A 57,671-nucleotide genomic window follows, 5' to 3' on the forward strand; every position below is an offset into this window, starting at 1 on the left:
GGCTTTCTATTTGCTCATTGGCATTTTGCTTTGCATTGGATACTCCCGTATCGAATTGTGCCTTGCCCTGCTGGTATTCGTTTTCTTTTCCCTTCATAAAGGTTTTTAACTCGGAACTCAATTGGGGATTGGCTATGGAAGCCACATCAGGAGGTATGGGCGCCGTCCTGTTGATTTCCAGCCCAAGGGGTATGACTGGGCTTATGGGTTTTGCAGCTTTTAATCTGGTCGTATCCTCCTTCGGTGCTATACCATTTTCTCCAAAATCCTGGTTGGTCTGAATTAATTCAGCCTGTTTTGCCGATAGAACGTTTTGTTCTGCCTCACTTTTAAAACCCTCCATCTGATTTGGATCGGCTTCTCCCGTCATGCCTATGGACGGTGTATTCTTTGAATACTGTCTGGCCTCGGCCATTACGTCATCTGCGTCGGCTTCAGGGTTTGAGCTCAATTTAATGTCACCAGTTATTCCCTCGTGCGCCTTGCCTACTGTTTTTTCGCTCTTAAAGGCAGCAGGCTCATTATGCTTTATTTCCTTTACCTTGTTGACAGCGGGCCTGCTCTGCTCCTTCTTTCCGGGAAGCCCTGTGGGTGTGGCAATCTCAGGCATGACAGCCTGAGTCCTGGCCCGCTGCTTCTCAAAGGCACCGTCTGAAACAGCGGCGGCCTGGGAGAATGCATTTACTGCTTCGGTAGGTGGAATACTTCCCAGCTGATTCAGTATCTTTAAGGGGTCTTCGCCGGATATTTTGACTGCAGGTACCTTTGCTGGCTGCTTTTGAGCTTTCTCACTATTTGCAGCACCTTCAGCCTTGTCTGCTTTTTCAGAGCCTGCTGGAGCTGGAACATCTTCCACAGGTGACACGGCTTCCTGTTTGGCCTGGGCATCTTTATTAGCAATTGCTGTATTTTTATCAGAAACTGCTTCTGCTCCATTGTCGGCTGTTTTCACCAGGTTTTTATTTTCTGCTGGCTTACCGCCTTCAGCAGCTTTTTCTTCCTTGAGGGAAGCAGGTTTTGATTCTTTATTTGTCTGAGGATCGCTATCCCCCTTGTTTTCAAGTTTTGTTTGAAGGAGTTCTTTATTTTGTTGTAAAGAACTTTCCCCTGCCGATTCACTCTCTTTTAGGTTTACTTGCTTACCGGTGCTGCTGCCTGCATCGGATTTACTTAAAACAGTGCCGGTGTTACTACCCACATCTGATTTATTCAAAACAGTTTCAGCGTTGGACTTTTCTGCCGTTACCGGAGCAGCCTTTTCCTTTGTTTCCTGCTTCTCAGATTCATGTTCAACCGCCTTTGGTGAAGAGGCCGCTCTATAGTTCAGATCACCGGAATTGCTTTGTTCTCCGGTTTTTTCCGCGGTCTTGCTGTCGGCATCCTGCTGCTGCAATTCCGACTGTTGTTTTTCTGATTGTTGAATTTCAGAATCCGGCTGCTTATCCTGTATGCCGGGAGTATTTTCTTTATCTTGTCCGGGTTGGTTGTTTTTTGGAGGTATCTTTTTAATATCTGTAAGCAGCTTAATAACAGCCTGGTTTCCAATGGTTTTCTGGAGAATATTTATATCCTGCTGTGTCAATGAATTGGGCAGTCTTTTGAGACGTTGAATTATTTCTATATAGTTGGGCTGCTTGACCAGGGGTTTTTGCCTGGATGATGAGCTCTGAAGGTTTTTATTCTGTGCAGCAGCCGATTTGTCGGGTACTCTGGTGTACATCCTGTTCAACTCCTAAAATTTATTCTCTATATTGATTAGTAAATTTCGAAGCTGATTTAACACCCGGATCTTAAAAATTTTATCCCTTTTTTATTTACTTGTTATTTCTCTTACTAAAACTAATCTGTTGTGCTAATTGAAATTTTGTTTTGCTTTATAGATAGATTTAATCAGAATCAACTGGTACGCGAGTACAACTTCATGAAATAAGATGCACAGTTAAAAACAATTGCGATAAATTGTCGGCGAAGGTAAAGCGGTTTTGCCGGCAAAGCAGCAGGACGCTGCTTTGAGCTTCAAATCGAGACAGGATGTCAAGTTTGAGCGACGGCAAAACCGCTTTAAATGAGGTGATACAATTTTTGTAATTGTTTTGGGTGCGTCTTATTTTATGAAGTTAGTACGGAAGTTACCAGTTAATATAAAAATATTACCTAGGTAAAGTATAAATTAATTAGCACAACGCGTTAAAATTAGTTATATTATTCCCGGGAAGTAAAACCATGTGTTTTACAAATATGAGCCGTGGTATTTAGTTATTTTTACTAAATTTACACTAATTTTAGGTTGTATTATTTGTATTTATTTGATAATCTATATTCGTATAATTCTATACTAATTGAACAATTGTATCATGGCTTTTATCACTATTTGCATCGCTGCCAGGCAGAAAAACAGAGGTTAAATAGAGGTTTAAATGAACAAAAAGAAAAAGTTTGTTATCTTATTCATCTCCTTATTCTTGGTTCTAACAATTGCAATTGCAACTGTACTTATAAATTCCGTCAGAGAGGAATCGGTTCCTATTGATGACAAGTTTGCCCAAAGCGTTGAAAAACCAGACTATCATTTTGCCGTGATAGCTCCGAGTTCATATGACCCCTTCTGGAGCGATGTAAAAAAGGGAGCCTTCAAGGCCGCCAGAGAATTTAATGTTGCAGTTGAATTCAACAGTCCCAGATTCACAAATCTGGATGAAGAACTTCAATATCTCAATATAGCCATTGCGTCAAACGTGGATGGCATTGCAACACATGTTCCCGACGAAACCATGTTTACGCCGGTTATAAACAATGCAATAAAAAACAATATTCCCGTGGTAACTGTTGAGAGTGACGCCAACAACAGCGGGCGAATGGCCTATATAGGAAATAACAATTATGAGGTAGGTACGGTAGGCGGTAAAATGGTTGCTGATGCCACCGACGGAAAAGCGAAGGTCGCCATCATTTTAAACGGTTACCTCCCTGATGCAGGCGATGTTTCCCAGAACCTTCGCGTCACCGGCTTCAAGGATGCGGTCAAATCCTACAAGGGAAAAGTGGACATAGAAGAAATACGCATTTCAGGTATGGGTATATTCAGTGCCGGTGAAATAGCCAATGAGCTTATAACCAACAATCCCCAGATAAACGCAATCTTTTGTACAAACCCCAGGGATACTCTCGGTGTTACACAAATGGTAGTGGATTTGAACAAGGTCGGCCAGATAAAAGTTGTAGGCTCCGGCAGTTATCCGGAAATACTGAGATATATAGAAAAGAATGTAATATACGGAAGTGTAGTGAGTGATCCGCAGGACATGGGTTACAAAGCCATCCGGGCCCTGGTTGAACTGAAGACTGCCAAAAGGACTTCGGCCTATGTAGGTACCGAGGTATATGCTGTTACAAAAGATAATGTGGCTGCCCTTTCTACTGGAGATACAGGTAAATAATGCCAGCGGTATTTAATTAAGGATGAATTTATGATAAAATTTTTCAGTAGATTTCTAATAAAAAACAAAATACGAAAAAAACTTATTCTATATTTTATGATCACAACAATCCTAATGGCCGCAGCAAGTTTTTATACCTACTACAATGCCAGAATGTTAATGAGTCAGATGGACTCCCTGTTTATCAGCAACATATCCCTTAACGAACTCCAGGACGCTGTTACAGACGTTCAGCAGTATCTGGAAAGTTATTTGGATACCGAACATTCAGATAGTTTCAGAGGCTTTATAGGTTCAAAAAACAAATTGCAGCAGCTGTCTGAAATTATTACCGAAGAAGCAGACTACAGTTCCAACGGACTTTTGCAAAGAGACATAGCAAACATGATAAACAATTACCTGGATATTGCCTATAACGCTGTCCAGGCAAAGCGTGCCCGTGATATAAACAGGTATACCGCCTATTATAACGATGCAAACAGGGTTTTTGGATATATAGATATGTATATCAACAAGCTTAACAATGAACTGCTCAAAGAGAATACCCAGAGATATCACGTGGTCGCCAGCAGGATAGACATTGTTCAGCTGATAAATATCGCCATAATTCTGGGAGTTATTTTATTTAATCTCGTATTTATTGTACTTATTACTTATAAGACTACAAAACCTATAATAACTTTGTCCCAGGCGGCTGATGAAATTTCAAGAGGTAATTTCAACGTACCTCAGGTCGAATTTGATACCGAGGATGAGATAAGCGTTATGGCCAGTGCCTTCAATAAGATGGCCAGCAGTATAAGGGAGCATATTGATACAATTGAGGAACGGGCCTTGCTGCAGAACAAATTGAAGGAGCAGGAGCTGCAGAACCTGATAATGAAAACACATTTGAAGGAAGCCGAACTTCAGGCCCTGCAATCACAAATCAATCCTCACTTCATATTCAACACACTAAATACCGGCGCGCAGATAGCAATGATGGAGGGTGCCGACAAGACCTGCTACTTTATTGAAAATGTTGCAAACCTGTTCAGGTACAACCTTAAGAAACTTGACAGGGCAGTATCCCTGAGTGAGGAGATAAACAACATAAGAACCTACATCTATATACTCAAGACCCGCTTCACCGACAGAGTGGAGTTCATTGAGGATATTGAAGACGGAAACCTGGACATACAAATGCCTTGCATGATCCTTCAGCCTATTGTTGAAAATGCATTCATTCACGGGATAAGCAACATGGAGTCAGGCGGGGTGATAACTCTGTCGGTCAGGAACAGTAAGACTTATGCAGAAATAACGGTTTCGGATAACGGTAAAGGAATGAACCGGAATAAAGTTGATCAATTGCTGGGTAAGGCTGGAGAAGCATCGCCGGATGAGCCCAGCGGTATCGAGGCAAAAAAAGGGCATACCACCGGTATCGGCATGGGAAATGTGATCAGCAGGCTTAATATCTTTTATGGCCGGGACAATATTGTCAGTATAGAAAGCAGTCCTGATAAAGGGACCTCGGTATGTCTGAAAATACCTGTCAGTGTAAAGGAGCATGTGAATGTATAAGTTATTGATTGCCGACGATGAGCAGATTGTGATAGATTCTCTTTTCTTTATAGTAAACAAGAGCTTTCCCGGCATTTTTTCCATTGAGTCGGCCCGTTCCGGCAGGGAAGCTATTGAAAAAGCCGAAAGATTCATACCGGATATAATTTTCATGGATATAAACATGCCCGGTATAAATGGTATAGAGGCCATCAGGGAACTTCGGAACAAGCTCCTGGACTGTGTATTTATCATCCTTACCGCCTTTGATCAGTTTGACTTCGCCAAAGATGCACTCAAATTGGGTGTTTCGGAATATTTACTCAAGCCTGTTAACAGGGAGAAAATAATCTCAACCCTGCAAAAAAGTATTGATGATATAGAAAAAGAGCGCGCAAAGAGGAAGAAGGAACTGGATCTTAAAGAAAAAATGGAGAATATTCTCCCCGTTCTTGAAAATGGCTTTATTTACTCCATGCTTTTTTTGGATGATAATTCTGCAGAATTGGAGAGCTACCGGAATATTTTCGAGATAGAAGAAACCGGAGGCTATATTATGACCGTTGAATTTGCCCAGTCCAATGACTGCGGTAAAATGGTCAACAGAATAGGGCTCAGCATTAAGAGCCAATCCTTCTATCCTTACCTACGAGATATATTAAAAGCCAGATGCAGGTGTTTTGTGGGCCCTGCCATTCTTAACAGGATTATTGTCTATATACCCGCCGAAACCGAGACCGACGAGTACTCAAGAAGGCTTGAGGCGGTCAATATAGCCGAACAAATCCATAGCCAGATATCCCAAAAGGTGGATGCCGACTTCTATATAGGAATAGGACGCTGTTACAGCGGTTTTGACAACATTTATCTCTCCTATGAGGAATCACTCAGAGCAATTCGCTTTATAAACGGAACAGGCATCCTGCATATAATGGACATACCCATTGAGAAAGAGCTGCCGGCTGAGAAATACCCTATTTCAAAAGAGAAGCTTTTATTGGAAAAGGTGGCCCTGGGAGAGAGGGAGTCTTCTACACAGGCCTTTTGTCATATATTTGAATGGTTGACGGTGGAATACTATGGATCTGTCAATAAAATAAGGTCCAAGCTCACGGAAATAATGATTCTCATATCCCGGCTGGCCTATGATTATAATATTACCGGCAACCTTAGCAGCATCGACTTTATATCCGAGCTTCAAGCCCTTGACTCTCTCACGGAATTAAAGCACTGGTGCCTTGAAAGAATAGATTATATTACAAATGGTATCTCGGAATCCAGAGAAAAAAAGACAAATACGCTTATTATAAAAGCTGTTGAATATATAAAGGAAAATTACAGAACCGAAATTACTCTTGAGGAAGTATCAAAGGAAGTCAACATCAGTCCCCACTATTTCAGCAAGCTTTTTAAAGATGAAATGGGTGAAAATTTTATTGATTACCTTACCAATCTGAGGATCAATGCGGCCAAGGAAATAATGAAGAGCAGTCTGATGAGCGTTAAGGAAATATGTTATGAAATCGGTTATGGTGACCCGAATTATTTCAGCAGAATATTTAAAAAAGCGGTAGGTGTTACACCCACTGAGTACAGGGACAGTATTCTATACATGAATAAGGATGGTGTTTCTTGATGAAGAATTTTCGACTAAGAGCCTTTTTGACAGGTTCAGCGCTTATTTTATCCATGTTTTTCACAGCAGGCTGTTCTTCCTCGTCCGAACAGGACAGACCTGCCGAAAAGAACGGAAAAATTACCATGGGCTTTTCCATGGCAACTTTACAGGAGGAACGCTGGCAGCGGGATATGGATATCCTGGTTGCAAAGGCTAAAACCAAAGGTGCGGAAGTTATCGTACAAAATGCAAATAACAACTCCGACGATCAGATCAAACAGGTCAAATACCTGCTGGATAAAAATATTGATATCCTTTTCATCGTACCCCAGGATTCCGAAAAATCCGCAGAGGCTGTGGATCTTGCCAAAAAAAAGGGCATCAAGGTAATTTGCTATGACCGCCTTATAAAAAATGCCAATGTCGACTTCTATGTATCCTTTGATAATACAAAGGTTGGTGAATACATGGCATCACTCATGGTTTCAAAAGTCCCCATCGGTGACTATATTATAATCAACGGTGCAAAGACCGACTATAATAGTTATATGTATAATGAGGGGTATAAAAATATTCTTAATAAATATATCTATGATAAGTCGATAAAAATAGTTGATGAAATATGGGCAAATGACTGGAGACCGGAAGACTCCTTCAAGTGTGTCGAGAAAGCACTTCAAAGCGGAAAAAAAATTGATGCCATACTGGCAGCCAATGACAGTCTGGCCGGTGCTGCCATAGAGGCGCTCGCCGAGCAGCAATTGGCGGGAAAAGTTTTGGTGGCAGGCCACGATGCCGATATTTCCGGCTGTCAGCGTGTTGCCGAGGGAACCCAGCTGCTGACAATATACAAGCCCATTGATCAACTGGCTGAGAAAGCGGTGGATGTGGCCTTTGGCCTGCTCAAAAATAATTACTATGCGTGCAATACATATATCAGCGACGGCGAAAATGATATACCTTTTGCAAAAGTTGATCCAATAGTGGTTACAAAGTATAATCTGGTCGATACGGTAATAAGTGACGGCTTCCACAGACTGGAGGATGTATATCTCAATGTTCCGCGGAATCGATGGCCGGATAAATAAGCATTTTTTTAAAGGATACAAGTTGTGACCGGAGGTCTGCAGCGGCTATGTCAGCCTTTTATGGTTAATATGCTGCGGAGGCTGCTCCAACCAACGGTTTTCAATCAATATATCCAGGCCGTCCTCCGAGTATTTGGCACTGTCCATTGCAGATGCGGAAAACTGCAGCTGAAGGTCATGCCTCATGGCGGTGGCTAAGCCTGTCCCGTCCTGAATAATGCTTGACACTATCAGTGTCACTATGTGAAATAGCATGAGTTTATCGGAAAACGGTGAAATAGTAGAATCGGTTATAAATGAATCAAATGTTGATGGCACCGGGATGTTCTCATCGGTAAAAAACTCCACCAATTTTTTAGTCTTTTTAGTTGCAAGCTCCCTTCCCTTGAAGAAATAATCCTTCAGCTTGGCAGAACCCGCCACCTGGCCGAAGGCAGCGATCAAATCACCACCAACCTTGTTAAATCTCAAGTTGGCAAATATTGTGGTTATCTCCTGTGCCAGCAGATTTCTTTTTTGAGCAAACCAACCTCCCGCAAAGAAATCCTGAGTATCAATAAAGTCTATATTTTTTGTAAACTCTATCCTTGGTGAATTAATAAAAAGGCCCTGCTTCTGTAGAGTATCCACCGTCATATTATATAAATCAATCGATTCCCGTATACATGAAGAAAAAAAGTTTCTGATATCGATCCGGGAGCTGTGATTTAAAATCAAAGTATAATTGTTCATCCCTATCATGCCCATATTGAGTAAATAGAACAGATAAAAGGGGTCGGTGAACAATTTGGGGGCGTCAAGGTCAACGTCCTCCCGGGTGAAGCCTTTAGGCACCGTAAGTCCATCCTTCTCAAATATATTGGAAATTAGCTTCGTATGCTCTCTTGACATATCTTCGGCATATTTAAGAATAGGACGTATTTCGGCATCATTCAGCGTTTTTATAAAATGCTCCAATACACAAATTGCTAAAGAATCATACATGTAAGTTGACCAAAGTCCTGAAACTTCAGACGATAAGATATCAAGCCTGGTTTTATCCTGCATATTGTTCCCTCCATATTAAATATTGACCGTATTAGTATTTTCCTAAATTTGTACAAGTATGTAATATGAATGTTCAGCCTTACTTAAATTGTCATTAAAAAAATGCTAATATTTACAGGTATAATTTTTACCATCACAATTATAGTAAGACCTTAGTAATTCTCTCTAGCGACTTTAATCCCCCTCTGATATATCCTGTTAATGTATCTGCAACAGCTGCCTGCTGCAGCCTGTTGCAAAAGAAAATATTACATTTCGGGAGGATTGTATATGAAAAAATCAGTACGTATAGCTGCTATGGCTTTAGCAGGTATTATGTCAATCTCGCTTTTTGCAGGCTGTGGTGCCGGCAATTCGGCAAGCAACGGTTCAGCAAGCGGAAACTCAGCAGCTTCATCGGCCGACAAGAAAATTAAAATCGGACTATCTCTTCCTACACAGCAGGAAGAAAGATGGGTCAGAGACAAAGCTACCATGGAAGAAGCTGCTAAAAAAGCAGGGGTTGATATTGCTGTTCAGGTTGCAAACATGGATGCTGCAAAGCAGGATTCACAGGTTGAGAATCTGATTTCACAGGGTATCGATATATTAATTCTTGCTCCTCACGATGCCAAGGCGGCCGCTTCCACAGTTGACAAGGCTCACAAGGCCGGAATAAAGGTTATCGCCTACGATAGGCTTATAACAGGTACTGATATTGACGTTTATATGTCATTTGACAACGTAAAGGTTGGAGAACTTCAGGGAAAATGGTTAACCGAACATTTAGATAAAGGTAATATTGTCTGGCTGGCAGGCGCTCCTACAGATAATAACGCCACACTCTTCAAACAGGGTGCCGCCAAATATCTGCAGCCCAAGATAGACAGCGGGGATTACAAGGTCGTTATGGAACAGCCCGTTGTAGATTGGAAGCCTGACAACGCACTTAAATTGATGGAAAATGCATTAACTGCCAACAACAATAATATTCAGGGAGTTCTTGCTCCCAACGACGGAACTGCCGGCGGATGTATCCAGGCTTTGGCTGCTCAGGGTCTGGCCGGTAAGGTACCCATAACCGGACAGGATTCGGAACTTTCGGCTGCCAAGAGAATTATTGAAGGCACCCAGGGAATGACAGTGTTTAAGGATACCAGAAAACTTGGTGAAGCAGCTGTTGAAGCAGCTATAAAAATGGTGAAAGGTGAAGATCCGGGAGCCAACGATAAAGTGAACAATGAAAAGATGGATGTACCATCAATTCTGCTGGCTGCCGAAGCAGTTGACAAGGACAATATCGACAAGATCCTTATAGATAGCGGTTACCTCAAGAAAGAAGACGTTTACGGCAAATAATATAAAGCACTGAAATTTTTATGGGGGAATGGCAGCTACGTTATTCCCCCATAAAAACTTTAAAGTGGAAATAAGGAAGCCCATTCTGGAGGTCATTATGAGCGAGTATATATTGGAAATGAAGAATATTACCAAAGAGTTTCCGGGGGTCAGAGCACTGGACGATGTTACCTTCAAGGTTAAAAAAGGTGAAATTCATGCGCTGTGCGGAGAAAACGGAGCAGGAAAATCAACTCTTATGAAGGTTCTCAGCGGAGTTTATCCCACCGGTACTTATACGGGTGAAATAATAGTAAAAGGCAGTACACAGAGCTATTCCGGTATAAAAGACAGTGAAAGGGCAGGAATAGCTATTATTTATCAGGAACTTGCTCTCGTCAAGCAAATGAGCGTATGCGAAAATATTTTCCTCGGCAATGAAAAAGTTAAAAAGACCGGTCTTATCGACTGGGACAAATCCTATGCGGAAAGCCAGAAAGTCCTTAATGAGGTAAGACTTAATATAAACCCTAATACCAAGGTATTAAATCTGGGTATCGGCCAGCAGCAACTGGTTGAAATTGCAAAGGCAATTGCCAAGAAGGCCGAGATCCTTATTCTGGATGAGCCGTCTGCTGCGCTGACAGAGTCGGAAACGGAAAATCTGTTACAAATACTTAAGGAATTAAAATCCAAGGGTGTAACATGCATATATATTTCACACAAGCTTAATGAAGTCTTTGAAATAGCTGATAACATTACCATCCTCCGTGACGGGAAAACAGTCGGAACTGAACCTGCAAGTGAAATTACCGAAAACAAGGTCATAGCCAAAATGGTCGGACGTGAATTAACCCAGCGTTTTCCAAGAAAAGAGCACAAGCCCGGACAGATTGTCATGGAAGTTAAGAATTGGAATGTTCACAACCCCGATCTGCCTGAACTGAAGCTCATTGACAATGCGAGCTTTAAAGTCCGCAAGGGAGAAATACTGGGTATAGCGGGACTTATGGGAGCCGGCAGGACAGAACTGGTTATGAGTATTTTCGGAGCGTATGGAACCAATGTCAGCGGAGAATTGATACTGGAAGGCAAAAAGGTTTCCATAAAGAACCCAAAACAGGCCATTAAATCCGGTATAAGCTATGTCTCTGAGGACAGAAAACGCTATGGGCTGATTCTTGGAATGGATATAAAAAACAATGTTACATTATCAAGTCTTGAAGCTATTTCAAAATTAACACTGATCAACAGCAATGAGGTAATAAAAAATACCAATCAATACGTTGAAGACTTGAGGATAAAAACTCCGAGCATTGAGCAGAAAGCCTCGAACCTCAGCGGCGGTAACCAGCAAAAGGTTGTACTTGCAAAATGGCTTATGACAAAGCCTAAAATTCTGATTATGGATGAACCTACTCGTGGTATAGATGTAGGTGCTAAATTTGAAATATACAATATTATGAACAAGTTGATTGACGAGGGTGTGTGCATTATCATGATATCCTCCGAGCTCCCTGAAATACTTGGAATGAGTGACAGAATCCTTGTTATGCATGAAGGCCGTCTCACAAAAGAATTTAACTGGGAAGAAGCAACTCAAGAGAATATTTTAACTTATGCCACAGGAGGAATGTAATATGGGAAATGCAGAAATAAACACCATTGCAAAAAATAATCAGAATGCTTTGGGCCATACTAAATCAATCAGAGAAATTTTGGTGGGCACACTTAAGGGAAATATGCGTCAGTACACAATGATACTGGCCTTATTGGTCATCTGGGGTTTCTTCACAATTGTCACAGATGGAATATTTATTTCCTCAAGAAACCTGTCCAACCTGTTTTTGCAGTGTGCCGCAACCGCCATAGCCGCCTGCGGTATGGTTCTTGTAATGGTGGCCGGCCACATTGACCTTTCAGTCGGTTCCTTTGTCGGTTTGACAGGAGCAATAGCCGCCCAGTTAATGGTTAAGGCTCATATGGGTACAATAGAAACCATTGCCATCACTATCGGTATCGGACTTCTATTGGGTCTTTTCCAGGGCTTCTGGGTCGCCTATGGAAAAGTACCGGCCTTCATAGTAACACTCGCCGGCCTTCTGGCTTTCAGAGGCGGTGTCATTGCAATTACAGGCGGTAACTCCATCGCACCCATGAATGATACCTTTAAGGCCATTGGACAGGGTTATCTGCCAAAAATAAATCCTGGCCTCCCCTTTAGCGATACCAGCGCTTTAATAGGTGTGGTTTTCATTATATGTTACCTGGTTTTTGAAATAAACAAGAGAAGATCCAGAATAAAATACGGCTTCGAAGTACTTCCGATGTCACTGCAAATTGCGAAGATGGTAGGCTTTTCACTGCTGATCGCCCTGGTAATCGGAATAATGGCAAGCTATATGGGTATCCCATATGCAATATTACTCTTAATCGCAATAATAGTAATATTTACAATAATTGCCGAAAAATCGACCTTTGGACGTCATGTATACGCCATAGGCGGTAACAAGGAAGCCGCAAGACTTTCCGGTATAAACATAAACAAGGTAAACCTGGGCATCTTCGTTTTAATGGGACTGCTTTCCACCATAGCAGGTATCGTGTATACTGCAAGGCTTAATGCTGCAACAGGTTCGGCAGGAACAAACATGGAACTGGATGCCATCGCATCGGCAGTTATCGGCGGAACCAGTACTCTTGGCGGTGCCGGAACAATCGCAGGCTGTATCATAGGTGCTCTTGTCATGGGAAGCCTCGACAACGGTATGAGCCTTATGAATGCCAATGTATCTGCCCAGTACATCGTTAAAGGCTTGATACTTCTTCTGGCGGTTTGGTTTGATATTAAGTTCAGCAAGAGGTCATAAATTCAAGGTTTCATTACAGTATTCACCAAAAGGCGGGGGAACGTAATATGGATTGGTTAAATTCTGTTACCTCCCCTGTTTGAATATTTCCTCATGGTCAGTATGAGTTTTCCCGCACTCCAGCGGGACATGGAGGGTAGAAACATGACTTCCCCATCACGCAGAAAATTTAATGTCCGCACAAAGATATTAGCTTGCCTTTTACCCATCGTTATGGCATTAATCGCGGTAAACATAGCAGGACAAGCAGTTTACACCAAAAATATGAACAAATATACTTCCTTGCTGGACAATCTCACCAGGGAAAACAAGGTTGTCAATTCTTCAATTGCCATACTTGATCCTTTGCGTACAATTATCATGAACCCAAGCAATGAAGCTATTCTGGATGAACTGGCCGGATATAGAAAAGCTGCTACTTCCGACCTGGATATCATACTCGCAAATACATATCCTTTAACAAAATCGGCAACAGACAACTTTATAAACACGACAAAAAAATTTCTGGAGGAATTCGACAGAACCCTGGAGGCTGCCAAATCGGGCGATGTTAAGGCAACAGAAAACTTTAATTCCACCTCAAGGACTGCGGAATATGTAAAGGAAAACTTTTCTCTGCTCATTCTTGCAGAGCTTGAAAACAGCAAACAAATCAGAGCCGACATCGACAGAAACTACTCTATTACTTTATCAATATCAATAATACTGCTGGCAGTCATAATTATTGCAGGGATCGCCGCAGTACTGGCAGTAGCAAGAAATATAGTCAATCCGCTGAAAAAGCTTATCAAGGTCAGTGAAAAAATTGCGGCAGGTGATTTAACTTCCGAAGAAATATTCGTTGATTCCCGGGATGAGATATCCTCCCTGTCAAATGTATTCTACTCAATGCACAAGGGTCTTAAAGAGCTGTTATTGGTCATATCTTCAAGTGCCTTGAATATTTCGGGCACCTTTGAAAAGCTGGATACAGTTTTCAAGGACAGCCTGCTTGCAAATAAAGAATTGTCGGCGCTCATTGAACGTAACTCCGGACAGGCCGGTAATCAAACTTCTCTTGTGAATGGCACCTCCGGAGACATCAGTTCGGTTTTTGATTCCATCAAAGTTATATTCCAGGAAACGGGTGCAATGGTAACCAGTGCCGAGAAGGCGTTTAACACCTCTGTCCAGGGCCAAATAAAGCTTCAGAATGTTATTGATAACACCAATAGCGTAAAGAGCACCATGTTCGATTTGAATTCAATGGCAGGCGAGCTGGAATCCTACTCCGTCAAGATCGGGAAAATTATCGGCATAATAAACGGCATTTCGGAACAAACCAATTTGCTGGCTTTAAACGCCGCTATAGAAGCAGCCCGGGCAGGAGACTCCGGAAAAGGTTTTGCCGTAGTGGCTGAACAGGTCAAGCTTCTGGCCGAACAATCAAAGGCTTCATCAAATGAGATTACGAAAATTATTTCACAAATCCAGCATCAGATCACCGCAATGCGGAATGGTGTGGAAACAAGCACCACTGCCATAAACGAAAGCTCAAGGATCATTGATGATGAAAAGACGGTATTTCGTGAAATTATATCCTTGAATGAAACGGTAAACAAACAGGTACAAACAGTCAACTTCAAATTGACAGAAGCAAAGGATAGAATATCCCATATAGACGATACCACACACACTATTGCTGATTATGCAAACGAGCTGGCATCAAGCTCTTCCCAGGCTTTGGCATCAATTGAAGAACAATGGGCCCTCAATGAGGAAATATCGGGCTGTACCTCAAAGCTCCGGGAACTGTCTCTGGAATTTGATAAAGTTATACACAGGTTTAAACTCTCATAGAACAGATTATTTCTTTCAATTTTTCATTCTTCCTTATTTGCCACTTTTGGCACAGACTACCAGTCTGCGGGAGCGAAAGCTCCCTTGTTTTTTCCTTCGTATGGTAACTCACAGCGCCCCCCATTGTCGCTGCCCAAAATGCTTTCCACCTTTGTCCTTGTGGAATTGATCAAAATGTTATAGTATGGTAAATATAGCTTGTTTAATGTAATCTGCAAATATTTTATCAGGGGTGGTTTAATGGGAAACGGATACCAGGATATTATTAACAGCATAATCAACGGTGATTGTAAAGATCCTCACGTTTTTCTGGGCATGCATGTTGTTGACGGCAAAGGAAGAAAAAAAGACATTGCAGTCAGAGTTTATCATCCTGACGCGGCACTTATTGAGCTGCTGGAGGTCTCTGAAAACACCTTTCATCCAATTCCCCCCAAATACGAAAATGGAATTTTTGAAATAACCTTTCCCAACAGAAAGGACTTATTTGAATATCAGCTGAAAATAACCGACCGGGCCGGCAACAGTTATCTGACTCATGATCCCTACAGCTTCTGGCCGGTCATATCGGAATATGATATTTACCTTTACAGCCAGGGAAATCACCATAGGATATTTGATAAGCTGGGTGCCCACATCACAACCCTCGGGAATGTGCGGGGCACACTCTTTTCAGTATGGGCCCCCTGTGCCGGAAGAGTAAGCGTCATTGGCAGCTTCAACCAGTGGGACGGGCGACGGCATCAAATGAGGCAGTTGGGTGCCTCGGGCATCTGGGAGTTGTTCATACCCCTTGTGGGCGGCCGAGACATGTATAAATTCGAAATAAAAACCCAGACAGGGCAAATATTGACCAAAGCAGACCCCTATGCCTATTATGCGGAAAAACGGCCTGCAAAGGCATCCATTGTATATGACTTAGATAACTACTCGTGGAATGATTCCGCCTGGCTGGAACACAGGGCGGACACCAATGTTTTCTCTTCACCGGTTTCAATATATGAACTGCATCTTGGAACCTGGTCCACCCTGTCCGAACCTGACCAAAACGGCGATATTTTTCTTGACTACCGGACTATTGCCGACAGGCTGATTCCATATATAAAGTATATGGGCTATACTCATATAGAGCTGTTGCCTGTGACAGAGCACCCCTTTGACGGCTCCTGGGGCTATCAGGTTACGGGGTATTACGCTACTACAAGCCGCTATGGCACACCGGAGGATTTTATGTATCTGGTGGATTTATGCCATCAAAACGGCATAGGAGTGATTCTGGACTGGGTACCTGCCCATTTCCCAAAGGATGCACACGGCCTGGCCCGTTTTGACGGTACGGCGGTATACGAACATGAAGACCCACGGCAGGGGGAGCATCCCGAGTGGGGAACCCTGGTATTCAACCATGGGAGAAACGAAGTCAGAAACTTTTTGATATCCAATGCCGTTTTCTGGTTTGAAAAATACCATATAGACGGTTTGAGAGTGGACGCCGTGGCTTCAATGATTTACCTGGACTATGCAAAAAAGCCCGATCAATGGATTCCCAATAAATATGGCGGAAATATGAACCTGGAGGCCATGGACTTCTTAAAGCAGCTCAACACTACTGTTTTCAGTTACTTTAAGGGCATAATGATGATTGCCGAGGAGTCCTCCTCATGGCCTATGATAACAAAGCCTCCATATATGGGAGGCCTGGGGTTTACCTTTAAATGGAATATGGGCTGGATGAATGATTTTCTCAAATATGTAAGCATGGACCCCATATACCGCAAATACCACCACAACCTCATAACCTTCTCCATCATGTATGCCTTCAGTGAAAACTATGTTCTTGTCCTCTCACATGACGAGGTGGTTCACGGCAAGTGCTCCATGCTGAACAAGATGCCGGGCGACTATTGGCAGAAGTTTGCCGGACTAAGAGTAACCTATGGCTATACCTTTGGGCACCCGGGCAAAAAGCTGCTCTTTATGGGAAGTGAATTCGGTCAGTTTATCGAATGGAATGATCACCAGGGACTCGACTGGCACCTGCTGGACTATGAAATGCACAAGAAAATGCAGACCTTTGTCCGTGATCTGAATAATTTATATGTGAACGAAAAGGCTCTTTATCAGGTTGATTTCAGCTATGACGGCTTTGAATGGATTGACTGCAATGATAACGACCACAGCGTGGTTTCCTTTATGCGGAAGGGTACAGACTTTCATGATATGCTGATTTTCGTCTGTAATTTTACCCCTGCGGTTAATGACAACTACTGCATAGGAGCGCCCTTTGAGCTGGACTATGAGCTGGTGTTGAACAGCAATTTCGAAAAATACGGCGGTTATGAACAGGACTGTGAAAATATAATATACAAAACAGAACAGGAACCTCTGCACGGAAGACCCTGCAGATTGAGACTTACCCTTCCGCCCCTGAGCGTACTGATTTTCAGGCCGCTTTTTGTGAAGGAGGAAGTTTATGAAGGGGCTGTTTCAGAACAAGACAATTGATAATAATGTACTACTGATAATAGTGCGCAATTGCAGCATCAAAAAATGAGAAGCTCTATTATAAGTAGATGCCTGAAATTGCAGGCGAAGCGCAAGTATTTAAATTGTGTTGGTCTTGCGACACGATCAGTCATTTACCCTTTAGGAGTCAGCTTTTTCAGACTTTCCACAAGGTATTCATTATCCTCTTTTGACTTTACCGCGATTCTGAAAAAGGAATTATCCAGACCCACAAAATTGTCACAGGAGCGGATCAGTATTCCATATTTCAAAAGTTCCCTGCTTAAAGCTTTATTTTCTGTTCTGAACAATATAAAATTTGTGCAGGAAGCAAAAACTTCAAAACCAAGGGCTCTCAATTCAAGTGTAAGTTTTTCCCTGTTTTCTTTTATCAACTTCTTAGTCCTATTTATGTAATCCGTTTCCTTCAATGCAGCAATTCCGCATAGCTGTGCCACAGACGATACACTCCAGGGCTGTCCGGCCCTTCCAAGCCGTTGGATTATGTCTTTGTCGGAGCACATGGCATAGCCCAGGCGTATTCCTGCCATTGCGTATGTCTTGGTAAAGGCTTTTAATACTATCACATTATCATAAGCATGGAGACAATCGACTATGCTGAATCCACCTGCATTTTCAAGAAAATCAATAAAGCATTCATCCACTGCCAGTATGGTTTTATTTTCCTTGCACTTTTGAGCCAATGCCAAGACAATTTTTTTATCCGTCAAACTACCTGTGGGATTGTTGGGATTGCACAGGAACATAAGATCAATACCCGGGCTGACTTCATCAAGAATATCTCCGCCAGCATTAAAGCCGTTGTCCCTATGAAGATAATAATATTTGATATTGCTGCCCACCGTCCTCACAGCTTCCTCATACTCAGAAAAGGTCGGTGCCGTAACCAGAGTAGTTCCCGGCCTTATAGTCTCGGCAATCCTGTATATTATATCGGCGGCACCATTCCCGCAAAGTATATAACTCTCAGGTACATTTTCATGCAGGGCTATTGCTTTTACCAACTCCCTGCACATGGGATCGGGATAATTGCTGAAATCATCCAGGTTTTCGATTACAGCGTTTTTAACGCCCTCCGGCAGTCCCAGGGGATTGATATTCGCCGAAAAGTCTATTAACCTTGTATTGCCAGCTATATATTCATAACTGTATATATCACCGCCGTGAATCTGCCTGCTCATTTTACCTCCACAGTTTTCCGTTCAAGCCAGGTATTGTTCTTGGTTTAAGCTTTCGTACAGCCTCCGGATAACACTTATTAGTTTTCAAACAATAAGAATAATCAGCCTCAGCAGGCTGAGAACAACTGCAGATATGACCGCAGTAGTGTACATAAGCCTGTTGGCCCTTGGTATGTCATCTATTTCAATATTCCTTATATTATCTCCAATGGTGGGCTTCTTTACAAGCTTTCCGAAATAATATGCATCTCCGGCAAGCTGAACCCTAAGTGCTCCTGCACACACAGCTTCAGTTCTGGCACTGTTGGGACTGGAATGGTTTCTTCTGTCCCTTTTATAAATTCTAAAGGCATTTACGAAATCCAGCCTGTTCAGGAAACTTGCCAGGATCATTGCATATGCCGAAAATATGGCCGGTATGAAATTCATCACATCGTCAAGCATTGCCGCAAACCTCCCAAAATAAAGGTATTTTTCATTCTTGTACCCGATCATTGAATCCAGTGTGTTAACGGCCTTATAAAAAAATCCCAGAGGGGCTCCGCCAATTACCAGAAATATCAACGGGGCCACAACCCCATCGGAAGTGTTTTCTGCAACTGTTTCAACAGCAGCTTTTGTAATTCCGTCCTCCGTCAGGTTTTCAGTGTCCCGGCCCACTATCCAGGAAAGGTATTTTCTTGCGTTAGGCAGGTCCCCGTTTTTAAGCTGATAATATACTCTCATGCTCTCAGTCTTCAGGCATTTCGTGGCCAGTATCTGGTAGCAGAATATTGATGAAATTACAACCTCCAGTACAGGGCTTAGCCTTGCTGCAAAATATAGAACGGTAAACGGAACAGCTAAAGAAACGGAGGTTACCAGTATTGTCAATACCATACCGCCAAGAAATTCACCCTTCGGTGTGCCCGGCAGCAGCTTCCTTAAAAAGCTCTCCCCTTTTGAAATCATCCACCCCATAAACCTTACCGGATGGGGCAGCCACTGCGGGTCTCCCAATATCAAATCCAATATGAAACCGATGATGACGGCGATCAGTAAATTCATTTGCCAGGACCTCTATATAATATTTATTCAAAATACTTTAATTCAGGGTATTACCCCTGTAAAATACAGTTTATCAGTTTTCTCTGGGCGATACCAGATACAGCAGTGCATTGACTATTGCAGCCGCTACATTGCTGCCGCCCTTTCTTCCCCTGGCAACAATATACGGAACATTCAGCTTCATGATTAACTCCTTTGATTCGACTACATTGACAAAACCCACAGGAGCACCGATTATAAGCGTCGGAAGTACCCGTTCCGCCCTTATCAGCCTTTCAAGTTCCATTAAAGCAGTGGGCGCATTACCGACAGCAAATATTAGAGGCTTCTTAATTTCAGCGGCTTTTTTCATTGAGACTGCGGCTCTCGTTATACCCTGGTCTGCCGCCTCTTCTGCCACATCCCGGTCGGACATGAAGCACCTTACCTCACACCCGCATCTCTTTAACGCCTCTTTATTTATTCCTGCCATAGCCATCTGCGTATCTGTAACAATACAAAGCCCTTTCTTGATAGCTGCAAGGGCCTTATCCATCACATCCTCGGAAAAGCATAAACTATCCGCATACTCAAAATCAGCAGTTGTATGAATAACCCTCTTTATTACCGGCTCCTGCTGCCTGTCAAAGGTCCTGCCGGCAAGTTCCCGGCTTATTATTTCAAAGCTTTTCTTTTCAATTTCCATGGGTTTCATTATATTCATCCGGTTACCTGTTGCCTTTCTATATTCCTTCCTTGATAATCCTGTATATATATTTCATATCCAATGCCTGGCGCAAGGCATCGGCAAGCAAATCGTACTGTCTTTCCTTATATTCATTTAGATTGAAGGATGTATTTTTAATGTATTTCAGCCCTTTTTTCCTCATCAGCGCATCTGCTATTTCAAAAAGTACATCCTCACTGTCAAAGATTCCATGTACATACGTTCCGTATACATTACCGCCATACATTCCGTCAGGCTTCATCACTCCGTCAGTTTCAACAAGTCGGGAGAGATACGGTATGATATGGGGTTCACCGCTTTTTCCGCCCCTGCTCCCCGCTCCCTCCGTCAAACAGGTCTGCCCCATATGTATTTCATAACCCTGGAAGGTCTTCCCTGTCAAGCCTTTAAATATCCCCTTGACATCTGCAAAAGTTCCTGTAACTCTTGATCTGGTTTTCTGATGTTCAAATACAGTCTTTGCTTTCAGCAGACCCATGCCGCGGATTTCGCCTCCCTGTTCAACACCGTACGGGTCGGAAATGGTGTCACACAGCATTTGATAACCCCCGCAGATGCCGATCACCGGCTTATTTTTGGCAGCATGCTTCAGGATACTTGCCTCCAGCCCGTTCTCCCTCATCCATTTTAAATCGGCTATGGTGTTCTTACTGCCTGGGATAATTATCAGATCGGGGCTGCCAAGTTCACCGGCACTTGCTGCATATCTCACAGATGCACATTCTATATGTTCCAGAGCATTAAAATCTGTAAAATTGGAAATCCGGGGCAGCCTGATAACTGCAATATCAATAAGTCCGGGAGATTGACGGTTTTTGAATCTCTCAGTGAGGCTGTCCTCATCATCTATATCAACCGAAAGATAAGGCACAATACCTATTACAGGTATATGTATGAGATCCTCCAGCATATCCAGGCCGGGTCTGAGGATTTCCGGATCACCTCTGAATTTATTTATTATGGTCCCCTTTACATACTTTCTTTCCGATTCATCCAGCAGCATAACCGTACCGAACAAAGAGGCAAATACGCCGCCCCTGTCTATGTCACCTGCAATCAATACAGGGGCCTTCGCCATCTGAGCCATACCCATATTCACAATATCGGCCTGCTTCAGATTAATTTCCGCAGGACTGCCTGCTCCTTCTATCACAATTATGTCATTTTCCCGTGAAAGACTTTCATAGGCCTCCATTATGCCGGGTATCAGCTGTTGTTTATATTTAAAATACTCGGCGGCAGCCATGTTTCCTATGGGGCTGCCGTTTACTATTACCTGTGAACCCCTGTCACTGGTGGGTTTAAGTAAAATAGGATTCATCCTTATATCGGGAGCCTTTTTTGCCGCCTCTGCCTGGACCACCTGGGCCCGGCCCATTTCATATCCGTCGGCAGTGATAAATGAGTTCAGTGCCATGTTCTGAGACTTGAAGGGCGCCACCCTGCAGCCATCCTGTACGAATATACGGCACAATCCTGCCACCAGCAGGCTTTTCCCCGCATTTGACATTGTGCCTTGAATCATTAGTGACTTCGCCATAACTTTATCCTTATCCTTTTACTTCACTTTACTTTACTATTTCTGGCATTTTTAAATCTATCTTTAAGAGCTTAAATATTTTCAGCTCTTGATTTTCCATATTTACTGCATTTTTGCACAAAATTTTCGGCAAACCTGATATTCCCGTAAAAATGCATATGGGGATATCCCGCGGCTACGGTTTCATCTGCAAAAATGCATTCCCATTTTCTCTTGCCGTCAGGCTTGAGAGCCTCAAATGTACAGCCGTTATTGTCACTGTCACTGTAATGGAATTCATGGGCATTGATGCTCTCACCCTTCCTGCAAAGCAGATTGTCAGCCTTTGCTTTGAGCGTGACATATCCGAATCTTGACAGCCTGTCCTGCATGAAGCTCTTGCCCTTCAAAGCCCCGACCATTGGATAGCTGTCCTTACCGGCATCAGTGATGGAATGCTGCAGATACATAAACCCTCCGCATTCGGCGTAAACGGGCATTTTCTCTTCTATTGCCGATTTTATGCTTGAGAGCATGCTCTTGTTCTCACTCAGCTCTTGTGTATACAATTCCGGATACCCGCCCCCAAGGATCAGTCCATGGACATTTTCCGGAATGGCTTCATCCTTTAGCGGTGAAAACAAGGTTAGTTTTGCTCCCAGTTGCTCCAGCAGCTCAAGGCTGTCCCTGTAGTAAAAGCAAAAAGCTCTGTCCCTGGCCACTGCTATATTGCAGCTGTAGCTCCGGTATACCTCCACAGGGTCATATTGGATGGACCGCGCTGTCTGCGACAGCTGCAGCAGTCCGTCAATATCAATATACTTCCCGGCATTCTCAGCCAGAAGCTCCAGCTTTAGCTTTATATCCTCTATTTCACCCGAAGTTACAAGACCAAGATGTCTGCTCTCAATAACGGCTTCCGGCAATGCCGGTAAAAATCCGTAAACCCTGATTCCGGTTTTCTCCTCAATCATTGGTTTATACATCTCATATAGGGCAGGAGTTACAGAGTTTATTACTACTCCTTTTATGTGATTTTCAGGCATAAAATCCCTAAAACCGTTGATAACAGCCGCAATGGACAGTGACATCCCCTTCGGGTTGACCACAAGAATGACCGGAGCGCCGGTGAGCCTTGCCACAGTGTATGTTGAATGGCTGCCGTCCCTGCCCAGACCGTCATAAAAACCCATTACCCCTTCAATAACCGATATCCGGGCCCCCTTTGCATTTTTTGCATAAAGACACTTTACATTGTTTTCCCCGCACAGGAAAGTATCAAGATTGCCTGAACCGGTACCTATTATTTCAGAGTGGAACATGGGATCGATATAATCCGGCCCGCACTTAAAGGCTGCCGTCTTTATGCCTCTGTTAATCAGTGCTTTCAAAATACTGCAGGTAACGGTGGTCTTTCCGCAGCCACTCCCTGTTCCTGCAAAAAGTATAGCATTAAATTTGCCTGTTTCCATGTTTCCCCCCATTACTGCCTGCTTTTCCCCGAAATAACGTATACGGGATTGTTGGCGATCATCATGTGGTAATTTCCTGCTTTTTTGGCTACAGCTGAATTAATGCACACAATTTCTGTAGCAAGACCATGCTTTTCAAAGGTGCTAACCGCATCATTAAGGCTTTCCAGGCTAATTGTATTTGCAGCTATGTCCACCTTGGGATTTTTAACCCGCAATTCCCGGACAATTTTATCCATATTACCGCTGCTTCCGCCTATAAAAGCCTTGTTTGGGCATGGAATTCCGGCAAATACATCCGGGGCAGTCCCTGGAACTACCGTTACATTGAATGCACCCAGTTTTTCACGGTTCCTGTTTATAAGCCCCAGTGCGGCATCATTTTTTTCTATGGCAAAAACATTGCCGTTATACGCTTTTCTGGCCATCTCAATTGCCACTGAACCCGTACCGGCTCCAATGTCGTAAACTACGTCATCCGGTTCAACAGCCAGCTTTGACAGCGTTACGGCGCGTATTTCCTCCTTGGTCATGGGTATTTCTCCTCTGACAAAATCCCTGTCATACAGCGGAGTATGGCAATTGATAAAATCCGGATTTTCCAGCAGCAATACAGAAAGGTCCTCAAAGGTGTTCCCGGCCAGTTCTTTTACCGTTCCCCTGACAATACGTTCATTTTCCATTGACAGGTTCTCTCCAACAACTGCTTTGATGTGGGACATACCTGCTTCCATCAGGCTTTTACATATCAGATGGGCTTTATTGTCCCCTCCTGTAAGAACGAATACCTTACGGTTGTAGGATATTGCCCCGGCTATGGAACCCTGCCTTCCGTGAAGACTTACTGTCTTAATGGCCTCATAGCTTATCCCCGCTTTGGCACAAAAGTACTGCAAACTGCTGATACCGCAGACAATTTCCATGTCTGCCATACCTTCCAGCCTTTGCTGCAAGCTTCCTGCAACACTGAAGAAACCTGTATCCCCGGAAACCAGCAGTCCTATGTTTACGCCGTCCGAGGCTTCCAGGACCGAGGGGATATCCTGAATTCTGCACTCCAGGATATTTTCCGCTACACCCGACAAAATTGTTTTATGTCTATGTGTAGTGCTGTATATCTTGTCACAGCTTCTTAATACCTGCAGGGCCCTTTCTGTCAACAGTTCCCGGGCTCCGGGCCCGGAACCTATTATATATAGCTTCTTTTTCATAGCACCTCTCTGATACGGTCGGCAAGAATTCCGGCCAGCCTGGGATCAGATCCCAGGGTACTGCCCAGGGAAATTTTCACTTCTGGATGTTTTGTCTGATATTCATGTATTTCTCCCGGTACATCCTCCCTTATATGGATACCTTCAAAAAGAAAATAGGGTATTACCACTATCTCATCGGCACCCTTTTCGATCAGCGTATCCAGTCCGTTTTCCAGGTTTACCTCACAGAACTCCATGTACGCTGTTTCAATCATAACTTCCGGCAGCTGGGCTTTTGTCATTTCAGTAACCCGCTCAAGGGTTTCCTGTGTTGTTTTTTCCCGGCTTCCATGAGCCAGTATCAATATTGCTTTCATTTTAACCTCCATGTCCCCAATGTGCCAAATAAATTGTCTCATTGGGCACACAAAAAGTATTTTCAATACTTTTTTATGGGGTTAAATTTATTTTTATTGCACCTGCCATTTATGGCTTTGAGCCGAAATAGCGGCCATAAATCGTAATGAATTTTGTTTTATTGCAATACGTGTTTATTCATACAGCTTTATACCTGTTTTTTGGGCCAGGTATGGTTTTAACTGTTCAAGGGTCAAACCCTGTGGCCCTGAGGGCCTTTCTATGAGAACAACTGTTACACCGGCAGACCGGGCTGCCGATATTTTCTCCTCATAGCCCCCGGCGGTTCCGGTATCCTTGGTAACCATAAACCTTGCATCTATTTGTTTTAGCATTGCCAGATTCAAATCATGTGAAAAAGGTCCCTGCATGCAGATAAGGTTTTTTCCCTTATAGCCCAGTTTGACACATTTATCAACCACTTCAGGAGTCGGAAGAACTCTGGCATACAATCTTTTTTGAAAATCTCCCACAGCCGTAAAAGCATCCAATTCCTTGCTGCCCGTTGTAAGAAGGACATTTCCCTCAACAGTACTCAAAAATTCCGCTGCTGCCTTTGTATCCTCCACAGTAACGACATTACCGGTATTTACAGAGGGTCTGAGTAACCGGATGTATTCCATACCGGAATTCAAGCATGCAGCCTTAATATTTTTTGTAACTGCCTCCGCATATGGATGGGTTGCATCAACCACAAAGGAATAGTCCTTTAACATTTCTTCCATCTGCTCCTGCGACAGTCTGCCTGTCCTGATCTCAACCCCTTCGTTAAAGGGCATCACCATCCGGCCATATTCCGTGGCAACACAGGCAGTGACAGCTATCTTATTACGGGCAAGAAATTCAGTAATTTCCCTTCCCTCGGTAGTTCCTGCAAAAACCAGTACCCTCAATTTCATCCCTTCATTTCACGTATATTGTAATAACTTGCTCTAAATTAACGCGTCGTGCTGTTTATTTTAACTCGTAGTGCTATTTAAATTGATGCTCAACTTTACAGTTGGATAGATTATGCTGATTATACGGGTACGCGAGTACAACTTCAAGCTATGAATTAGCACTGTAAAAGTGCTTGCTGAAATTTGTAGGTGAAAAACAAGTATTTTGGCCGGTAAATTGACAGGACGTCAATTTAAGCAGCACGCGAGACCCGGATGGTCGAGTCGCTGCGAATCCCCACGTCAGCGTGGGCAGGCAAAAAATACTTGTTGTGAACCGTACTATTTCAAGTAAGCGCTTTGTGTGCAATTCATTGCTTGAAGTTAGTATGGAAGTACCGGTATAATCGGTAACAATTTTTACTGGCACAACGAGTAAAATTATTTTTTCAATTAAGGTATTCCTATATTTTATAGCCCCTGAAGGTAACAAGTTTGTTATTCAATATCCTTGTATTACTGTTTCCTATAATCACCGTCGTAAACATATCCACCTGCTCTGCTGCCAGTTCTTCAAGTGTAAGGATTTTACTCTCCTGTCCCTCACGCCCTATATTTTTTACATATCCGCAAGGAGTGCTGCTGCTTATCTCTGACATTATTATTTCACATGCCTTTCTGAGATAATATCCTCGCTTTCTGCTTGAAGGATTGTATATACATATTGCAAAACCGGCCCGGGCTGCAAGCCGTAACCTGATTTCTATATCCTCCCACCGGGTCAGCAAATCGCTGAGAGATATAACTGCAAAATCATTAGTCAGGGGTGCTCCCAACACGGCTGCCGCAGATGAAGCAGCTGTTATTCCCGGAATTACCTCCACCTGTATTTCAAGGTTTCCATATGCTTCAAGCACCTCATATATGAGCCCTGCCATTCCATAAATTCCGGCATCTCCGCTTGATATGACTGCAACCTTTTTCCCGGTGGAAGCTGTCTCTACGGCGTATTTGCAGCGTTCAACCTCACCTTTCATCGGTGTTGAAAAAGTTTCCTTATCCGGAACCAGATGTTTTATCAAATCAATATATACCTGATACCCAACGATTAAATCACTGTCATTTAATGCTTTCAGGGCTTTTCCCGTCAGCTGTGACGCTTCTCCCGGCCCCGTCCCTATAACATATATTTTCAAGTTGACCTCCTGCATGATTTGCTGTGTGGATTAATACATTTCATTTCTAGACACAATTTCCTGTATTGGCTTCTGTGTATAGCTCTTCCATTTCAGATACCTGAGCAGGTGCTCCTGGATGATCTGCCTTATTTCTCCTATTTCCTTCAAATTAGCCTTCTCATAATCAGAACAAAAGTCATCCAGATTGAAGCTCTCAATCCCCGTTATCCCTTTAATATCCGGGTCAATATCCCTTGGCAGTGCCAGATCCACAAAAAATGCAGGTTTTCTCTCAAGCCTCCTTACCATGTCACAGGTTATTGTGTAATGGGGACTCAGGGTGGCACTTATGACAATATCCGAATTTGGCATAAACCCGGCTCTTTCATCATAGGCTATGGTCTTGCAGCCAAAAGGCACAATTGTGTCACCATACTTGTATTTCCGAAGAGTCACTGTGACTTCCGCTCCTCTTTCAAGCAGTTCCCTGCAGCACAACCTCCCCGTTTCGCCATTGCCTATAACAAGTACCTTCTTTTCATCCAGTTTGCATTTTGTTGCAATAAAGTTAACGGCACTTTCAGCCGCAGATCCCGGAACAGCCTTTACCCGGACCGTGGTCTTTGCCTTTTTAGCCGCTGTGACCGCAAGTCTGAAAATAGTCTCAAGCACCGAATCGGTGGATTTTTCCTCCCGGGCGGTCTGTACTGCATCTCCAACCTGGGTTATGATCTGGTCTTCACACAGCACCATCGATTCCAGTCCGCAGGCCACCTCCATCAAATGCAAGATTGCATCATTATCATATTTAATATTAAATATATTTGAATCAATTCTTTCTCCGGCACCTGAATATTTGCATAAAAGCTGCACAAGATCCATTCCGGAAGCATTCTGAGAAGATATATACAGTTCGGTCCTGTTACAGGTTGATAGCAGAACTGCACCCGAAACGTTCCGGTCCCGTACAATATCCTTCAGTATTTCTCTTATCCTTCCCGTGGTAAAGCTGAATTTCTCACGGACATTTATATCTGCCGATTTATGATCCAAATATGCCAGTATTATCCTCAAAGCTGCATCTCCATTCCTTTTGTGCTATTGCGACAGTTATTCCGCTTCTGCTGTATTTGCCGGCCGCCAGTCTTCCGTTTCCCACATTCACGGCTGCTCTTTCACATACATTGTCAACTCCCGTAGTCTCTCTCACAAAATCGGATTGTGAAAAAGAACCCTGCACCGCTGAAAGCTCCTGGGCCGGATATGTATAAAAAGGTATTTTCAAATGCTTTGCAAGCATTATCAAGGCCCTTTCTCCGGCTTTTATATCAATGGAGGCAACAGCACCGACCTCACAGGCTGATATGCCGTGACTGCGCAGGACTGAGTTTACGACCTCCAGAAGGTTTTCGTATGCGGTATTCTTCCTGCACCCGATGCCAAGTACATATTGTTTGGGTATAAGGTGCAGCGTGTGGGGAAAATATTGCTTGTACTCCCTTGAAATACAAATACCTGCATGGGCATTATCACTTGTGTCTATATACTCCGGCAGACTGCCGTCTACCGGAAAATCCGAATGCAGCCCGACGGTTTCACCCCTTAATATGGCTGCCGAGATATACTTGATATTTTCAATATTTGCTATAAAGCAGCCTTGTTCTTCCGCCCAGGTGTCCACAGCAAATTTCCGGTTGATATCGGTGGCCGTGGTTATAACTGGCTGAGCCGAAAGAATGCCGGCAATGCGGACTGCAAGGCTGTTGGCTCCTCCCACATGTCCCGATAGAACAGGTATCACATATCTGCCCTTTTCGTCTATGACCAGAACCGCCGGATCACTGTCCTTTGAGCGGATAAACGGCGCTATGGCCCGAACCGCTATCCCGGCTGCGCCTATGAATATGACGGCATTGCAATCTTCAAAGGCTTTTTTTGTATGCGTCCTTATATCCTCGGTCAGGAGCATCAAATCCTCAGTGGCATATTTACAGCAGCCTTCTGCTTCGTATCCCAGATTAACCAGCTCCCGCCGCAGCCTTCTGCACAATACGCCGCCTTCTTTTGTAAAGGAGGTCAGTTGTATTTTCATACTATTTTGAACCCTTTCTGAATTCATGTGTAAACGCAGGGTCATAGAGTTTTGATCTTTCATACTCGTCTCCAAGAAAATGCCCCACCAGGATCAGAGCAGTTTTTGCAATATTATTTTCCTTTGCCGCAGTACTCAACCTGTCAATGCTGGTCCGCACGATTTTTTCATCAGCCCAGCTGGCCTTGTATACTATGGCGGCAGGTGTGTCAGGACTGTACCCTCCCGCAAGGAGCTTGTCACTGAGCCTTTCAAGCATGGAGGAGCTCAGGAAAATAACCATTGATGCCTGGTGTGCAGCCAGCCTTGATATTTCCTCCTTTTCAGGCACCGGTGTCCGACCCTCCATTCTTGTCAATATTACGGTCTGACTGACCTCCGGCAGGGTGTATTCAGCCTTAAGCGCCGCTGCTGCACCACAGAAGGAGCTGACACCGGGAACCACAGAATACTCTATTCCCTTTTCGGACAGTAAATCCATTTGTTCGCGGATAGCCCCGTAAATACTCGGATCACCTGTATGCAGCCTTACAATATTTTTATTTTGCCTTTCTCCTGTTTCCATTACTTCTATAACCTGTTCCAGAGTCATTTCGGCGCTGTTGAAGATACTGCAGCCGTCCCTTGTATATTTAAGCAGTCCGGGATTGACCAGGGAACCCGCATAAATAACAATATCTGCTGTTTCAAGCAGGTTTTTTCCTCTGACGGTAATCAGGTCTGCCGCTCCTGGTCCCGCCCCTACAAATGTCACCATAATCATTTATCCTTTATAACGCATAGATTTAATAGAAAATTTTTCGGCTGTAGAAAAATTTTCTTACATTAGGCGCGTTTCAACGAGGCAAGATGTCCTGTAGGACATCCTGGACATCTATCGCCTCGTTATAATAATAGTAGAAAAGTAGCTTGAATCATCAGCCGCATCATCAAGACTCCTGTATATTTTCTCATCTTCCATACTGCAGCATTCCACCATCAGAGCCCTGTCATACAGCTTCATTTCCTTTAGCCTGTTTTTAATTGAAGCCATACTCCTGCCGCTTTTCATAAAAACCTTTGTACCCTTCAATGCCAGGAGCTCATCTGTGATCCCGTAGGAGGCAGGTATGATCAGTAAAGCTTCATCCCTGTCACATAAGGATATATTGAGCGCTCCGGCTGAAGCACAGAAAGAGGTGATTCCGGGTATTATCCTTGTTCTATAACCCCTCTCAGACATAATTCTGTTAATATACATGTACGTTGAGTAAATTGTAGGATCGCCCAGGGTTATAAATGCCACGTTCCTGCCTTTGGACAATTCCCTCTCCAGCCTGTCACAGCTTGTCCCGTGTGCCTTGTCTAACACTTTCCGGTCCCTGCTCATAGGCATGGGACAAAACAGAAGTTCCTTATTTTTTATATAATCCCTGACTATTTTAAGGGCAGTCTTTTCACCATTTGTGTCTGGCACCGCAATCACGTCGGCAGACTGAAGTATTTCTACAGCCTGTAACGTCAGCATTCTGGGATCGCCAGGCCCGACACCTACACCATATAATATTCCATCCATTTTAACCTCCATGAGCCACATTTATGGCCATAAATTCAAACTATATCACCCCATATGTCAGCTGCCTGTATTTTCTCTTAACAGCATTTCTATCAGCTTATCTGCTCCGGCTGTCCCATAGCAGCTTCCCTGAGCTGTAAACATTATTACTTCCACCCTGGTCTTACCGGCGGCCCTTTGATTCAAATGGTATTCAATCTTTGACATCATACTTTTATACACTTTCAGGGCCAGTCCTGCCTCCTGCAATATGTCATCCATTTCCTCGGTGGTTATGGCCTCCATCATTCTTCTTATGATCTCCCCTGATGCCCCCGCAAGTGCCGCATGGGCCGTAAATATTTCACACCTGCAGTCGGCTGTCCGGGAATGGGTGTTCATTATACCTCCGGCAATTTTGCACAGCTTCCCGGCATGCCCTATCAGCAGGATGTTTTTCACATTCATATAAACGGAATAATCTATGGTCTCACCTATGAAGTTTGAACATTTAATTCCCTTTTCCAGGTCAAGGCCAAACCGCTTTAATGCAAAATCTCTTCCGTAATTCCCCGGTGATATGAGTAGATTCTCCTGTTTTTCTGCCAGCCTGCTGTTTATTTCAACGTGAATGGTATCTATCAATGCCTTTTCACTCATTGGCTCAACAATACCGCTGGTTCCCAGTATTGAAATCCCACCGGTTATTCCCAGCCGTGGATTAAAGGTTTTTTTTGCAACCTCTTCACCGTTTTCGGCAGAGATCAAAACAGAGAAACCGCCCTTGTAACTGTACTTCAGGGCAGTCTCCATCAAAGCTTCCGTTATCATTCTTCTGGGGACCGGATTAATTGCAGCCTCTCCTACGGCACAGGCAAGGCCTTTTCTGGTAACACGCCCCACACCTTCTCCGCCCTCGATCAATATGCCATTTTTAATTTTTTCAACTCTGGCAGAAATCCTTATTCCATGTGTGACGTCAGGATCATCTCCGGCATCTTTTGTCACGGCGCAGCTGACCCACCCCTGTTGTTTGATTATGCCCTCGACCTGAAGGTTCAGCCTTATGCCTTTAGGAGTATCAATAGCAATCCCGGCAACCGTTTTGTCTGTTAAAAGCATTTCAGCACATGCCTTTGCCGCTCCGGTTGCACAGCTCCCGGTAGTAAAACCGCACTTTAATATTCTGCCTTCTTTTACAACAAAATCCTCCATGATAATAAGCTTACTCCAAATCCTTAATTTGCTGCAGATTTATCAGAAACAATTTTTTTAATGGCCGCTCTGGCTGCTGATATTGTAGCCGCAGTCATATCAACCCCCAGATTGTCTTCCTTGTTCAATATCTCCATCAGGTGTGCTATTCTGGGAAGTCTTAAAGAATGGCTCCTCAAGAGCTCCGGCTTTGATAAAATTTCTTTTACCTCACCTCCCGTTATGACCCTGCCATGATCCATAACATAAGCAAAGTCACAGTACAGCGGAATAATATCCATTTCATGAGTAGCCAGTATAACAGTTACTCCTGTCTTTTCCTTTATTTCCGATAGGAGCTGCAATATCTCGCTTGCTCCTCTGGAGTCAAGACCTGCCGTAGGTTCATCCAGTATGATGACCTCGGGCTGCATTACCAGTACTCCTGCTATGGCCACCCTCTTTTTCTGCCCGAAGCTCAAAGCGTGGGTGGGGCTGTCAATATATTCGGCAATACCTGTCTGTGTAATAGCCAGCTCGACCCGTGCCCTCACTTCATCAAGCCCCAGTCCCAGATTCATAGCGCCGAATGAAATATCCTTTCTGACACTTGAAGAAAACAGCTGGTCATTGGGATCCTGAAATACTATTCCAATACGCTTTCTCATATCGGTAATGCCTTTTTTATCATACTTTACTCTTTTACCGTCGAAAAAAACCTCACCCGCTTCCGGAGTCAACACACCGTTAAGAGTCAGAAACAGAGTTGATTTGCCTGCTCCGTTCCCGCCCAAAACAGCTGTGGTCTTACCTTTGGGAATATTTATATCCACCTTGTCCAGAGCAGCTTTTTCTCCATTATATGAGTAGCTTAGATTCTTCGTCTTAATTATATTCATATATAAAAAAACCTTTCAGTCATGCCTGCGCTTAAAAGCAGTATGATTACCGCAACAGAAGCAATATACATATTTTTGCTGTATGTATATTCTTCATTTATGGTTTTGAACTGCCCGTTATAGCCTCTTGACTCAAGGCCCGCATAAATTCTTTCAGACCGCTGATATGCCCTGATAAACAACATGCTTATGATCTCTCCCAGGGAACTCATTGATGTTTTAAAATCGATGTTGCCCAATCTTGAATCCTTTGCTATTATCATCCTTTCAACCTCTTCCAAAAGGACAAATATGTAACGGTATATCAATTCCATCAGTGTCACGATGATTTGCGGGAGCTTTGTACGTCCCAGCACCTGAAAAAGATCCGACAAAGGAGTATTCAATGAAAGGAAATACATGCAGCTTACAGCGCCAAGAGCCCTTAATACCAATTTCAGGCTCAGGTTCAGTGAGCCCTCATCAATTCCGTATGCATATTGTCCTACCTGCAATCCCATAAGGAGAGCATGTCCCGGTTCAAATCTGTTGATCAGTATCGTTAAGGTTCCGATAACCATAAAGCCCAGCGGCACCATAATAAATCCCATATATGTGGGCAGGCTCATTTTACCGAATTTTACAGTGGCTACCGCCATAATCACTATGGTCACCAGACTTAGTGCAATTGAATTAAATAAAAGACATATTGCCAAAGGAACCAGTGAAAACAACATTTTTGCCTCGGGACTCACCCTTGATAAGCTTGAGGAATAGGCATATTTATCAGTCAGCATCATCCTTCTATACCTGAATCAGTTTTCCTGCCCGTAAGCCTGCCAAGTACAAAACCGACCAGGCCCGCACCCACTGCTGCCTGAAGCGCGAACAACAGGGATTCTATCTCTCCGCTTGCGGGTTCAAGCAGAGAATTAAACCATGGTTCATAATCCGGATTGATTTGCAGTATCTGTTCCTCAGCCAGGCCGTCAGCTCCTGCAAATTCCGCATTCTTCATCAAAAGAGGCGGAGCTGCAAGTAATAAAACTACAACCAGTATCAATATCACATTCTTTTTCCATAATTTCATAACGGTATCCTCCTCTTATTAAATGGCAGAAAGCTGTTCCAGTTCTTTTGAACTGTATTTCACCAGCACATTGTAGATCACAACAGTCAGCAGCCCCTCGCAAACTGCAAGCGGTAACTGAGTGAAAGCAAAAATACTTATAAACTTTCCAAGGGAAACCATGAATCCGCCTGTGGCATCAGGATACGCCATAGCCAGCTGCACCGAGGTGGTGACATAGGTCATCAGATCCCCGAGAAAAGCGGCAAGGAAAACAGCAAGCCCAGATTTTGCTCCCATTTTTTTAGAGAGTTTGAATATTCCAAATGAAACCAGAGGCCCTACAATTGCCATGGAAAAAGTATTCGCACCAAGAGTTGTTATACCTCCATGTGCAAGTAAAATGGCTTGAAATAATAATATTATAACTCCAATGACCGACATGGCCGTGGGTCCGAATAATACCGCCCCCAGTCCCACTCCGGTAGGATGTGAACAGCTGCCTGTGACCGAAGGCATTTTCAATGCCGACAGCACAAATGCAAAAGCTCCGCACATGGCCAGCAGTGTGAGATTTTTAGTTGAAGCACTGATTTTCTTTTTGATGGCAAATACGCCTGCTACCAGAAACGGGATACAAAGTGCGCCCCAGCTTATGCACCAGACCGGTGCCAGGTATCCTTCCATAATGTGCATGGCATTTGCGCTTAAAGGGAACAGCAGAAAGAGACTTATTGCTGCCGCAAGACAGACAGCAATCCTTTTGAGACTTACATTATTCATTTTTAAAACCCCCAATAATTTAATAATATTTGCCAAAAAAAATAAAACCTCTATGTTCTTTAAGAAAAGGGTTTTATTTGTAAAAAGAAAAAATAACATAATTTTATGTATTATGGTATTCCGTCTCTTTGACAAACTACACACTTCATACTCTGTGAAGTCATAGCACTCCGCATATTGGCATTTGCAGATAATACAGGCAGGTCTTCCGACTAAGACATCTTTGTCGGTTCTCACCTTCCCAGGCTGATCGCCCAGTGGCATTTGGAAGCTTCATACTAAAAATACAAAGCTTCCGGAGAACCTCCTCCGTCATCACGGCAGCAGGACTGTACGGGATTTTCACCCGGCTTCCCTCTTAGTGCTTAATTTCTTAAGCAACCAGTATTCAAAATTATTAAATTTTCCTAAGGAATGACTAAATTATAAAATCGGTTTCTTGAACCTCTTAAGAAACCTGAAGTTATATTATTTGGCTATTCCTATACCAATTATATCCTAACAAAATCACTAAAGTCAATTTATTATATGTGAAAACTGGCAAAACTTCCCTCTTTTTTTGAAACTATCTCAAGCACCGACTTTATTCTCTCTTTTAATTCAACAACATGTGATATTACACCAACCAGCCTTCCCGTTTTCTGTATATCCACCAGGCATTGTATGGCGCTGTCCAGTGATTCGGGGTCCAGCGAGCCGAAACCTTCATCCACAAACAGTGTATCTAGACTTATACCTCCCGAATAGGACTGGACAATATCGGCCAATCCAAGTGCCAGGGCCAGCGAAGCCTTGAAACCCTCTCCTCCCGAAAGGGTCTTCACATGCCTTGACTTGCCGGTATAGTTGTCGAATACCTCCAGTTCAAGTCCCTGCTGGGCACGGCCCTTGCTTTTATCCTCTTTTCTCTGGAGCAAATATCTCGAACCTGTCATTTTCTCCAGGCGAAGGTTGGCAGCCATAATTATTTCGTCAAAGTATGCGGCAAGCACATACCTTTCAAAGGTCAGTCTCTGGGGATTATCCCCCTTTGCTATTCTTGAAAGCTCTCCTATTATGTTGTATTTCTTTTCCAGCTCCTGAAGGCTGTCCATAATTTTTTCAAGCTGTTCAAGGGTTTTAATATTATTGGAATATCTCGAAAACACCATATTCAGTTTTTCCTGTACTTCGTTCTGATCCGCAAGAAGCTTCTGATATTCCTGTTCCAGAGCACCCACCTCCTGAATACTCATATTTTTTGTTTCTTCCTCGAGATGCTCCAGCATATCCTTATGTGACTTGAGCTTTTGATGATAAATATTGATATCCTCTTGTAAAGAGGCCAATTCCTCCTGGGTTTTTCTCATTGAAGCATAGTGCGAATAGTCCTTAAAGTCCGCGGCCTTGAGCTTTTCTACCAGCAGCTCCTCCAGGCTGTCTTTTTCCTTCACACTCTCTTTCAGAGAGGTGGCGGTCACTGCAAACTCCCTTTCGGCATTGCTCAAGGCCTGTCTGGTTTGTTCCTGAACGCGCTCGGCATTTGAGAGGTTTGCCTCCATTTCCGCTATAGCTCCCTTTACAGCTTCCGCCGCCGCATTAAGCTTAGATATGGCTCTCATGTCCACGGGCACCTCCTGCTCTATGGCGGCAACTGCTGCCCGGGCACGGGAAACTTCCCCGGAAATAGCCGTTCTACGCTCGTTCAGCTCCTTCAGAGCTTCCTCGAACTTTTTGATGCCTTCGGCTGTTTCCTTATATGTATTTTCAAAGTCAGCCCTGTTATGTACCAACTCACTTTTCTCCTTATATTCCGAAATAAGCTCCAGGGTTTCGGCCTTTAGAGCGGCTCCTTTTTTGTTGATCTGCTCCCTGGTTTTCCCCATTTTGAGAAACAACAAACCGGTATCAACCGGACCGGCACCCTCAAACTCTGTTGAGGGTAAAGTACCCTCTTCCAGTGCCGAAAGCCTGTTCATTATTTCAAGCCGTTTGCTTTCGAGATTTCCGTTAAGCTCGGACAGTCCTTTTAATTTCTCCGTTCTCTGCTCGCCAAGTACCGTAAACTGCTGCTTCAGGCCCTTAAGCTGTTCCTGCCCGGTTATGTCTGCCGGCAGGGCAGCCGGCAGGGGGTGCTCGGTGGAGCCGCATACGGGGCAGGGGCAATTGTCCTTCAGTGTTTTCGCCATAAGACCTGCCTGTCCGCGTAAATAATTGTCCTCTTCCCGCTCCAGCCTGTTTCTGAAGCTGACATATTCCAGATCAAAGCTTTCAAAGGACAGCTTCCCCTCCTCATATAAGCTGTTTTGCTCAAAGTAGGCTTCAATCAGCTTTTTTATACTGTCCAGCTCAACCAACAGCTTCTTATTGGCTGATATTTCCCTGTCCAGGCGGACACTTTCCGTTTCAGCCGCGTACAGGCTTCTCAGTTTTTCTTCCTGCTCTCTGTAACTGATTCTGGCATGTTCGAGCAGGGACTGGGTTCTGTCCAGCTCCTGCTTTATTTCGCTGTCTTTCCGGGTGGCAGCTTCCAGGGTTTTTATGTCTTTTTCGTACTGTATTACCCTGGGAAACATATTGTTCAGCAAGGCCAATTCGGTCTCGCACTTCTTCCTGACAGGTTCTTTTTCCTTTTGAGCGTGAAACTGCTGCTGAGCCGCTTCAAACTCCCTGGCACAGCTCTGCACCTTTTGCTTTGCTTGCTCAAGCTGGCTGGTTTTGAGCAGTATGCTTTGGGCCACTTTCTTTAACTGTCCGTCAACCTCGGCTATGGGCAAAGCTTTTCTGGAAAACTCCAGATTAATCTCCTTTTCCCTGAATTCTTCAAGCCGGCTAATGGCAGCATTATATTCCGCCCCCAACTGCTCTTTGTTTGCAAGCTTTTTGTTGATTTCAGCAGCTTTTGCCATCTCTTCCTTCACATTCCCCTGTTTTTTGGCAAGGAGCTGAAGCCGGGAATTCAGTGTATCTAAGGTAGTCCGGTCATGACCGGAGGTTTCTCCCAGCTTTTCAATGAAAAGCACCACATTTATGTTTTTGGCGGCTTTCAGTTCCTCCAGCCCGGGGTACTCACCAGTATCTACATGTTTAATATGCGTGTCGATCCGGGTCTTTATGTCATGGACTGATTTATAAAGCTCCCTGCTTTCATCATCCAGCCTTCTCTGGATTTCTGCAAAACCTTCCGTTCCGAATATTTTTCTGAAAATCAGTTCACGTTCACTGCTGTCGGCTTCAAGCAGCTTTCTGAATTCGCCCTGGGGCAGCATCACAATCTGCTTGAACTGTGCCTTGTTTATACCCAGAAGTTCATTTATTTTCTCATCCACATTCACTATTTTGGTCACAAGTGAGCCATCGGGCAGCAGCAGTTCCGCATCGGCATTCCTTACGGTATACCCTTCACCCCTCAGCTTTTTTTGCTCCTGCTGGGGGGATCTTCTGATTTTATAGTTTTTACCTCTGAGTTCGAACTCCAGTTCTATATATGTCTCTGTTTCAGGCAGGGCAAAATCGCTTCTCAGGCCGTCCCTGTCACGGCTGCTGCCTGAAGCCTCCCCGAAAAGAGCAAAGCTGATGGCATCGAAAATAGTTGTTTTGCCGGCACCTGTAGGCCCTGAAATAACAAATATCTGTTCATTGAGCCTGGTGAAATCTATATACTGCTCTCCGGCATAGGGGCCAAAGGCACTTATGGTCAGTTTTAACGGTCTCATATTAGCCTTCCTTCTCAACTTCTCCGATTATTTTTGCCATAACCTCTTCTGCTTCCTGCCCAAGGGGCTCTCCCTGAATGGAATCATAAAACTCTCTAAACAGCTCAAGCTTTGTTTTTGATTTATAACCCTGGGAGGCGGAGGTTTTAGAGCCCTCTTTCCGGCTCCCGCTTTCCCTTGAAAGCCCCATGATATTGGGATAAACCGCTCTCAGCTTGGAGATTGGGTCTATCAGCTCTCCCCTGTCGGTCAGTACGGCATAAATGTAGTCCTCAGTATTGGCGCTCTTGTATACTTCCGGGCTGATCAGCTTATTTACAGGTCCCTTTATTATCCTCATGTCCCTTCTGGGAATCAGGTCTATGTGTCTGTGGATTGCACTTCCCTTTTCACCCAGTTCGACTACCGTAACACCTTTCTTTTGCTTTACCTCTGAAAATGAGTATTTCAGCAGGGAACCGGAGTATCTGACATTGTCGTAACCGGCCTTCTGTGGTGCATGCAGATGTCCCAGCGCCGTATAGTCAAACATGCCGAAATAATCCGAATTTACAAATTCGGTACCGCCGATGCTCAAAGGCCGTTCGGACTCGCTTGTGTACTCTGCCGGCATGCCCATCTGAGTAATATAGCCATGGGTCACCATAATATTCCTCTCACTGGAGTTAAAGACCTGTCCAATTTTGTCCATGACTTTCTTCATGGCATCATCATGTGTGTAAATCTGATTATCATCATAAATGTGACGGATATTTCTGGGGTCGGTGTAAGGCAGAAGATAAAAGTTAACAGGTCCTGATTTATCCTCAAGGGATATGCAGGGCACATTTCCGTCGAATATGCCGGCAATGTGGAGACCGTTGTTTGTCAGAATCCTGCTTGCAAAGGACAGGCGCTCTGCACTGTCGTGGTTTCCGGCTATTGCCAGAACGGGTACCTGCATTTCCAGCAGCAGTTTGTTGAATACTTCATCCACCAGCTCAACCGCCTCAACAGGGGGAATGCTCCTGTCAAATATATCTCCGGCAAGAATAAGCGCATCGGGCTTTTCACTTTCCACTACAGAAACAAGCTGCTCCAATATATACTTTTGTTCCTCCAGCATACTGAACTCATTTACAATTTTTCCAATATGCCAGTCTCCCGTATGTATTACTTTCATACAATCCTCCTCCTCATCTTAAAATGGGGACGGCAGGACAACCTTGATTCCCGCCTTTATTATTTCAAAATCTATTGTTTTGGCAGAAACTATCTCCCCGTCGATATTCAGGCAAAGCTCCTCTTCGCTCTCAATTTTGACCCTCTTACCCCTTCTGAAGCTTACCTGCCTGATCACACCATGCTGCCCCTTCATATACTTTGGAAAAAGATTGAGTATTTTTAAACGGCTCACTTCACCGACAAGGCATATATCCAGCAGCCCGTCGTCAAGTTCCGCTGCAGGTGCGGGAATTATTCCCCCGCCGTAGTATTTTCCGTTGGCAACTGCCACCAGAAGTGCCTTCATGTTTATTTTTTCACCGTCTATGTCTACCTTGACGGTGCAGATCTTGTGCTTAAACACTGTATATATGATTGAAAGCAGGTATGCCATACTTCCTGTTATCCCGGGCTTTTTCTTGAACATTATGGCATTGTATACCACATTGGCATCAAAGCCTATGGAGGATATATTTACGAAATATTTATCATTTACCCTCGCCAGGTCGATATCTTTCTCTATTCCATTTATAGTTCGGGTTATTATGCTTTTTACATCGGTTTCAGAATGCAGGCTGCGTATAAAATCATTTCCCGAACCGGTGGGTATTACTCCAAGTGAAACTGAAGTTCCCGCTATTCCGTTTACTATCTCATTTACCGTTCCGTCTCCTCCGATGGAATATATCCTGCAATCGCCTGTGCTTGAATGTGCTCTGGCAATTTCGGCAGCATGTCCGGGATAGTTTGTTACTTCTATAATAAATTCCTCGTTTTCCTTGTCTTTAAAACATTCCTGTATGAATGGAATCAGTTCCATTGATCTGCCTTTTCCCGCCGCGGGATTAATAATAAAGATGTGTTTCATGAGACCCCCAAAAAATTGTGCCTGACTGCCATGTTTTATATTTTATCATAATTCATTTTTTACTTACAGATGCAGATAATTTTGGCTTTCAAGTATTTTCATCAGCTGCTTTTCATTAAGAGCCGTAGAGATTCCGTCCTCATGCCAGTGGTTTTTACAACCGCAGTAATCCAAAAGGACACACTGAGGGGCAACTCCTTTTTCCACCAGCATCCAGCCGCCGGAAATAAGGTTTAATACACAGGATACGCCTATTACACCGGCATTTTCGGGAAACAGTGAGTCATCGGTTTTTGTAGAAGCAATCGAGGATTCATGAGGTACTATTCTTACCTGAAAATTTTTCTTTTTGCCGAGCCTGGTCAGACTGTTTACCTGGCAGTCAGCCGAACAGCCCGTACAAACGTAACCTCTGCCCGTGGATCTGGCCTGGCATTTTCCGGCCGAGGGCTTTGTCATGCAATGGGGCAGCAATAATACCTTCTCTTTCCTTCCCATAAACCCTGCATGGTATATTCTGTTCATGATCTCTGCCCCTACCATATTCAAATGGTATTCCACAACCGGACTTCCGCAGAAAACATAATCCTCTTTCCAGCGATGCCCCGGCCACTTGCAGCTGATAAAATCCTGAACCCGGGAAGTATACACATCCAGTGCCGCCCTGCTTTCTGTCCGGAACCATTCTGCAAAGGTGACGGCTGATGATATGATACGTACAGCCTCTTTTTCATCGAGCTGTTTCAGATATTCAAGCCAGGACTCCAGCCGTTTTACCTCCTGTTTGAATTCACCCGTTGCTTTAAGAAATACCAGCAGCTTCTCAAGGTTCACTGTATTTTTTTCTGCAGTAGTTTTTTCATATGTCCTTTTTGAAATAAAAAGAGTTGACAGCAGACCCTTCAATTTATTCAGAGTGAGCTTGAAACGGTCCGTCCCGTCCCTCCAGTCATTTACCGTCGTCAGCAGCCTTCCCGGGACTCCTTTTAATTCCTTTGAGGCGTCTATATATACATTCCAATAAACTCCCATAATAAGCAGCTCCAAAAGGCCTTCTTCAAAGGAAGAAGGTTTTGCAGCTTGCTTCCAGGTGTGAAATGAGCACACCTGAAATTTCAGCATTTGTTCACCTTTTTTCAGCACCCGATCGGTAAAAGCCGCTATCGAGAGATAATATTTATCAGAGGACACCCGGTCCGTCTTTAGAGAATATGTTACTACATCCATAAGATAGATCTCCATTATATTTTCAAATATACTGCATTCTCAGCTCTGTCTGTGCAGCTGGCGAAATTCGGAAGGTGTTATCCCCTCATGCTTTTTAAAAACCGAGCAAAAATAGCTTGTATCGTTATATCCCGTCTTTTCAGCGATATCCCTGACTGCGGCATCACTCTCCCGTATCAGCAGTTCCTTTGCCTTTTGCATTCTCAACAGAGTCATATAGACAAACGGCCTCATTCTGAAGGTTTTGTTAAAAAGCCTGCAGAGGTACTGCGGAGAAGCATTTATAGTGCCGGCCATTTCCTCTATTGAAGGATTTTCAGAGAAATTATTCTCAATGAATTTTATAACAGGCTCCAACTGTTTCAGCTTTGAAACTCCGGTTGCCTCCTCCTCCTTCATTTTATGCCGCCGCAGCTCTATGAGAAGACTGTAGAGTTTGGCAGAACACTCATAGCCCATTATCAATCCCTTGGAGGAGGCAGCCATATAAATTTCGTTTATAAGATTATCCAGCACTTTCAGATCTCCGAAGCTTAAAACTTCATAACTGTTAAACCCCAGAGCTTTCATAAGAAATTGAACTCCTTCTCCGTCAAAACTTACCCAGTGTGTTTCCCAGGGTTCTTCCAGTGCATAGTATTCATGAGGCACTCCCGGGTAAAGCAGAAAACCGATATTTTTATGTACAATGTATTCCTTTTTGTCTATCAGCAGTTTGCCTACTCCCCTTACACAGTGTATCCATTGGTAGTCGGTGTAGCCATTGGGCCGTTCTATATGGTCCTGATTCCTAAGGCCTCCAACCCCTTTTACATAATACGGCAATTTTTCTTCTTCTGTTATCAAAGTAAACAGATAATTATTCATAGTCTGCAAACGCCTCACCAAGTTTCATATATTAATATAAGTATAATATACTATTATAGAAACATGCACAATAGTATTTTATAATGTAAATATAATTATATACAACAATATAAAAGGTCTTTCAAAAACATGTAATTCCATTAAAAAATCCTATAGAAGGGGGAAATTATGGGTAAGTTTATTTTAAATATAATTCACAGGCCGGAAATGGTTCCCGAATATGCCGAAAAAGTTACCGGCCAGGGTAAAAAAGAGGATATCGCCAGAAAAAGTCTTCTCACCGAATCATTAGATATCTTCAGGCTTCAGCAAAAAATTGCTCACGATAACGGGTTCAAAACAACCATTCAAATGACCTATGCAAGTCTTTTCAATGAGGAGGCCGTTGCATTGGCGAAGGAGCATAATGAAAAATATGGTGATGAAATAGGTCTTACTCTTCTTGGTTTACCCTGCAAGGAGTTCAGGGAAAAGTACAAGACAAAGGATTTCTGCATATGGATGTTTTCAATGGAGGATAAGAAGTCCATTGTTACGGATGTTTTTGAAAAATTCCATCAGGTGTTCGGTTTCTATCCTACGTCAACGGGTTCATACTATCTGGACGCCGAGCTTACCAATTACATAAAGCAGCAATATCCCATGGTGAAATGTGCCGTTGCCACATGTTGGGAGGAAGGTCCGAAGGCCTACCGAACCTGTAATAACTCCTGGTACACCCTATTTGACGGAGGCCCGTGGAATCCCTGGATACCATCCAAACAGAATACACACTCCCCTGCCGCCAATGAAGCCGAAGACAGCGGTATAGTCGCTATTCCGCACCTTTCAAGAGATCTTCTGGCCTGCTTTGACGGGAACGGCTCCAACTTCGGAACCCACCCCCAGAATGTATTAAGAGGTATGATTTATAAGGACGGAGAATATCCTTACCTTTATAATCTGATCGATCAATACAGAGCTCTTGCAAAATACAACAACGGTTACGCATACAACATGATGTTTGTGGGCCCGGGCTGGATGAACAAAATGGGACGCTGGGAAGCCCCGTATGAACTGCTTGTGAAGAGTTATGAAGACGGTATGGCCTATTATGCCGGACTCCGTGACAAGGGCGAAATTGAAGACATGACCATGACCGAATTTGCCGGCTGGTACCGGGCAAATAAAACCTACACCGAGCCGGAGTGCGCTCTGTGGAAGGACATACTGTACGGGTCCGAAAAGCAGCTGTTCTGGTATGCCGATCCTTACCTCAGAACCTGTGTGGATATGAATCAGGGCGGAGCACTTATTGATCTGAGGCCCTATGTTTCAAAGCTGGAATGGCCTGTGGGTATCGGTACTAAGCATGTACAGGACGCATCATATCCCTTCCTCATCCAGTCCATGTACAGAGCGGGCTATTTCACCCATTATGCAGGTGAGGGCACCATTAAGAGCTGTAAGGTCAGCTATCGGGGTGAAGAAGTCGACCTGTGCCTGTGCAGAACTAAAGCCAGGTTTTCACAGGAAGGCAGGGATAGGGTTCTGACTCTTGATCCTGTAGAGATAGAATTCAGTGACCTTACCATAAAGCTTGTATCAACCTTCATCTTTACCGAAGGTACAGGTAAAATTAAAATATCCAGAAAAATAATTGAGATGAGCAATCCTGATGCGGTTGTTCACATGAACGAGTATACTACGGCCTGCTACGGAACTACGGAATACCCTGAGGATATGTGCGGAATTGTTCTGAAATGTACCGGAGCAAACGACGTTAAGGAAATTGTTTATGAATACAGGTGCCGTGAGGAAAATGTCTCAAATGTAAAAAAGGTTGAAGCCATGGTTCCTCAGATTGGCACCAGACTTTCAATGACTCCGGTGGTCGATGGAGTTGAAGGATATTTCAGAGAAGGTTACGCTTTCTCTCCAATGTTTACGCTTGGATTAACAAAGAATATTTCTAATAACGAGGAGATGATCACATGTCTCAATCTGGAAAAGGCAGACTGAACTACAGATGTCCCTCCTGCTTTATGAGGGATCTGGATATCGATATGTTTTATGACCGTGACAGGGATGAATACTATTGTCTTAGGTGTCAGTACACAGGTAATGAAAAGGATGTCCTTGAAAAAAATGAAATGGCGCGTTTCAGATACAGAAGCATGCTGAAGAGAATAACGGATTTTGATTAAAGCAGGAATTGTCATCGAACTAAAAGCCAGAGAATAAAAATATCTCTGGCTTTTATAAATTAAAATGCATTAATAAAAAATGATGCTTAAATGCAAAGGAGGCAGAGTATGAAGAATTATTTGCCGAAACGCTTAAGTTTTAATCACGACTGGCTGTTCCAACTTGGAGATACTATCAACGGCGAAGCTCCGGCATTAAATGAGGAAAGCTGGAGAAAATTAAATTTACCGCATGATTGGAGTATTGAATATCCTGTTGATGAAAGGAATCGTACCGGCGGCGGCGGTTTTGCCAAAGCCGGCGTAGCCTGGTACCGGAAACATTTTAAATACACCGAAGACATAAGGAATAAGCGTATTTCATTAATGTTTGACGGTGTTTATATGGATTCAACCGTTTATCTGAACGGCAAGGAAATAGGAAGGTGCAGCTACGGATACAGTTCGTTTTCGGTTGACCTCTCGGATTGTTTAGAAGAAGATAATGTGATTGCGGTACGGGTTGATAACTCACTGCAGCCAAATTCCCGCTGGTATACGGGTTCCGGCATTTACCGCAACGTTTGGATGGATATATATGAGAACGTGCATATTGCTCAGTGGGGAGTATTCTGTTATACCGACAAGATATGTAAGGAGATAAATCAAGCCAGCCTCAGAATATCAGCAGCAATCAATAACAAAAGTAATAAACGGGTGAATACCGGCGTAATACACAGAATATATGATCATGAAGGCAACCAGGTCAGTTTTTCGGGAGCACCGCTGACCTTGGAGCCTGGTGCAGGCGGTGAGACTTTAGTATATCCCGGCATAAAGCATCCACATTTGTGGACGGATACCGATCCTTATTTATATACTCTGGAAAGTACTGTCGTTGTAAACAGTGAGCCGGTAGATACAGTTCTGACAAGGATCGGCATACGTACGGCGACATTTGACAGTGACAAGGGGTTTCTTTTAAATGGTGAAACTGTAAAAATCAAAGGTGTCTGCATCCATCATGACTGTGGTCCCAGCGGTGCTGTCGGTTACAGAGAAACCTTGGAACGGCGCTTGCAGACTCTAAAGGAAATGGGATGCAACGGCATCCGCTGCGCTCATAATCCACCCGCACCCGAACTGCTTGATTTGTGCGATGAACTCGGCTTCCTGGTAATGGATGAAGCCTTTGACGAATGGATGCTCACCAAGGATAAGAACAATAACTATTACAGTGAAGGTTTCGCTTATGGCTACAGTCAATTTTTCGGTAATAATGCTGAAAAAGATTTGTTGAGAATGTTACACCGGGACAGAAACCATCCCTCCGTTATTGTCTGGAGTATTGGAAACGAAGTCCCCGAGCAATGTTCCCAGGATGGAGTAAAAATATTGAAATTTCTGAGGGACATATGCCACCGTGAGGATTCAAGCCGTATGGTTACCTGTGCCTGCGACAATATCGAGTCAATACAGCCCTATAAAGCAAGAACTGATTTTTTGAATGAGCTTGACGTTGTCGGGTACAATTATACGGGCCGCTGGAGGCAGCGTGCCGAAACACTTTACGAGGAGGACAAAAGGAATTATCCTGAACGCCGTATATGCGGTTCTGAGAATTCTGCCGGCTGGGGCGCTGTCAGAGGCATTTATGGTTCTGACCTGAGCTACGCAACTCAGACTTTGGATTATCAGTGGTTATGGAGGTACACCTCAAGCCGTGATTTTATTGCCGGAGACTTCATATGGACCGGCTTTGATTATCTTGGCGAATGCCGGTGGCCGAGCAGAGGGTCAACTGCCGGTCATATTGATACTGCAGGCTTTGTAAAAGACTCTTATTACTTCTTAAGAAGCATCTGGAATACTGGGAAGATCACACTGCACCTTTTGCCTCACTGGAATTGGGAAGGTGAAGAAGGAGACTTTAAACAGGTTATCGCTTATACAAATTGTGATGAGGTGGCACTTTATTTAAACGGCAGGCTGGTTGGCAAAAAATCATTCCAACTCCCCAACCACGGATGTGTGACAGCCTGGAACGATTTCCCCAAAATTAAAGCAACAACACATGATTTACATCTGACCTGGGATGTTCCATACCAACCTGGAGAACTGAAGGCGGTAGGGTACAAAAATGGTGAAGTCGCAGCGGAAACCATCGTGAAAACCACCGGAAGACCAGTTGCTTTAGCGGCAGTTACCGACAGGCAGGAGATTGCTGTAGACGGAGTTTTTCATATTAATATTTCCACAGTTGATTCAAATGATTTACACGTACCGGATGCTTCACCGGTAATTCACTGTGAAGTTAAAGGGCCTGCACACCTTGTAGGCATGGATTCGGGCGATTTATCCGATCATACCTTGTACTTCTCGCGGGATCGAAAAATGTTTTCGGGTTATTTAATGGCTATGATTTATGCTGACGGTCCCGGAAATATAGATGTCGTATTTTCAACCGAAGGTATGACTGATCTTGAAGTGAGGGTAAAATCAAAGTAATTTTACTTAACACCTGAACCCAATTTGCTTCTTACACACATATACCAGGAGATGCCTGATTATCCGAATCAGGCATCTCCTGGTAATTAACAACACTACTTTTGTGTATAAATCTTATAAAGTATTGCTGCTGCTTCAGCTCTTGTGGTTGAATCGGCAGGATTTACCGTAGTACCGCTGCGTCCTGTAATGAAGCCCATTTTAACCATTGTTGCAATATTCTCCACTGCATATTTGGCAACTTTATTTGAATCGGCATACTTTTTCAGATCATTGGCATTGCCGAGGTTCAACTTCTTCTTTGCTGCCTGTAATGCCTTTATGGTCATTACTGCCATATCCTGCCTTGAAATTTCCTTATCAGGACTGAATTTGCCATCATAGCCTACCGTTATGCCAAGGGCTTTTGCAATTCCTATTTCATTGCAGTACTTATCCGACGCCTTGATATCACTGAAGTTTGACGAATATTCAGCCTCAAGTCCAAGAGTTCTTACAAGCCAGGCCAGATATTCAACCCTTGTTACATTCTTCGCAGGGCTGTAACCTGTTGCAGAAGTACCGTCGATAATTCCATTTGAAGCCAGTGTATTAATAGCCTCCGCTGCCCAGGAATGCTTCTGCAGGTCTGAGAAGTTCACCTTGGTGAATACTACGGCATACCTGCTGAAGTGGGTAGTTGTAAATACCATGGCTTTTTCTTCGGCAACGAATTGTGCATTAATTACCTCGGTCCGGCCGTTTTCACCCAGATATAGCACCTTTAGATACTCCTTATTTGCAAGCTCTTCAGCAGTTGGGTTGTACGGTATTTTCACAGTAACCGCCGCATTTGTATTACTCCATGCAACTACTTTACCATCTATCTTAATATTCAGTTCAACTACAGGCCTGTTACCTATCTTGCTCTTAGTATCGGAATTTGCGCTTGAGGCATCTGCTGCTGCCATACTGAGAACTATACTCTTTGCATTGGCGGTATCAATTGTGCTGATCATACCGGCAGGTGCTGTCACAGTGCCTAATTGAGTAATTATCACTAATTTAATACCGGTCTTACCGGAGGTAAGTGCGGATTTTGGAAGCTCGGTGTCATATGCTTTTGCTCCGTTGACTTCAGGTATCACTATTGAAACTGATTTGACACCTTTAGCATCAGCTTTTGCATTTTCAACCGCTTTCTTTATATCTTCTTCCTTAACAGGTACGGCTGCAATTCCTGTTGAAGCATTCAACACTGGAGGTACTGTCTTTATTGTATCACCTTCAACCTTTGTCTTCGGTGTTTCGGCTGTTGAACCGGCTGAGGCTGTACCATTTCCAGTTGAACCCCCGCCGGTGCCACCACCGGTTGCCGGAGCTGCCGGGTTTCCGGTTATACTTGTACCTGACGACACATTTCCGGTAGTATCAACAGTTCTCAGTACTATTGTATAATTGATTCCGTTGGTGAGCCCTGTAACAGCTGCCGATTGAACTCCTTTACTTATGTTCTTTTCAGTAATCCCGTTGCCGCTTACCAAAACATGATGGAAATCCGCATCCGAGGGATCAGTCCATGTAATTGTCAGTTGGCCGTTACCCGCAGTTACTACCGCGCCTGTCACTTCTGCCGGAGCTGTTGTATCAGGGACTGTATCCTCCACCGGTGTTCCTTTTACGCTTACTCCGGTTGATATATTTCCGGCAGTATCAACCGTCCTAAGTACAATTGTATACTCTGTTCCATTTGACAATCCGGTTATTTTTGCCGACCGGGTTCCCGCGCTTATGCTCTGTTCAGTTAATCCATCTCCGCTTACCAATACATGGTCAAAATCCGCATCTGCAGGATCAGTCCACGTAAGTGTCAGCTGACCGTTACCCGCACTCACAACTGCCCCTGTTACTTCTTCCGGAGCTGTTGTGTCAGTTATAACTTCAACAGCACAGGTTGCAACAAAGTTTCCGTCAACTGTTTCAGCGGTTATTGCAGTACTTCCAAGTCCAACGGGTGTTACATTTCCATTATCATCAACAGATGCTACCTTGGAATCGCCTGTTGACCATATAACATTTTTAACCGCGGCATCTTGCGGATTAAATATTAATTCAAGTTTATCCGATGGTCCGCCAAGGTTCAATTTTAATTTGGATTTATCAAAAGATACGCCTTTTACAGCTTCTGCATTCCTGGTAAGTTCCAGATCATCAAGCTGAACCCAGTTATTTGCTGCCGAATCGGAATATAATCCTACCTCACACTGGCCGTTGGTGACAACGATATTATTTGAAACCGTAACCTGTGTCCAGCTATTTATAGCTGTTTTAAGTGAGTAATTAATTTTTTCTCCTCCAAAGCCATTTACATAAAGATTGCAGGTATTCTGTCCTCCGCTGCTTTTAACCCACGCTTTTAACGTATAAGTTCCATTGGGAAGCTCCTTTACCACCTGTTTTAATGTTGCGGTATAACCCGTTGATGCTTTTTGCTGAAATACAAACTGACCCACACGGGTTTTTGATACGTCAAGATTTGTATTTGCAGTACCGCCAATAGTATCTGACACTTCCCAGCCCACAAGTTTGGAAACCGCAACGCGGTCCGCTTCAAAGTTAGGATTGCTGATGTAATTATTAGCTGTTCCTACAGTCCAGGTACCTTCTTCAGAATTCAAATTCCATTGGTGTAAATCATTGAATACAGGCTTATAGCCATCAAAGGATAATGGAACCCATTGATTATAACCTGCTCCATTCCCGGCGAAATCGCTCCAGCGGTCGCCACAGAAAACAACCAGCTCCTGCTCGCTGCCTTTAATTGTAAAATAGAAACCAGTCTGAGAAACATGTGCATAGTTATCGGATGTACCCTCCATTACATAAGGCAGATTTATATCCGAAGTAACATGCTGGATATTGTATGGTCCGAATATATTTTCAGCCTCAAGGACGTAAGCATGGGAAGAGTCCCATCCGTAAAGATCGGATCCCGTAAAATAGTAATGTCCCTTATATTTGAACATACTGTTTCCTTCAATTCCGCCCTTGTCTTTCTTTCCGATAGTACCGTCTTCTTTTATAAATTGGCTTGTACCGTCATAATAGATATCTTTTACCTGTGCAGGATCAATATCCAGAAAATCAGACTCCCTTAGTGCAGAGACATAGAGATGCGACCTGCCGCTTGCACTGGAACTGATAATATATGCCTTTCCGTCATCATCCACAAAAACAGTCTGGTCGCCGGTTCCGTTGTTTACGAAATACGGCATATCTGTAAGAACATGTTCAAAAGTAAATGGGCCGGTTGGTGAAGGAGCGGTTGCAAACATTATTCCTGAAACCGGACTGCTTAAAGATGCGGTTTTAGGGCCTTTGGTAGTATTAATTACAGCTCCATCCGTTTCGTTATAGTACTGTGATATAAGAATGTACTTCTTTGTGTTTTGGTTATATGCAACACCCATACGTCCTATCCAGCCTGCTCCCACCAAACCTGCAGTTCCGTCTGGAGCCGCAGTAGCATCAGTCATCAGTTCCCCTTCATTCTTCCAGTTCACCAGGTCGGTCGAGGAATAACAGGTAAATGCATCAAAGGTGCAGGTATCAATTTTTCCGTTTTGAGGATTGCTGGCATAAATAGGAGCCTCCTTATATTTGACTCCATACCAGTAATACTTGTCTCCGAATTTGAAAACTCCTCCGCCCTGTGAGTATATCGGGGTTCCATCGGTATCCAGGTAAAAAGTATCATTTGTTATTGTATTATCAGGCTTTACAACTACTACGGTACATGTCACCAGAAAATTACCGTCAACTGAAGCAGCTGTTATTTCCGCAGTTCCGGCTGCGACCGAGGTAACTACACCACCTGCAACCTTTGCTACACTTTCATCGCTGGATGTCCAGGTAATATTCCTGTCGGATGCATCCATTGGTTCAAACTTCGCCATCAAGCTGCTTGTTGCACCTGGTGCCGGTAATATAATACTAGTTTTGTCCAGTGAAATTCCTGTTACAGGAATATTTGGCTTTACTGTTACAATACAATCGGCTGTATAGCCGCCATCTGCGGTTGTGGCAGTAATAGTTGCAGCACCAGTTCCCACCGGTGTTACTATGCCGTTTGAAGAAACAGTTGCTATCGACGTATCACTGGATGCCCAGGTTATTGTTCTGTTAAATGACCCAACCGGGGATGCTATAGCTTCCAAGGCATACCCTGATCCGCCTATGCTAAGTTCCAGATTTGATCTTGATAAGGTCAAACCGGTTACAGACTGGGTTACTGTTACACTACAGGCGGCATTAAAACCTCCGTCAGCCGTTGTAACGGTTATTGTAGCTTTTCCTGCCCCTACCGGCGTTACAACACCGTTTGCGACTGCTGCTACATCAGGGTTGCTGCTGATCCATATTAAATTCTTGTTTGTTGCATTTACAGGTGACACTATGGCGGATAATGCTGCAGGTGCTTCTGCCGTTGCCAGTGACAGACTGGATTTATCCAATTTTACTCCCGTCACACCGACTTTCACAGTAACCTCACAGGATGCTGTATAATTTCCGTCATCAGTAGTCACAGTAATTAAAGCTGTTCCTGAACCCACAGGGGTTATAAAACCATTAGCAACAGTTGCCACCAAGGGGTCACTTGTGGACCAGCTGAGATAGGTATCAGTGGCATTATACGGCTCTACGGCCGCTGTCAATACTGCATTGGTCCCCCCCAGGTTCAGGGAAAGTGATGGATTATCCAACGTCACTCCTGTTACAGGTATCCATTGTATAGGGGCTCCTGCAGCCTGAAGTATAACATTTGCTGTTTTAGTACTTCCCCCGTATTCAGGGAAAGCGTCAACTGTAAGCGTTATTTCCGCTTGTCCCGGAGCTTTTACGTAAACAAGACCTGTAGATGAATTTACCTGAGCTACAGCTGGATTGGCTGAGGTCCATGTGGCAGATCTGTAATCAGCCTCTGATGGATTTATCTCTGGTGAAAGCCACAGAACATCACCGCTGATTGCGCCCATTGTTGTTGATTCTACATACCCGCTTCCGTCAAAAATATGTAAATCCGTTACCTGAATTAAATCTCGCACAGTTACGTCACAGGTTGCTGTCTTTGAAGGGTCTTCTATCGAAGTTGCCGTTATGGTTATTGTACCGGTTGTTACAGCAGTTACAACGCCCAGGGAATCCACTTTTGCAATTGATTCATCACTCGATGTCCATAATACCGACTGGTTTACACCGGGCGCTTTTGGATTAACTGCTGCCTTTAGTACAGCCTTACTGCTTGCAGCCTCAGCGATATTGCATAAGCTCAATGTAGTTTTGTCGAGACTTACAGAAGTTACAGGCGGTATGGTTCCATATACATTAAGATTGTCTATCCAGGATGACCATGAGGCTGTACCTGGTCTTTGCCAATAGCAGGTAATCCCGCCAAAATTATTTGTGTAGGTTACCGCTGTTGAAAAAGGTATATCGTTCACTGTTACAGTTTTGGTTGGATCACTTTTATCGGTGAATGTAAAATTGATTTTTTTGTTAACAAAATCCAGTATAACACTTACATTATACGTTGTATCAGGGCTGTCAAACCCGGAAGGAGCTATCTTGGCCGCCGTTTGAGATCCCGAGCTTGCCCCCGGCAGAGTAATAGCCTCGAATTTTGCAAGATTCGGCTTTGTATCGTACAGGAGACCATTCACGGTATTTGTAATACCGAAGGTTATGTAGTTATTGCTGGAGCTGTCCTGTATCTTTATCATACCGGTACTGTTTGAGGGAGCACCTACATTCCAGTCAAAATTTATAACAATCTTCTTATTTACCACAGATGTAAATGCCTTGCGTGAATCTCTGTCTCCGCTGGCATTACTGCTGAATTGAAAAACATTCCCGGTCACACCTGGAACCGTTGTGACTATATTATTCATTGCCGCTCCCGCAAGGCTTTTGACACATCCCCATGTATCGTTCAGTGCCATGTTGTCAAAACTCTCGCTCACATACGGAACATATACGGCACATGAGGCTGTATAGCCTCCATCCTGTGCAGTTGCGGTAATCAGAGCCGTGCCTTTGGCTAAGGCTGTCACCATACCGTTGGGGTCAACAGCAGCTACATTCGGATCGCTGGATTGCCATACAATATTTGTTGTTGCTCCGGCAGGCAGTACATTTGCGACCAATTGTACTGTCGGTGCATTTCCTGTAGTAGTGCTGGAAAAGAAATCGCTTGAAAAATAATATGTATCTCTGTCCAGAGATATACCGGTCACGGCAGGAGCAGCATCGGCGGTAAAGCCCATGGGTATCACTCCAGAAGTAAATACCGATACAAACAGTATAGCGATGACTAAAATTCTAGCAATCGTTCTTTTTACCTGTACGTTCATTAAATTACCTCCCAAAATATTTTTTGTAGTTATATTTCTGATGCAGATATCGCTGATATCCGACTTACTACCGTTTATCCCCCATATGACAGATATTAAGTGAATAATTTAAGAATGTAAAAAGATATGGGCTTTGCATAAACCATGCTTGCTCATGCACAGATCTGAATTGATTAGGGTTTAATATAAAAATATACATAAAATGGTAACATAATTTACATAATGGTTATTATCAATAATACTATTACATAAATAAAAATTTGTTTATTCTATCAGACACTTGAATTATACAAAATAATAATTTAAATTTGAACATGTTTATTTTACTATTTGCTTTGAGATATTATGTTATTTAAAACTTAACATTCGAATGATTTAAATTGATACGCAGATAAGCGAATGACGCTCTATTTATTTAAAATTTTTTTATTATTGCCTGACTATGAATGCAATTTGAACACATCCAATGACCACAGAGTATTCCCTTTGAAATCAAATAAGGTCTGATCGTCCCATTCACAGCCCTCACCATACTTCCAGCCTGCTCCTTTCACAGGAATAAAATCCGGCTGCCAATAAAAGAAACCTATTCCCTTATTATCAGGAATGGATTTCAACTCATAGATAACAGCCTGCAATATATCTGCCTGGCTTTGGATCGAAGGCGGGTACTCCTCTGGGATATTTGTGAATGGGAAAGACGAGGCATTGAGCTGATCGTCACCATTTTCTGCAGTATATGGATATGCAACCTCCGCAACCAATATTTCTTTTGAGTATCTGTCATAAAGGTCCCTGATATTGCTTGAGAAATCTTTTATTGGGCCATGCCATATTGGATAATATGAAAGTCCGATGATATCGTATGCCACATTTCTCTCAGCAAGCATGTCATAAAAATAGCAGCTCTTTTCATTATCTCCGCCTCTTTCAATATGAATAACGGTTCTTATGCTTTCACTTATGGCTTTCACAGCACTTATTCCGGATTTAAGCAGAGTACAAAGCTTATCCCACTGTTCCGGTGTATCAAACTCATCCGAGACCTTTGCTACATCCCACAACATTCCGTTTGTTATTTCATTTCCGATTTGGACCATTTCGGGAAGAGTTCCCTGAAGCTTTAAGCCGTTCAGCACTTCATATGTAAAATCATAAAGTGCTGTATTTAGCTGCTCCAAGCTTAAGTCCTTCCAGTCATCCGGAATAAACTGTTTTCCTGGATCCGCCCACCAGTCACTGTAATGGAAATCAATCAGGAGTCTGTACCCTTTATCCACCGCTCTTTTTGCCATTCCAAGAACATGTGCCTTATCATTGTACCCGGCAGGATCGCTGTTGGGGAGCCCAGGCTTGTTCCATACCTTGAGCCGTACATAATTGCAGCCGTATTCCTTCAATATTTCCAGACAGTCCCTCTCCCTTCCCTGTCTGTCATAAAATTTCCCTCCAAAATCCTCAATCTGCGTCAAATGAGATACATCAACACCCTTGATGAATTCTGCTGCTGTTCCGCTATAGACAAGCACATGTTTCATTGCTTCTGAGAATCTATCTGCCGATTGATCAGCAAGTTTTATTCTTATATATCCGGTATTTGCCCTGATTATATTACGGGAAACTAAATCGGAAGATACATATTCCCCCTTAGAAAGTTTTACCCAATGGATGCTGTCCAATGATATTTCTATCTCATATTTATACTCATACCGGAAGTTCCAGTGGATTTCAATTTCATCCACGTATTGTATAGACTCCAACTCTACATGATATGAATTATTGCTGCTGTCAAAAGTATGTTTTTGTGTGCTGCATGTTTCTCTCTTCATAATGCTCCTCCCGGTCGGACTAATTCTTTCAACTTAAATTCTATTCCAGACTAACATTGGTTTTCAATAAAAACATATTAGCAAATATAAATATATGAAACTAAAAATGAATCTTTCCATAAAAAAGGGCGTCTTCAAGAGACGACCCTTTTTACTGCATTTATGATTTCATCACTTATGACTTGATTCTAAAACATTAAACAATTTAATTCATGCTTGTCTTATAAGCGTCTGTCTGAGTCTTCATCTCTGCAAAAAGCTTTTCAAAACCGGCAGCGGTAAGCTTCTTGTCAAGTGTATCGAATGCCGCGTCGATATCCTTAACCATACCAAGGTTGATAGGATTGAAGTATTGTACAATTACAGGATTCAAGCTGGCAACTTCAGTCTTAACCTTATCGGTATTTGGCGTGAATGCTGCATATACACACGGTGCAACCTTCTTCTTAGCATCTTCTCTTAACTGAACATATTCATCACTCCAGGCTGCCTGCGTCTTGAGCAGATCCTTATTGGTGAACCAGAAACCTGATGCATCCGGCGGATAAGTATTCTTGTCTGCAGTTAATCCGTCAGGAAGAGCAATCTTTCCGTCTTTAACTACAAAGTTAACACCTTCGATTCCATAGTAAGCAATTTGATTGTATTCAACATCTTCCATTATCAAATCCATTGCCATCAATGTTCTTTCCGGATTCTTTGACTTTGCAGTTACAGCGAAACCATTGTTTATATATGAATCCTGCGGATATGTTCCCTTGGCTGTAAGACCGGATATTACCTTGGTCTCCCAACCCATTGATTGAGCCTTTGTCAACGTTGACTGAATATCGACTGTATTGCCAAAGGCTACGCCTGATTTTCCCTGTTCAAAGGAATCCTTGCTGCGTACTTTATTTGAGTAGGCATTTCTGTTCAAATATCCTTTGTCGTACCAACCCTTGATAACTTTCGCAGCCACCTTGTAGTCGTTTACAACAGAAGGATCTGTCATCTTTATCAGTGTACCGTTTGGATCATCCGAATCATATACTATGCCTGAACCGCCGCTTGTCGCCGCAAGTAAATCCGTGTAACCCTTTGACTCAGCCTTTAAGGTGTAGTTGAAAGGTCTTCCGATATCTATGGCACTATCAATATTTAATGGAATCATACCAGGTTCGTTTTTCTTTATTGCTTCAAGATATGGTTCTATATCTTTCCAGCTGTTTACTTCAGGAACATTGTACTTCTTTCTCAAATCTTCTCTGATTATACATTCATCAACTTTTTTGTCCGGTGTTGCAGTAGGAACCATAAATATTTTTCCGTTTATATAAGCTTCTTTCCATGCTCTTGCATCTGTTGCTGCATAATGCTTTGGCATATATGTCCTGACCATGTCATCATTTAGCTCATAAAAAGCTCCCTTTGCAGCTTCCTGTCCATAATATGCCCAGTTTGCGGTAAATATCCAGTCCACATTATCCCCCGATGCCAATACCAGAGGATACTTGGCCTGCAGGTCTCCCCAGCCGATGTAATTAATCTTCAAAGTAGCATTAATGTCTTTTAAGAGCTTTTCATTAAGCTTTTCCAATACAGCATCCATGCCCTGAGGTCGGTCACCCAATAAGTAGCCTGTCAACTCAACCTCATTTGAAGTATCGATCTTGGATGCTCCTGCTGCCGTTGAATCATTTGCAGTACCTGTCGATACAGAGGCAGATGCTGCAGCTGTTGACTCACCTGCTGACTTGCTGCCGCCACATCCGGTCAAACCTGTTGCAAGTGTCATAAATATTGCCAATGACAGACATAGTGATCTAGCTATTTTTTTTGCATGCATTTTAATTCCTCCTATAATTATTCTTTGTTTTATCAATATCTGGGATTCCCCAGTATTAACCCTTTACTGCACCAATTGTTACACCCTTTACGAAATATTTTTGAACAAAAGGATAGAGGAAAACAATCGGACCTGCTGATACAACTGTCATTGCCAATTTCAAGGTTTCCTTGGGCATATCAAGCCTGCTTACATAATTAACCATGCTGGAGGCCATGTTTGCACTTGACAGTATTTGATATAAAACATATTGAAGTGGGAACAGCTTGTCATTCTGCATGAACATCATGGGCGTCCACCAGTCGTTCCAGTATCCGAGTGCGGTAAACAATCCTATTGATGCAAGCGCAGCTTTTGACAACGGAAGTACCATCTGAATGAATATTCTGAAATCTCCGGCCCCGTCAATTTTAGCCGATTCAATTAGGGAATCCGGGATCGATCCTTTTATGAAATTTCTGAGGATGAGTATATTCATGGCACTAAACATCGGTACCAGTAACAGTACCAGTAAATTGTCCTGAAGATGCAGCGTATTTGAAACAATTATATAATATGGTGCCAACCCACCATTAAACAGGGTTGTAAAAAATATAAAGAAGGCTAAGGTATTTCTGTATTTTATTTCTTTTCTAAACATTAC

General features: G+C 43.4%; 40 protein-coding genes, 1 pseudogene and 1 riboswitch (1 of these 42 running past the window's edge). Of the genes and pseudogenes, 12 read left to right on the forward strand and 29 right to left on the reverse strand.

What is annotated here, in order from left to right:
- Positions 1–1,720 (reverse strand): annotated as a pseudogene (locus tag T344_RS0107870) (hypothetical protein); the annotation flags it as partial.
- Between the two features lie 697 nt (positions 1,721–2,417).
- Between T344_RS0107870 and T344_RS0107875 the strand changes: the two are divergent.
- From T344_RS0107875 to T344_RS0107890, 4 genes are read left to right on the forward strand one after another with little or no spacing between them, the layout of a single operon-like run.
- Positions 2,418–3,437 (forward strand): substrate-binding domain-containing protein, encoded by a 1,020-nt coding sequence (locus T344_RS0107875; protein WP_027628249.1) that lies wholly within the window; start codon positions 2,418–2,420, stop codon positions 3,435–3,437.
- 30 nt (positions 3,438–3,467) lie between these two features.
- Positions 3,468–5,003: a sensor histidine kinase gene (locus tag T344_RS0107880; protein WP_027628250.1), complete on the forward strand. Its 1,536-nt coding sequence runs from the start codon at positions 3,468–3,470 to the stop codon at positions 5,001–5,003.
- Positions 4,996–6,618, forward strand: a complete 1,623-nt coding sequence (locus T344_RS0107885; protein WP_027628251.1) for a response regulator — start codon at positions 4,996–4,998, stop codon at positions 6,616–6,618. The genes T344_RS0107880 and T344_RS0107885 overlap by 8 nt, the downstream gene beginning before the upstream one ends.
- Positions 6,618–7,688, forward strand: a complete 1,071-nt coding sequence (locus tag T344_RS0107890) for a sugar ABC transporter substrate-binding protein (protein WP_027628252.1) — start codon at positions 6,618–6,620, stop codon at positions 7,686–7,688. Before T344_RS0107885 ends, T344_RS0107890 begins: the two co-directional genes overlap by 1 nt.
- A gap of 45 nt (positions 7,689–7,733) precedes the next feature.
- Here the strand turns inward: T344_RS0107890 and T344_RS0107895 are convergent, their stop codons facing one another.
- Positions 7,734–8,735 (reverse strand): DUF3231 family protein, encoded by a 1,002-nt coding sequence (locus T344_RS0107895; protein WP_027628253.1) that lies wholly within the window; start codon positions 8,733–8,735, stop codon positions 7,734–7,736.
- A gap of 270 nt (positions 8,736–9,005) precedes the next feature.
- Here T344_RS0107895 and T344_RS0107900 point away from each other — a divergent pair, with 270 nt between their 5' ends.
- The 5 genes from T344_RS0107900 (at position 9,006) to glgB (ending at position 17,266) form a co-directional block, all read left to right on the forward strand.
- A complete protein-coding gene (locus tag T344_RS0107900) occupies positions 9,006–10,073 on the forward strand; it encodes a sugar ABC transporter substrate-binding protein (protein ID WP_027628254.1) in 1,068 nt (355 codons plus the stop codon).
- Positions 10,074–10,170: 97 nt separating this feature from the next.
- Positions 10,171–11,691, forward strand: a complete 1,521-nt coding sequence (locus T344_RS0107905) for a xylose ABC transporter ATP-binding protein (RefSeq protein WP_027628255.1) — start codon at positions 10,171–10,173, stop codon at positions 11,689–11,691.
- A 1-nt stretch (position 11,692) separates the two neighbouring features.
- The gene (locus T344_RS0107910) at positions 11,693–12,922 is read left to right on the forward strand and encodes a sugar ABC transporter permease (protein WP_084331150.1); all 1,230 of its coding nucleotides are present in this window, start codon (positions 11,693–11,695) and stop codon (positions 12,920–12,922) included.
- A 144-nt stretch (positions 12,923–13,066) separates the two neighbouring features.
- Positions 13,067–14,761: a methyl-accepting chemotaxis protein gene (locus tag T344_RS0107920; protein ID WP_027628257.1), complete on the forward strand. Its 1,695-nt coding sequence runs from the start codon at positions 13,067–13,069 to the stop codon at positions 14,759–14,761.
- A 240-nt stretch (positions 14,762–15,001) separates the two neighbouring features.
- Complete coding sequence (gene glgB, locus T344_RS0107925) at positions 15,002–17,266, forward strand: 1,4-alpha-glucan branching protein GlgB (protein WP_027628258.1); 2,265 nt, start codon at positions 15,002–15,004, stop codon at positions 17,264–17,266.
- A 134-nt stretch (positions 17,267–17,400) separates the two neighbouring features.
- Here the strand turns inward: glgB and cobD are convergent, their stop codons facing one another.
- The 23 genes from cobD to T344_RS0108040 form a co-directional block, all read right to left on the reverse strand.
- Positions 17,401–18,468, reverse strand: coding sequence for a threonine-phosphate decarboxylase CobD (gene cobD / locus T344_RS0107930; RefSeq protein ID WP_027628259.1), 1,068 nt, complete (start codon positions 18,466–18,468; stop codon positions 17,401–17,403).
- Between the two features lie 84 nt (positions 18,469–18,552).
- Complete coding sequence (gene cbiB / locus T344_RS0107935; RefSeq protein WP_027628260.1) at positions 18,553–19,515, reverse strand: adenosylcobinamide-phosphate synthase CbiB; 963 nt, start codon at positions 19,513–19,515, stop codon at positions 18,553–18,555.
- A gap of 73 nt (positions 19,516–19,588) precedes the next feature.
- Positions 19,589–20,218, reverse strand: a complete 630-nt coding sequence (locus T344_RS0107940; RefSeq protein WP_027628261.1) for a precorrin-8X methylmutase — start codon at positions 20,216–20,218, stop codon at positions 19,589–19,591.
- A 19-nt stretch (positions 20,219–20,237) separates the two neighbouring features.
- Complete coding sequence (locus T344_RS0107945; RefSeq protein ID WP_027628262.1) at positions 20,238–21,782, reverse strand: cobyric acid synthase; 1,545 nt, start codon at positions 21,780–21,782, stop codon at positions 20,238–20,240.
- Between the two features lie 71 nt (positions 21,783–21,853).
- Entirely contained in the window at positions 21,854–23,233 is a 1,380-nt protein-coding gene (locus tag T344_RS0107950; protein WP_034860847.1) for a cobyrinic acid a,c-diamide synthase CobB, read from the reverse strand.
- 11 nt (positions 23,234–23,244) lie between these two features.
- The gene (locus T344_RS0107955; RefSeq protein WP_027628264.1) at positions 23,245–24,444 is read right to left on the reverse strand and encodes a bifunctional cobalt-precorrin-7 (C(5))-methyltransferase/cobalt-precorrin-6B (C(15))-methyltransferase; all 1,200 of its coding nucleotides are present in this window, start codon (positions 24,442–24,444) and stop codon (positions 23,245–23,247) included.
- A complete protein-coding gene (locus T344_RS0107960) occupies positions 24,441–24,803 on the reverse strand; it encodes a sirohydrochlorin chelatase (RefSeq protein WP_004624440.1) in 363 nt (120 codons plus the stop codon). The genes T344_RS0107955 and T344_RS0107960 overlap by 4 nt, the downstream gene beginning before the upstream one ends.
- 174 nt (positions 24,804–24,977) lie before the next feature.
- Positions 24,978–25,736: a precorrin-6A reductase gene (gene cobK / locus T344_RS27815; protein WP_051571664.1), complete on the reverse strand. Its 759-nt coding sequence runs from the start codon at positions 25,734–25,736 to the stop codon at positions 24,978–24,980.
- 449 nt (positions 25,737–26,185) lie between these two features.
- Positions 26,186–26,917 carry a precorrin-3B C(17)-methyltransferase gene (gene cobJ / locus T344_RS0107970; RefSeq protein WP_027628265.1) on the reverse strand — a complete coding sequence of 244 codons (732 nt, stop codon included), beginning with the start codon at positions 26,915–26,917 and terminating at the stop codon, positions 26,186–26,188.
- A gap of 30 nt (positions 26,918–26,947) precedes the next feature.
- Positions 26,948–27,973, reverse strand: coding sequence for a glutamyl-tRNA reductase (gene hemA, locus T344_RS0107975; protein WP_027628266.1), 1,026 nt, complete (start codon positions 27,971–27,973; stop codon positions 26,948–26,950).
- The gene (locus T344_RS0107980) at positions 27,942–29,054 is read right to left on the reverse strand and encodes a cobalt-precorrin 5A hydrolase (RefSeq protein ID WP_242842041.1); all 1,113 of its coding nucleotides are present in this window, start codon (positions 29,052–29,054) and stop codon (positions 27,942–27,944) included. The genes hemA and T344_RS0107980 overlap by 32 nt, the downstream gene beginning before the upstream one ends.
- Positions 28,993–29,748 carry a precorrin-4 C(11)-methyltransferase gene (gene cobM / locus T344_RS0107985; protein WP_027628268.1) on the reverse strand — a complete coding sequence of 252 codons (756 nt, stop codon included), beginning with the start codon at positions 29,746–29,748 and terminating at the stop codon, positions 28,993–28,995. Before cobM ends, T344_RS0107980 begins: the two co-directional genes overlap by 62 nt.
- Positions 29,749–29,865: 117 nt before the next feature.
- The gene (cobI, locus tag T344_RS0107990) at positions 29,866–30,546 is read right to left on the reverse strand and encodes a precorrin-2 C(20)-methyltransferase (protein WP_027628269.1); all 681 of its coding nucleotides are present in this window, start codon (positions 30,544–30,546) and stop codon (positions 29,866–29,868) included.
- Positions 30,547–30,603: 57 nt separating this feature from the next.
- Positions 30,604–31,740 carry a cobalt-precorrin-5B (C(1))-methyltransferase CbiD gene (gene cbiD, locus T344_RS0107995; protein WP_027628270.1) on the reverse strand — a complete coding sequence of 379 codons (1,137 nt, stop codon included), beginning with the start codon at positions 31,738–31,740 and terminating at the stop codon, positions 30,604–30,606.
- Between the two features lie 23 nt (positions 31,741–31,763).
- Positions 31,764–32,618: an ATP-binding cassette domain-containing protein gene (locus T344_RS0108000; RefSeq protein WP_027628271.1), complete on the reverse strand. Its 855-nt coding sequence runs from the start codon at positions 32,616–32,618 to the stop codon at positions 31,764–31,766.
- Positions 32,615–33,397: a cobalt ECF transporter T component CbiQ gene (gene cbiQ / locus T344_RS0108005; protein WP_027628272.1), complete on the reverse strand. Its 783-nt coding sequence runs from the start codon at positions 33,395–33,397 to the stop codon at positions 32,615–32,617. The genes T344_RS0108000 and cbiQ overlap by 4 nt, the downstream gene beginning before the upstream one ends.
- Complete coding sequence (locus tag T344_RS0108010) at positions 33,394–33,687, reverse strand: energy-coupling factor ABC transporter substrate-binding protein (RefSeq protein ID WP_004624374.1); 294 nt, start codon at positions 33,685–33,687, stop codon at positions 33,394–33,396. Before T344_RS0108010 ends, cbiQ begins: the two co-directional genes overlap by 4 nt.
- Positions 33,688–33,705: 18 nt before the next feature.
- A complete protein-coding gene (locus T344_RS0108015; protein WP_004624375.1) occupies positions 33,706–34,449 on the reverse strand; it encodes an energy-coupling factor ABC transporter permease in 744 nt (247 codons plus the stop codon).
- A gap of 181 nt (positions 34,450–34,630) precedes the next feature.
- A riboswitch (cobalamin riboswitch) is annotated at positions 34,631–34,850 on the reverse strand.
- A 123-nt stretch (positions 34,851–34,973) separates the two neighbouring features.
- A complete protein-coding gene (locus tag T344_RS0108020) occupies positions 34,974–38,144 on the reverse strand; it encodes an AAA family ATPase (protein WP_027628273.1) in 3,171 nt (1,056 codons plus the stop codon).
- A gap of 1 nt (position 38,145) precedes the next feature.
- Entirely contained in the window at positions 38,146–39,306 is a 1,161-nt protein-coding gene (locus tag T344_RS0108025) for an exonuclease SbcCD subunit D (RefSeq protein WP_027628274.1), read from the reverse strand.
- An 18-nt stretch (positions 39,307–39,324) separates the two neighbouring features.
- Positions 39,325–40,215 carry a diacylglycerol/lipid kinase family protein gene (locus T344_RS0108030; RefSeq protein WP_027628275.1) on the reverse strand — a complete coding sequence of 297 codons (891 nt, stop codon included), beginning with the start codon at positions 40,213–40,215 and terminating at the stop codon, positions 39,325–39,327.
- A 63-nt stretch (positions 40,216–40,278) separates the two neighbouring features.
- Positions 40,279–41,442 carry a DUF116 domain-containing protein gene (locus T344_RS0108035; RefSeq protein WP_027628276.1) on the reverse strand — a complete coding sequence of 388 codons (1,164 nt, stop codon included), beginning with the start codon at positions 41,440–41,442 and terminating at the stop codon, positions 40,279–40,281.
- 39 nt (positions 41,443–41,481) lie between these two features.
- Entirely contained in the window at positions 41,482–42,309 is an 828-nt protein-coding gene (locus T344_RS0108040) for an AraC family transcriptional regulator (RefSeq protein ID WP_027628277.1), read from the reverse strand.
- 168 nt (positions 42,310–42,477) lie between these two features.
- On the opposite strand from T344_RS0108040, the gene T344_RS0108045 reads away from it, so the two are divergent.
- The 3 genes from T344_RS0108045 to T344_RS0108055 all read left to right on the forward strand — a co-directional run bounded on the left by T344_RS0108045 (position 42,478) and on the right by T344_RS0108055 (position 46,982).
- The gene (locus tag T344_RS0108045) at positions 42,478–44,310 is read left to right on the forward strand and encodes a hypothetical protein (RefSeq protein ID WP_027628278.1); all 1,833 of its coding nucleotides are present in this window, start codon (positions 42,478–42,480) and stop codon (positions 44,308–44,310) included.
- Positions 44,283–44,495, forward strand: coding sequence for a hypothetical protein (locus T344_RS0108050; RefSeq protein ID WP_027628279.1), 213 nt, complete (start codon positions 44,283–44,285; stop codon positions 44,493–44,495). The genes T344_RS0108045 and T344_RS0108050 overlap by 28 nt, the downstream gene beginning before the upstream one ends.
- 108 nt (positions 44,496–44,603) lie before the next feature.
- Positions 44,604–46,982 (forward strand): glycoside hydrolase family 2 TIM barrel-domain containing protein, encoded by a 2,379-nt coding sequence (locus tag T344_RS0108055; RefSeq protein WP_027628280.1) that lies wholly within the window; start codon positions 44,604–44,606, stop codon positions 46,980–46,982.
- Between the two features lie 95 nt (positions 46,983–47,077).
- Here T344_RS0108055 and T344_RS29655 read toward each other — a convergent pair whose 3' ends face one another.
- The 4 genes from T344_RS29655 to T344_RS0108085 form a co-directional block, all read right to left on the reverse strand.
- Complete coding sequence (locus T344_RS29655; protein WP_084331154.1) at positions 47,078–53,371, reverse strand: Ig-like domain-containing protein; 6,294 nt, start codon at positions 53,369–53,371, stop codon at positions 47,078–47,080.
- Positions 53,372–53,811: 440 nt separating this feature from the next.
- Positions 53,812–55,200, reverse strand: coding sequence for a glycoside hydrolase family 53 protein (locus T344_RS27845; RefSeq protein WP_051571669.1), 1,389 nt, complete (start codon positions 55,198–55,200; stop codon positions 53,812–53,814).
- A 205-nt stretch (positions 55,201–55,405) separates the two neighbouring features.
- The gene (locus tag T344_RS0108080) at positions 55,406–57,028 is read right to left on the reverse strand and encodes an ABC transporter substrate-binding protein (protein WP_027628282.1); all 1,623 of its coding nucleotides are present in this window, start codon (positions 57,026–57,028) and stop codon (positions 55,406–55,408) included.
- Positions 57,029–57,083: 55 nt separating this feature from the next.
- A protein-coding gene (locus T344_RS0108085) for a carbohydrate ABC transporter permease (protein WP_027628283.1) crosses the window boundary here: on the reverse strand, positions 57,084–57,671 show its 3' portion. Its footprint extends 291 nt past the window's final position; 588 of the gene's 879 nt are visible here — the last part of the coding sequence; the start codon falls outside the window, past its right edge — the gene reads right to left on this strand; the stop codon is at positions 57,084–57,086.

The organism is Ruminiclostridium cellobioparum DSM 1351 = ATCC 15832, from assembly GCF_000621505.1.
In the GTDB taxonomy this organism is placed as follows: domain Bacteria; phylum Bacillota; class Clostridia; order Acetivibrionales; family DSM-1351; genus Ruminiclostridium; species Ruminiclostridium cellobioparum.

Coding starts and splice junctions, on each gene's coding strand:
- T344_RS0108015 (WP_004624375.1), bottom strand. CDS start 34,449: ATGAATAATGTAAGTCTCAAAAGGATTGCTGTCTGTCTTGCGGCAGCA.
- T344_RS0107940 (WP_027628261.1), bottom strand. CDS start 20,218: ATGAATATAATGAAACCCATGGAAATTGAAAAGAAAAGCTTTGAAATA.
- T344_RS0108030 (WP_027628275.1), bottom strand. CDS start 40,215: ATGAAACACATCTTTATTATTAATCCCGCGGCGGGAAAAGGCAGATCA.
- T344_RS0107980 (WP_242842041.1), bottom strand. CDS start 29,054: ATGAAAGATCAAAACTCTATGACCCTGCGTTTACACATGAATTCAGAA.
- T344_RS0108040 (WP_027628277.1), bottom strand. CDS start 42,309: ATGAATAATTATCTGTTTACTTTGATAACAGAAGAAGAAAAATTGCCG.
- T344_RS0107910 (WP_084331150.1), top strand. CDS start 11,693: ATGGGAAATGCAGAAATAAACACCATTGCAAAAAATAATCAGAATGCT.
- glgB (WP_027628258.1), top strand. CDS start 15,002: ATGGGAAACGGATACCAGGATATTATTAACAGCATAATCAACGGTGAT.
- T344_RS0107890 (WP_027628252.1), top strand. CDS start 6,618: ATGAAGAATTTTCGACTAAGAGCCTTTTTGACAGGTTCAGCGCTTATT.
- T344_RS0108025 (WP_027628274.1), bottom strand. CDS start 39,306: ATGAAAGTAATACATACGGGAGACTGGCATATTGGAAAAATTGTAAAT.
- T344_RS29655 (WP_084331154.1), bottom strand. CDS start 53,371: ATGAACGTACAGGTAAAAAGAACGATTGCTAGAATTTTAGTCATCGCT.
- T344_RS0108020 (WP_027628273.1), bottom strand. CDS start 38,144: ATGAGACCGTTAAAACTGACCATAAGTGCCTTTGGCCCCTATGCCGGA.
- T344_RS0107960 (WP_004624440.1), bottom strand. CDS start 24,803: ATGAAAGCAATATTGATACTGGCTCATGGAAGCCGGGAAAAAACAACA.
- T344_RS27845 (WP_051571669.1), bottom strand. CDS start 55,200: ATGAAGAGAGAAACATGCAGCACACAAAAACATACTTTTGACAGCAGC.
- T344_RS0107950 (WP_034860847.1), bottom strand. CDS start 23,233: ATGGAAACAGGCAAATTTAATGCTATACTTTTTGCAGGAACAGGGAGT.
- T344_RS0107945 (WP_027628262.1), bottom strand. CDS start 21,782: ATGGCGAAGTCACTAATGATTCAAGGCACAATGTCAAATGCGGGGAAA.
- T344_RS0108035 (WP_027628276.1), bottom strand. CDS start 41,442: ATGGATGTAGTAACATATTCTCTAAAGACGGACCGGGTGTCCTCTGAT.
- T344_RS0108010 (WP_004624374.1), bottom strand. CDS start 33,687: ATGAAATTATGGAAAAAGAATGTGATATTGATACTGGTTGTAGTTTTA.
- cobI (WP_027628269.1), bottom strand. CDS start 30,546: ATGGATGGAATATTATATGGTGTAGGTGTCGGGCCTGGCGATCCCAGA.
- T344_RS0107905 (WP_027628255.1), top strand. CDS start 10,171: ATGAGCGAGTATATATTGGAAATGAAGAATATTACCAAAGAGTTTCCG.
- T344_RS0107900 (WP_027628254.1), top strand. CDS start 9,006: ATGAAAAAATCAGTACGTATAGCTGCTATGGCTTTAGCAGGTATTATG.
- cobM (WP_027628268.1), bottom strand. CDS start 29,748: ATGGTGACATTTGTAGGGGCGGGACCAGGAGCGGCAGACCTGATTACC.
- cbiQ (WP_027628272.1), bottom strand. CDS start 33,397: ATGATGCTGACTGATAAATATGCCTATTCCTCAAGCTTATCAAGGGTG.
- cbiB (WP_027628260.1), bottom strand. CDS start 19,515: ATGAATTTACTGATCGCCGTCATCATCGGTTTCATATTGGATTTGATA.
- T344_RS0108045 (WP_027628278.1), top strand. CDS start 42,478: ATGGGTAAGTTTATTTTAAATATAATTCACAGGCCGGAAATGGTTCCC.
- T344_RS0108080 (WP_027628282.1), bottom strand. CDS start 57,028: ATGCATGCAAAAAAAATAGCTAGATCACTATGTCTGTCATTGGCAATA.
- T344_RS0107955 (WP_027628264.1), bottom strand. CDS start 24,444: ATGAAAAAGAAGCTATATATAATAGGTTCCGGGCCCGGAGCCCGGGAA.
- cbiD (WP_027628270.1), bottom strand. CDS start 31,740: ATGGAGGATTTTGTTGTAAAAGAAGGCAGAATATTAAAGTGCGGTTTT.
- T344_RS0108055 (WP_027628280.1), top strand. CDS start 44,604: ATGAAGAATTATTTGCCGAAACGCTTAAGTTTTAATCACGACTGGCTG.
- T344_RS0107895 (WP_027628253.1), bottom strand. CDS start 8,735: ATGCAGGATAAAACCAGGCTTGATATCTTATCGTCTGAAGTTTCAGGA.
- T344_RS0107880 (WP_027628250.1), top strand. CDS start 3,468: ATGATAAAATTTTTCAGTAGATTTCTAATAAAAAACAAAATACGAAAA.
- T344_RS0107920 (WP_027628257.1), top strand. CDS start 13,067: ATGACTTCCCCATCACGCAGAAAATTTAATGTCCGCACAAAGATATTA.
- T344_RS0107875 (WP_027628249.1), top strand. CDS start 2,418: ATGAACAAAAAGAAAAAGTTTGTTATCTTATTCATCTCCTTATTCTTG.
- T344_RS0108000 (WP_027628271.1), bottom strand. CDS start 32,618: ATGAATATAATTAAGACGAAGAATCTAAGCTACTCATATAATGGAGAA.
- T344_RS0108050 (WP_027628279.1), top strand. CDS start 44,283: ATGTCTCAATCTGGAAAAGGCAGACTGAACTACAGATGTCCCTCCTGC.
- T344_RS0107885 (WP_027628251.1), top strand. CDS start 4,996: ATGTATAAGTTATTGATTGCCGACGATGAGCAGATTGTGATAGATTCT.
- cobD (WP_027628259.1), bottom strand. CDS start 18,468: ATGAGCAGGCAGATTCACGGCGGTGATATATACAGTTATGAATATATA.